At 39.2% G+C, this 57,671-nt stretch carries 54 protein-coding genes (2 of these 54 cut by a window edge); 49 read left to right on the top strand and 5 right to left on the bottom strand.

Annotated elements, in window-relative coordinates; genetic code table 11:
• The 33 genes from FGD67_RS07825 to FGD67_RS07665 all read left to right on the top strand — a co-directional run.
• On the top strand, positions 1 to 754 hold the 3' portion of the coding sequence (locus tag FGD67_RS07825) for a sigma-54-dependent Fis family transcriptional regulator (protein WP_257174478.1). 722 nt of this gene lie to the left of the window's left edge; 754 of the gene's 1,476 nt are visible here — the last part of the coding sequence; its start codon lies off the left edge, out of view; the stop codon is at positions 752 to 754.
• A gap of 257 nt (positions 755 to 1,011) precedes the next feature.
• Entirely contained in the window at positions 1,012 to 2,220 is a 1,209-nt protein-coding gene (locus FGD67_RS07820) for a PAS domain-containing sensor histidine kinase (RefSeq protein ID WP_257174477.1), read from the top strand.
• Entirely contained in the window at positions 2,207 to 3,547 is a 1,341-nt protein-coding gene (locus FGD67_RS07815; protein WP_257174476.1) for a sigma-54 dependent transcriptional regulator, read from the top strand. The genes FGD67_RS07820 and FGD67_RS07815 overlap by 14 nt, the downstream gene beginning before the upstream one ends.
• A gap of 240 nt (positions 3,548 to 3,787) precedes the next feature.
• Positions 3,788 to 4,132, top strand: coding sequence for a flagellar hook-basal body complex protein FliE (gene fliE, locus FGD67_RS07810; RefSeq protein WP_257174475.1), 345 nt, complete (start codon positions 3,788 to 3,790; stop codon positions 4,130 to 4,132).
• A gap of 74 nt (positions 4,133 to 4,206) precedes the next feature.
• Positions 4,207 to 5,931 (top strand): flagellar basal-body MS-ring/collar protein FliF, encoded by a 1,725-nt coding sequence (gene fliF, locus FGD67_RS07805; protein WP_373567861.1) that lies wholly within the window; start codon positions 4,207 to 4,209, stop codon positions 5,929 to 5,931.
• The gene (gene fliG / locus FGD67_RS07800; protein ID WP_257174474.1) at positions 5,924 to 6,979 is read left to right on the top strand and encodes a flagellar motor switch protein FliG; all 1,056 of its coding nucleotides are present in this window, start codon (positions 5,924 to 5,926) and stop codon (positions 6,977 to 6,979) included. The genes fliF and fliG overlap by 8 nt, the downstream gene beginning before the upstream one ends.
• A 24-nt stretch (positions 6,980 to 7,003) precedes the next feature.
• On the top strand, positions 7,004 to 7,798 hold the full coding sequence (fliH, locus tag FGD67_RS07795; protein WP_257174473.1) for a flagellar assembly protein FliH: 795 nt from the start codon (positions 7,004 to 7,006) through the stop codon (positions 7,796 to 7,798).
• A gap of 27 nt (positions 7,799 to 7,825) precedes the next feature.
• Positions 7,826 to 9,181 (top strand): flagellar protein export ATPase FliI, encoded by a 1,356-nt coding sequence (fliI, locus tag FGD67_RS07790; protein WP_257174472.1) that lies wholly within the window; start codon positions 7,826 to 7,828, stop codon positions 9,179 to 9,181.
• 27 nt (positions 9,182 to 9,208) lie between these two features.
• Positions 9,209 to 9,643, top strand: a complete 435-nt coding sequence (gene fliJ, locus FGD67_RS07785; protein WP_257174471.1) for a flagellar export protein FliJ — start codon at positions 9,209 to 9,211, stop codon at positions 9,641 to 9,643.
• Between the two features lie 143 nt (positions 9,644 to 9,786).
• Complete coding sequence (locus tag FGD67_RS07780; RefSeq protein ID WP_257174470.1) at positions 9,787 to 11,535, top strand: flagellar hook-length control protein FliK; 1,749 nt, start codon at positions 9,787 to 9,789, stop codon at positions 11,533 to 11,535.
• A 133-nt stretch (positions 11,536 to 11,668) separates the two neighbouring features.
• Positions 11,669 to 12,211 carry a flagellar basal body-associated protein FliL gene (fliL, locus tag FGD67_RS07775; protein WP_257174469.1) on the top strand — a complete coding sequence of 181 codons (543 nt, stop codon included), beginning with the start codon at positions 11,669 to 11,671 and terminating at the stop codon, positions 12,209 to 12,211.
• A gap of 44 nt (positions 12,212 to 12,255) precedes the next feature.
• The gene (fliM, locus tag FGD67_RS07770; RefSeq protein ID WP_257174468.1) at positions 12,256 to 13,317 is read left to right on the top strand and encodes a flagellar motor switch protein FliM; all 1,062 of its coding nucleotides are present in this window, start codon (positions 12,256 to 12,258) and stop codon (positions 13,315 to 13,317) included.
• Positions 13,318 to 13,427: 110 nt separating this feature from the next.
• Entirely contained in the window at positions 13,428 to 13,820 is a 393-nt protein-coding gene (gene fliN, locus FGD67_RS07765) for a flagellar motor switch protein FliN (RefSeq protein ID WP_257174467.1), read from the top strand.
• A gap of 6 nt (positions 13,821 to 13,826) precedes the next feature.
• Positions 13,827 to 14,291, top strand: a complete 465-nt coding sequence (fliO, locus tag FGD67_RS07760) for a flagellar biosynthetic protein FliO (protein WP_257174466.1) — start codon at positions 13,827 to 13,829, stop codon at positions 14,289 to 14,291.
• Positions 14,275 to 15,072, top strand: coding sequence for a flagellar type III secretion system pore protein FliP (fliP, locus tag FGD67_RS07755; RefSeq protein WP_257174465.1), 798 nt, complete (start codon positions 14,275 to 14,277; stop codon positions 15,070 to 15,072). Before fliO ends, fliP begins: the two co-directional genes overlap by 17 nt.
• A complete protein-coding gene (gene fliQ / locus FGD67_RS07750) occupies positions 15,072 to 15,341 on the top strand; it encodes a flagellar biosynthesis protein FliQ (protein WP_077286347.1) in 270 nt (89 codons plus the stop codon). The genes fliP and fliQ overlap by 1 nt, the downstream gene beginning before the upstream one ends.
• Before the next feature lie 2 nt (positions 15,342 to 15,343).
• Positions 15,344 to 16,129, top strand: coding sequence for a flagellar biosynthetic protein FliR (gene fliR / locus FGD67_RS07745; protein WP_257174464.1), 786 nt, complete (start codon positions 15,344 to 15,346; stop codon positions 16,127 to 16,129).
• Positions 16,129 to 17,259, top strand: a complete 1,131-nt coding sequence (flhB, locus tag FGD67_RS07740; RefSeq protein WP_257174463.1) for a flagellar biosynthesis protein FlhB — start codon at positions 16,129 to 16,131, stop codon at positions 17,257 to 17,259. The genes fliR and flhB overlap by 1 nt, the downstream gene beginning before the upstream one ends.
• 163 nt (positions 17,260 to 17,422) lie before the next feature.
• Entirely contained in the window at positions 17,423 to 19,525 is a 2,103-nt protein-coding gene (gene flhA, locus FGD67_RS07735; RefSeq protein WP_257174462.1) for a flagellar biosynthesis protein FlhA, read from the top strand.
• Between the two features lie 45 nt (positions 19,526 to 19,570).
• The gene (flhF, locus tag FGD67_RS07730) at positions 19,571 to 21,115 is read left to right on the top strand and encodes a flagellar biosynthesis protein FlhF (RefSeq protein ID WP_257174461.1); all 1,545 of its coding nucleotides are present in this window, start codon (positions 19,571 to 19,573) and stop codon (positions 21,113 to 21,115) included.
• Between the two features lie 44 nt (positions 21,116 to 21,159).
• Positions 21,160 to 22,002, top strand: coding sequence for a MinD/ParA family protein (locus FGD67_RS07725; protein WP_306556795.1), 843 nt, complete (start codon positions 21,160 to 21,162; stop codon positions 22,000 to 22,002).
• A gap of 21 nt (positions 22,003 to 22,023) precedes the next feature.
• Entirely contained in the window at positions 22,024 to 22,737 is a 714-nt protein-coding gene (locus FGD67_RS07720) for an RNA polymerase sigma factor FliA (protein WP_257174460.1), read from the top strand.
• A 50-nt stretch (positions 22,738 to 22,787) separates the two neighbouring features.
• Positions 22,788 to 23,171, top strand: a complete 384-nt coding sequence (gene cheY / locus FGD67_RS07715; protein WP_257174459.1) for a chemotaxis response regulator CheY — start codon at positions 22,788 to 22,790, stop codon at positions 23,169 to 23,171.
• Between the two features lie 30 nt (positions 23,172 to 23,201).
• Positions 23,202 to 23,945 (top strand): protein phosphatase CheZ, encoded by a 744-nt coding sequence (locus FGD67_RS07710; protein ID WP_257174458.1) that lies wholly within the window; start codon positions 23,202 to 23,204, stop codon positions 23,943 to 23,945.
• 13 nt (positions 23,946 to 23,958) lie between these two features.
• Positions 23,959 to 26,052: a chemotaxis protein CheA gene (locus FGD67_RS07705; RefSeq protein WP_257174457.1), complete on the top strand. Its 2,094-nt coding sequence runs from the start codon at positions 23,959 to 23,961 to the stop codon at positions 26,050 to 26,052.
• Positions 26,053 to 26,083: 31 nt separating this feature from the next.
• Positions 26,084 to 27,205 carry a chemotaxis response regulator protein-glutamate methylesterase gene (locus FGD67_RS07700; protein WP_257174456.1) on the top strand — a complete coding sequence of 374 codons (1,122 nt, stop codon included), beginning with the start codon at positions 26,084 to 26,086 and terminating at the stop codon, positions 27,203 to 27,205.
• Positions 27,198 to 27,944: a flagellar motor protein gene (locus FGD67_RS07695; protein ID WP_257174455.1), complete on the top strand. Its 747-nt coding sequence runs from the start codon at positions 27,198 to 27,200 to the stop codon at positions 27,942 to 27,944. Before FGD67_RS07700 ends, FGD67_RS07695 begins: the two co-directional genes overlap by 8 nt.
• Positions 27,941 to 28,942, top strand: coding sequence for a flagellar motor protein MotB (locus tag FGD67_RS07690; RefSeq protein ID WP_257174454.1), 1,002 nt, complete (start codon positions 27,941 to 27,943; stop codon positions 28,940 to 28,942). The genes FGD67_RS07695 and FGD67_RS07690 overlap by 4 nt, the downstream gene beginning before the upstream one ends.
• A gap of 12 nt (positions 28,943 to 28,954) precedes the next feature.
• Positions 28,955 to 29,731, top strand: a complete 777-nt coding sequence (locus FGD67_RS07685; protein ID WP_257174453.1) for a ParA family protein — start codon at positions 28,955 to 28,957, stop codon at positions 29,729 to 29,731.
• Between the two features lie 4 nt (positions 29,732 to 29,735).
• Positions 29,736 to 30,587 (top strand): chemotaxis protein CheW, encoded by an 852-nt coding sequence (locus FGD67_RS07680; RefSeq protein ID WP_257174452.1) that lies wholly within the window; start codon positions 29,736 to 29,738, stop codon positions 30,585 to 30,587.
• Positions 30,588 to 30,674: 87 nt separating this feature from the next.
• Positions 30,675 to 31,169, top strand: coding sequence for a chemotaxis protein CheW (locus FGD67_RS07675; RefSeq protein ID WP_257174451.1), 495 nt, complete (start codon positions 30,675 to 30,677; stop codon positions 31,167 to 31,169).
• Positions 31,170 to 31,288: 119 nt separating this feature from the next.
• Positions 31,289 to 31,759: a DUF2802 domain-containing protein gene (locus tag FGD67_RS07670; protein WP_257174450.1), complete on the top strand. Its 471-nt coding sequence runs from the start codon at positions 31,289 to 31,291 to the stop codon at positions 31,757 to 31,759.
• Positions 31,760 to 32,024: 265 nt separating this feature from the next.
• Positions 32,025 to 32,708, top strand: a complete 684-nt coding sequence (locus tag FGD67_RS07665) for a VacJ family lipoprotein (RefSeq protein ID WP_257174449.1) — start codon at positions 32,025 to 32,027, stop codon at positions 32,706 to 32,708.
• A 116-nt stretch (positions 32,709 to 32,824) separates the two neighbouring features.
• On the opposite strand, the gene FGD67_RS07660 is transcribed toward FGD67_RS07665, so the two are convergent.
• A complete protein-coding gene (locus FGD67_RS07660; protein WP_257174448.1) occupies positions 32,825 to 33,133 on the bottom strand; it encodes a DUF6170 family protein in 309 nt (102 codons plus the stop codon).
• A 674-nt stretch (positions 33,134 to 33,807) separates the two neighbouring features.
• Here FGD67_RS07660 and ribE point away from each other — a divergent pair.
• The 4 genes from ribE to FGD67_RS07640 are packed head-to-tail and all read left to right on the top strand — an operon-like array spanning position 33,808 to position 36,164.
• Entirely contained in the window at positions 33,808 to 34,272 is a 465-nt protein-coding gene (gene ribE, locus FGD67_RS07655; protein ID WP_257174447.1) for a 6,7-dimethyl-8-ribityllumazine synthase, read from the top strand.
• Positions 34,273 to 34,284: 12 nt separating this feature from the next.
• Positions 34,285 to 34,701 (top strand): transcription antitermination factor NusB, encoded by a 417-nt coding sequence (gene nusB / locus FGD67_RS07650; RefSeq protein WP_257174446.1) that lies wholly within the window; start codon positions 34,285 to 34,287, stop codon positions 34,699 to 34,701.
• Positions 34,702 to 34,719: 18 nt separating this feature from the next.
• Positions 34,720 to 35,691, top strand: coding sequence for a thiamine-phosphate kinase (gene thiL / locus FGD67_RS07645; RefSeq protein WP_257174445.1), 972 nt, complete (start codon positions 34,720 to 34,722; stop codon positions 35,689 to 35,691).
• Positions 35,692 to 35,693: 2 nt separating this feature from the next.
• Positions 35,694 to 36,164, top strand: coding sequence for a phosphatidylglycerophosphatase A (locus tag FGD67_RS07640; RefSeq protein ID WP_257174444.1), 471 nt, complete (start codon positions 35,694 to 35,696; stop codon positions 36,162 to 36,164).
• A 439-nt stretch (positions 36,165 to 36,603) separates the two neighbouring features.
• Here the strand turns inward: FGD67_RS07640 and serA are convergent, their stop codons facing one another.
• The 4 genes from serA to FGD67_RS07620 form a co-directional block, all read right to left on the bottom strand.
• On the bottom strand, positions 36,604 to 37,833 hold the full coding sequence (serA, locus tag FGD67_RS07635) for a phosphoglycerate dehydrogenase (RefSeq protein WP_257174443.1): 1,230 nt from the start codon (positions 37,831 to 37,833) through the stop codon (positions 36,604 to 36,606).
• 96 nt (positions 37,834 to 37,929) lie between these two features.
• Complete coding sequence (rpiA, locus tag FGD67_RS07630) at positions 37,930 to 38,586, bottom strand: ribose-5-phosphate isomerase RpiA (protein ID WP_257174442.1); 657 nt, start codon at positions 38,584 to 38,586, stop codon at positions 37,930 to 37,932.
• Positions 38,587 to 39,112: 526 nt separating this feature from the next.
• A complete protein-coding gene (locus tag FGD67_RS07625; RefSeq protein ID WP_306556793.1) occupies positions 39,113 to 39,760 on the bottom strand; it encodes a 5-formyltetrahydrofolate cyclo-ligase in 648 nt (215 codons plus the stop codon).
• A 226-nt stretch (positions 39,761 to 39,986) separates the two neighbouring features.
• Positions 39,987 to 41,423, bottom strand: a complete 1,437-nt coding sequence (locus tag FGD67_RS07620) for a peptide MFS transporter (RefSeq protein ID WP_257174441.1) — start codon at positions 41,421 to 41,423, stop codon at positions 39,987 to 39,989.
• A 937-nt stretch (positions 41,424 to 42,360) separates the two neighbouring features.
• Here FGD67_RS07620 and FGD67_RS07615 point away from each other — a divergent pair.
• The 12 genes from FGD67_RS07615 to FGD67_RS07560 form a co-directional block, all read left to right on the top strand.
• Positions 42,361 to 45,075 (top strand): SLBB domain-containing protein, encoded by a 2,715-nt coding sequence (locus FGD67_RS07615; protein WP_257174440.1) that lies wholly within the window; start codon positions 42,361 to 42,363, stop codon positions 45,073 to 45,075.
• Between the two features lie 46 nt (positions 45,076 to 45,121).
• Complete coding sequence (tviB, locus tag FGD67_RS07610; protein WP_306556792.1) at positions 45,122 to 46,402, top strand: Vi polysaccharide biosynthesis UDP-N-acetylglucosamine C-6 dehydrogenase TviB; 1,281 nt, start codon at positions 45,122 to 45,124, stop codon at positions 46,400 to 46,402.
• Positions 46,403 to 46,478: 76 nt separating this feature from the next.
• Positions 46,479 to 47,525 carry an NAD-dependent epimerase/dehydratase family protein gene (locus FGD67_RS07605; protein ID WP_257174439.1) on the top strand — a complete coding sequence of 349 codons (1,047 nt, stop codon included), beginning with the start codon at positions 46,479 to 46,481 and terminating at the stop codon, positions 47,523 to 47,525.
• Between the two features lie 130 nt (positions 47,526 to 47,655).
• Positions 47,656 to 50,445, top strand: a complete 2,790-nt coding sequence (locus FGD67_RS07600; protein ID WP_257174438.1) for an SLBB domain-containing protein — start codon at positions 47,656 to 47,658, stop codon at positions 50,443 to 50,445.
• A 338-nt stretch (positions 50,446 to 50,783) separates the two neighbouring features.
• Positions 50,784 to 51,860: a Wzz/FepE/Etk N-terminal domain-containing protein gene (locus FGD67_RS07595; RefSeq protein ID WP_257174437.1), complete on the top strand. Its 1,077-nt coding sequence runs from the start codon at positions 50,784 to 50,786 to the stop codon at positions 51,858 to 51,860.
• 11 nt (positions 51,861 to 51,871) lie between these two features.
• Positions 51,872 to 52,900, top strand: coding sequence for a UDP-N-acetylglucosamine--undecaprenyl-phosphate N-acetylglucosaminephosphotransferase (gene wecA / locus FGD67_RS07590; RefSeq protein WP_257174436.1), 1,029 nt, complete (start codon positions 51,872 to 51,874; stop codon positions 52,898 to 52,900).
• A 53-nt stretch (positions 52,901 to 52,953) separates the two neighbouring features.
• A complete protein-coding gene (locus FGD67_RS07585) occupies positions 52,954 to 53,913 on the top strand; it encodes a Gfo/Idh/MocA family protein (RefSeq protein ID WP_257174435.1) in 960 nt (319 codons plus the stop codon).
• 2 nt (positions 53,914 to 53,915) lie between these two features.
• On the top strand, positions 53,916 to 54,497 hold the full coding sequence (locus FGD67_RS07580; protein ID WP_257174434.1) for an acyltransferase: 582 nt from the start codon (positions 53,916 to 53,918) through the stop codon (positions 54,495 to 54,497).
• A gap of 21 nt (positions 54,498 to 54,518) precedes the next feature.
• Entirely contained in the window at positions 54,519 to 55,673 is a 1,155-nt protein-coding gene (locus tag FGD67_RS07575) for a DegT/DnrJ/EryC1/StrS aminotransferase family protein (protein WP_257174433.1), read from the top strand.
• Positions 55,673 to 56,167 carry an acyltransferase gene (locus FGD67_RS07570; RefSeq protein ID WP_257174432.1) on the top strand — a complete coding sequence of 165 codons (495 nt, stop codon included), beginning with the start codon at positions 55,673 to 55,675 and terminating at the stop codon, positions 56,165 to 56,167. The genes FGD67_RS07575 and FGD67_RS07570 overlap by 1 nt, the downstream gene beginning before the upstream one ends.
• 19 nt (positions 56,168 to 56,186) lie before the next feature.
• The gene (locus FGD67_RS07565; protein WP_257174431.1) at positions 56,187 to 57,134 is read left to right on the top strand and encodes a Gfo/Idh/MocA family protein; all 948 of its coding nucleotides are present in this window, start codon (positions 56,187 to 56,189) and stop codon (positions 57,132 to 57,134) included.
• Positions 57,127 to 57,671 carry the 5' portion of an NAD-dependent epimerase/dehydratase family protein gene (locus FGD67_RS07560; RefSeq protein ID WP_257174430.1) on the top strand. 421 nt of this gene lie beyond the right edge of the window, so the window shows 545 of its 966 coding nt (coding positions 1-545); its start codon is at positions 57,127 to 57,129; its stop codon lies beyond the right edge, outside the window. The genes FGD67_RS07565 and FGD67_RS07560 overlap by 8 nt, the downstream gene beginning before the upstream one ends.

Raw genomic sequence — 57,671 nt, 5'->3', positions numbered from 1 at the left:
TATGCAAGTAAAACTGCTTCGTGTCTTGCAAGAGCGAACTTTTGAACGGGTGGGCGGGGCTAAAAGTATCAAAGCCAATGTGCGTATTATTGCTGCAACACATCAGCATTTAGAAGAGATGATTAAAAGCAATCAATTTCGTGAAGATCTTTATTATCGCTTAAATGTTTTCCCGATCGAAACACCAGCGCTAAGAGAGCGAAAAGAAGATATTCCGTTATTGTTACAAGAACTTATTTCAAGATTTAGCGCTGAGCAAGGTCAATCTGTACGTTTTACTGATAAAGCGATTGAATCATTACAGGAACACTTTTGGGCCGGTAATGTTCGTGAGTTGTCTAACTTAATTGAACGCATGATTATTATGTATGGTGAACAAGTGGTTAATGTCGGGCAACTACCGCTAAAATATCAACATTTAGATGTAGATGATTTTCAACCGGAATACCCAGAAGAATTGCAAGAACGTGAAGCGATTAATGCATTATTTTCAGGTTTTGATTACGATGATGAAGACGATACAACAGCGCACAATAGCGAACAAGATACAGCAGCGAATACTGAAGGTAAAACTGTCGATGTTTTGCCTAGTGATGGTCTTAATTTAAAAGAATACCTAGCTGAGCTAGAAGTATCATTGATTAAGCAAGCGCTTGATAAAAATGATTGGGTTGTTGCTCGCTCTGCTGAACTTTTAGGCATGCGTCGCACCACTTTAGTGGAAAAAATGCGTAAATATAACTTACAAAAGTAAGCGCTAAATTAGAGCATTATTAAGAGAATATCGCTATTGCAGATTGTATTTTTGTCAATGGCGTTATACCAAGTCTATTAAGTTTAACTATCCGTCATCCTCTTGCGATATCCTAACGCTTAACGAGCGTCAGCCATTTTATTGACAGCAAAGTTACAGGTTGGAAGTTGCCTTTAACCATTGAATAATATAGCTTTAATTGATTGGCATAGTTCATGCTTTATCCGAGTGTACTTCTTTACTCGGGTGAAATTATTATGGCACTTGCCTATTCGACATCGACCAACTCTTCATCAGCTAGTCCAGTGCTGAATCGTGTATTAACTTCATTTGATGAGGTTAGTTTAAAACATGAGCAAACTAATCGATTAGAACGTGAAAATTACGCGGGTGAATTGGCCTTCTTACGTCAACAAAATAAACAACTACAACACGTTATTGATGTTATGCCGACAGGAATGATCATGCTTAACGGTGATGGCATTGTGGTGAAAATTAATGATACTGCACGATTACTGCTTGATGAGCCTATTTTAGGACAACCTTGGTTTGATGTCATTAAGCGGTCTTTCAAACCTAGAGCTGATGATTGGCATGAGGTTTCTCTTAATGATGGTCGTCGCGTTAAATTAGAAATTACCGCCTTAGGTGATCAACCCGGACAGTTGATCATGATCACTGATTTAACCGAAACCCGTTTATTACAAGACAAATTGGGACAATTACAACGTCTTTCATCTTTAGGGCGTATGGTCTCTAAATTGGCACATCAAATTCGTACTCCCTTATCTGCAGCAATGTTGTATGGTGCAAATTTACGTAATAAAAAATTAACTGATGATGCGCGAGTGAGCTTTCAAGACAAGTTAATGTTGCGTTTGCATGACTTAGAACAACAAGTAAATGATATGTTACTGTTTGCTAAAAGTGGCAAGCAAGCGGTGGTTGAACCCTTGAATATCAATCAACTTATTGAAGGGGCAAAACAAGCAATTGAGCCGCAAGTTAATCAACTGGGGGCAAAAGTTAATTTAAATCTTTGTCCGCAAGGTTGTGAAGTGCTAGGTAATGCGACAGCATTATCAGGGGCGATTCAAAATCTTATTCACAATAGCTTATCGGTGATTAAAACGGCTGCGGTTATTGATATCAGTGCCTATTGTCACGGTGAATATGCTTATATCAGCGTACGTGATAACGGCCCCGGTATTAGCGCTGAACTTGCCGATAAAATATTTGAACCTTTTTATACCTCAAGAAGCCAGGGCACAGGTCTAGGACTTGCTGTAGTAAAGTCAGTTACTAATGCCCATCAAGGCGAAGTAAGCTTGTTGAGTAAACCCGGTGAAGGTGCACATTTTTGTATGAAAATACCTAAACTTATCAGTAAGAAAAATGATGCTGTGCCAAGTCAGAAAGACAGCGAACAAGTTTTGTCAAAGGAGTTAACTAATGACCACCAGTAAAATCATGGTAGTAGAAGATGATGCCGGACTAAGAGAGGCACTTGTTGATACTTTGTTATTGGCAGGCTATGAATGTTTAGCTGTTGATTCAGGTGAAGAGGCATTAATTTCGCTAAAATCACATAGTGTTGATTTGGTGGTAAGTGATGTTCAAATGGGTGGTATGTCAGGACTTTCTTTATTAAAAAGTATTCGTAACAACTATCCCAAATTACCGGTATTGATCATGACAGCTTACGGTACTATTGATGATGCAGTACAAGCTATGCAAGACGGTGCCTGTAATTATATGGCGAAGCCGTTTGCACCAGAAGTTTTGCTCAACATGGTGAATCAATATGTGCCATTACAAGTTAATGACGGTACTGATCCTGTGGTTGCTGATGTGCAAAGTATTGAATTGCTGAATTTAGCAAAAAAAGTTGCTAATACTGAGGCTTCCGTCATGGTATTAGGACCAAGCGGTTCAGGTAAGGAAGTACTTGCACAATATATTCATAATTACTCGCCGCGAAGCCAAGCGCCATTTGTTGCCATTAACTGTGCTGCTATTCCTGAAAATATGTTGGAAGCAACGTTATTTGGTTATGAAAAAGGTGCCTTTACAGGTGCTATACAAGCCTGTCCAGGCAAGTTTGAACAAGCGCAGGGCGGTACTATTTTATTAGATGAAATTACTGAAATGGACTTGGGCTTACAAGCAAAAATATTGCGAGTATTACAAGAGCGAGAAGTCGAACGTTTAGGTGGTCGTAAAACCATTAGCTTAGATGTTCGGGTCATCGCCACGAGTAACCGAGACCTAAAAGATGCTGTGCAGGAGGGTATTTTTAGAGAAGATTTATACTATCGATTAAATGTCTTTCCATTGACTTGGTTACCGCTAAATGAACGTCGAGGTGATATCTTACCTTTGGCTAAGCATCTAATTTCACGAATTTGTCAAAAAGATGGTAATATTATTCCTGAATTTACTGCCGCAGCGCGCAGTAAATTACTGGCTTATGATTGGCCTGGCAATGTTCGAGAATTAGATAATGTAATACAGCGAGCACTGATCTTACAAAGCGATCGTTGTATTGATGCTAATGATTTGTTGATTGATGACTTTCAGCCAGCTAAAGTGCACAGTGAAGCACTAGAGCCAAGTAAAGATGATAAGCTAGGCAGTGAGCTGAAATTACAAGAGCATCAAATTATATTAGATACCTTACATGCGTGTCGAGGCAGTCGAAAAGATGTTGCTGAGCGTTTAGGTATCAGCCCACGCACATTGCGCTATAAAATTGCTCGTATGAGAGATAGCGGCATACAAATCCCATTGTAATTTGATGGTTTAAATAGCTTTAAGTCATGATTGAAACAATAAAAAGCAACCTAGATTAGGTTGCTTTTTTTATTGTTATTACCTTATAATTTCAACCTTTGTGATTGATTATTAATATTATATTTTATTTTTAGTGATTTGGCCTTGTTAGTCAATTACTCATCCTCTTCGCCTTGGCACTATGCTTGCTTAATCCTTAGTAATATTAAGTAACAAGAAATTGACGCAAGCGAGTTAGCCATGGATATTAAAACCAATTCTCTGTACGCCCAAATGCAAAGCATGTCGATGGAAGCGATGGGAAATCGATTACCCATCGGTGATGAAAGTGGCATGGGCACACCGGCTGTTAGTAAAACCGGTAGCGATTTTGGCAGCTTATTAAAAGATGCAGTAAATAATGTTAATGAAATACAACAAGAAGCCGGACAGAAGAAAAAGGCATTTGAAATGGGCGATCGCAGCGTTACATTAGCTGATACCATGATAGCTTCGTCCAAAGCAGGTATTGTTTTTGATGCCACAGTGCAAGTACGAAACAAGTTTGTTGAAGCGTATAAAGACATTATGAGTATGCCAGTATAGCTGTTCAGCTATTAATACCTTTGGTATAAGTTGATATTTAAAAGAATAAAGCACCAGTGATGCGGAGAGAGTAAGTGGCAGATTCAACAGACAACACAAATTTAATGCTAACGGATGGTAATAACGATCTGGTTGCTAATGATGGCGCCGACGGTGTTGTTGGTGAACAAAAATCAGGTCTAGCCGGTGCTATGGGCAATGTCGATTTTTTACGCCAGATTACCATAGTCATGGCGCTAGCTATCTGTTTAGCTATTGCCATTTTTGTCATCATGTGGGCTAACCAACCGGAATATCGTTTTTTAACTAAACTGCCAACTGAACAATTGATCAAAACCATGGACTTTCTTGACAGCAACAAAGTTGAATATCGTCAAGAAAATAACACCATATCTGTACAAAGTGACGAGTATCAAAGTGTCAAGATCATGCTCGCGCGTGAAGGCTTAAGTGAAGGGCCATCAGAAGGTAGCGAAATTCTGATGCAAGATATGGGCTTTGGTGTTAGTCAACGCCTTGAAAGCGAACGCTTAAAGCACTCCAGAGAACAGCAATTAGCCCGTACCATTGAACAATTACAAACTATCGCAAGAGCCCGTGTTTTATTGGCGATTCCGCGTGATAATGTTTTTGCTAAGCGTGAAAAAAATCCATCAGCAACAGTGGTACTAACTCTACGCCGTGGTCGTTTGCTTTCGGAAGAAGAAGTGGACTCTGTGGTTGATATTGTTGCATCAGCAGTGCAGAGCCTTGATCCTAACCGTGTGACGGTTACCGATCAAAATGGCCGTTTACTTAATTCTGGCTCGCAAAATTCGGTTTCTTCACGTTCACGTAAAGAATTTGAAATCGAGCAGAAACGTGAAAAAGAATATATGGATAAAATTGATTCAATTTTAATTCCTGTGATTGGTTTAGGCAATTATACCGCACAAGTCGATGTCGCGATGGACTTTACCAATAGCGAAGAAACTCAACGTCGTTATAATTCAGATTTACCTGCTTTACGCAGTGAAATGAAAGTAGAAGATAACACCATTGGTGGTTTGCTGGGTGGTATTCCTGGTGCATTAAGTAACCAGCCACCACTTGATAGTAATATTCCTGAAGATGCAACCGGTAATGCCCAGCAACAAGCTATGCCCGGTCGTAAACACATTGAGTCAACACGTAATTATGAACTTGATGAAGCGATCAGTTATACCAAACAGCAAACAGGGGTTATTCATCGCATTAGTGTCTCTGTTGCTTTAGATTATTTACCTGGTACTAATGCCGAAGGTGAGCCCGTACCAGCGCCACGCTCAGTGCAAGAAATGGCTAATATTCGTCGCTTACTGCAAGGCAGTATTGGTTTCGATTTACAACGTGGTGATTCACTGGAAGTTGTTACTTTACCGTTTTCACGCCCTGATATTATCGATGTTGAAAAACTACCAATATGGCAAGAACCTTGGTTCCTAAAACTGTTAAAGCTTATTATGGGTGCGGTGGTTATTATTGTACTGATTTTAGCTGTAGTACGTCCGATGTTGAAACGTCTAATTTACCCTGATCAAACGCCGAATGATTATGGCGATAAGTCGCTTGATAGTCATATTGACTTGGGCGATGAGACTATGGATATGCTAACATCTGATTTCGATGCCGGCGCGGTTGGCTTCGCTCCAGATGGTAGTTTACAATTACCTGATTTACACCGTGATGAAGATGTCTTAAAAGCTGTCCGAGCGTTAGTTGCTAATGAGCCAGAATTATCGTCGCAAGTAGTTAAAAGTTGGTTGAACGAAGATGAGTGATGAAAACCAAGACCTAGCAGAAGTACAGTCATCCGCTGGCTTTGATGTTAATAAACTTGATGGTGGTGAAAAAGCCGCAATTTTATTATTGAGCCTATCAGAAGAAGATGCTGCGCAAATATTAAAACACTTAGAGCCGAAGCAAGTGCAAAAAGTGGGTATGATCATGGCCGGTATGGAAGATTTTACTCAGCAAAAAATTACTGCAGTGCATAAGTTGTTTATTAACGAAATTCAAAACTTTTCTACTATTGGTTTCCAAAGTGAAGAATTTGTTCGTAAAGCCTTAACTGCGGCGTTGGGTGAAGATAAAGCTGGTAACCTTATTGACCAAATTGTTATGGGGGGCGGTGCTAAAGGTCTTGATTCTTTAAAATGGATGGACTCTAAGCAAGTAGCCAATATTATCCGTAACGAGCATCCGCAAATTCAAACTATTGTTTTATCTTATCTAGAGCCTGAACAATCGGCAGAAATAATGACCCAATTTGCTGATAAAGTGCGTTTAGACTTAATGATGCGTATTGCTAACTTAGAAGAAGTTCAGCCGGCAGCATTACAAGAATTAAATGAGATCATGGAGAAACAGTTTGCTGGTCAAGCTGGTGCACAAGCTGCGAAAATGGGCGGCTTAAAAGCAGCAGCAGATATTATGAACTACCTAGACACTAATGTTGAAGGTATGTTGATGGATTCAATTCGTGAGCATGATGAAGAAATGAGTCAACAAATTCAAGACTTAATGTTTGTCTTTGAAAACCTTGCTGATGTTGATGATAGAGGTATTCAAGCTATTTTGAGAGAAGTTCAACAAGATGCTCTCATGAAAGCGATTAAAGGTACTGATGAGGCCTTGAAAGAAAAAATTATGAGCAACATGTCTAAACGTGCGGCAGAAATGTTAGCCGATGATCTTGAAGCTATGGGCCCTGTTCGCATTAGTGAAGTCGAAGCGGCACAAAAAGAAATTCTTTCGGTCGCTCGGCGATTATCTGATGCCGGTGAAATTATGCTTGGTGGTGCAGGTGGTGGCGATGAATTCTTATAATAAAATAGCAATGGGCTTTGCATTATGAAAGCGCTTTCTCCTTTGAGTAATGCGGCGATAACGCCAGAAGAAAGTGAACATGTTGATAGCTGGACTGTCCCGAATGTGGAGTCTAGGGATGTGCAAGATGAGGGTAAAACCAATGCCCTTGGTAAATCACGCAGTTGGCGTTATGAGCCGCCAGAGGAAACCGAAGTTGCTGAGCCGGCGCCGTTAACCGCAGAAGAAATCGAAGAGATTCGTCAAGCTGCATTCGATGAAGGTTTTGAGCAAGGTAAAGCTGATGGTTTTGCCAAAGGATTTGAGGAAGGTAGAGCCAGTGGCCATCAAGAGGGCTTAACCTCAGGCCACGTCGAAGGGATTGAACAAGGTTTAGCACAAGGTAAAGAAACCAGTGAACAACAAATTGCTGCTATGCAATCATTGCTAGAGCAATTACATAAGCCGATGGCGAATGTTGAAAAAAATGTTGAAGCACAGTTATTGCAACTCGTGGTGCAATTAACGCAAGCGGTAACCAAGCATGAAGCTAAAACCAATCCTGATATTTTATTATCGGCGATTGCTGAAGGTGTTAAAGCCTTGCCTGGACATGAATCGCAAATACAAATCCTATTGAATCCACAAGATATTAAATTAGTCGAAGAGCAATTTGGTGCCGGATATATTCAGGCGCAAGGTTGGCAATTACTTGCGGCGCCACAGTTAAGTCGGGGGGGGTGCCAAATTGAAAATAGCACTTCAAATATAGATCTCAGTGTTAAATCGCGTTTGAACGAAGTCTTAGAGTCGTTTTTGCAAGCAGCACTACATCAATAAACTCTCTTTAAGCAGCGTAAAACTTCTATGGTTGATATAAACCGCATTACGGAACGTTTAAAAAACTGTGAAAAACTCATACAGCCACATAATGTCTCGGTTGCAGGGCGCTTAGTGCGTGTGGTCGGCTTAACATTAGAGGCTGTTGGCGTTAAAGCGCCTGTCGGTAGTCAATGTTTAGTGGAAACTTCGCAAGGCGATCTGATTGCCGAAATTGTCGGCTTTTCACAAGATATAACTTTTCTGATGCCTGAGCAAAGCTTGCAAGGTGTATTACCTGGTGCGCGGGTCGTGCCATTATCGACCAAGGCACGTTTACCACTTTCTATGGACTTGTTAGGCAGGGTAATTGATGGTGTTGGTAAACCTCTTGATGGTAAAGGGCCGATCAAAGCGCAAGAAAACTATCAATATGATAGTAAGCCTATTAATCCATTATCGAGACGAGCGATCACTGAGCCACTCGATGTTGGTGTCCGTTCTATTAACAGTTTCTTGACTGTTGGAGTCGGCCAACGTATGGGCTTGTTTGCGGGTTCAGGTGTCGGTAAGAGTGTACTCTTAGGTATGATGACACGAGGCACCAATGCGGATGTGATTGTGGTTGGATTAATCGGTGAACGTGGTCGAGAAGTCAAAGAGTTTATTGAAGAAATTCTTGGTGAAGAAGGTAGAGCACGCTCTGTTGTCGTGGCTGCTCCTGCGGATAATTCAGCACTCATGCGACTTAAAGGTTGTGAAACCGCGGTGCAAATTAGTGAGTATTTTCGTGACCAAGGTTTAAAGGTTTTACTCTTAATTGACTCAATTACTCGCTATGCCCAGGCGCAGCGAGAAATTGCACTGGCAGTAGGTGAACCGCCGGCAACTAAAGGTTATCCACCATCGGTGTTTTCTAAATTACCTCAGCTTGTTGAACGGGCGGGTAATGGTGGTGACGGGCAAGGTTCAATCAGTGCTTTTTTTACGGTGTTAACTGAAGGCGATGATCTACAAGACCCTATTGCCGATGCAGCACGTGCTATTTTAGATGGTCATATTGTGTTATCGCGTAAATTAGCCGATGCGGGGCATTACCCTGCGGTTGATATTGAAGGTTCAATTAGCCGTGTTATGCCAATGGTGACCAGTGAAGAACATCAACAACTTGCTCGACAATTACGTCAAGTTTATGCCTTATATCAAGAGAATAAAGATCTAATATCTATTGGCGCCTATAGCAGGGGGACAGATCCCAGAATTGACCAAGCGATTGACTTACAGCCTGTTATACAGTTTTTCTTGCAGCAAAGAATGCTAGAAGTTATCCCTTATGACCAAAGTTTAACGCAGCTGCAAGAAGTTTTAGCGGCGGCGCAAGCTCATGCCCAGAAAAACCAGTAAGCCACTTAACGCATAAACGGTAAGCTAATGAAGCAGTTAAATACTTTATATAAATTTGAACTTGATAAAGAGCAAAAGGCCTCACAAGCCTTACAAGCGGCCGAGCTCGATTACCAACAAAATAAAGAACGCTTGAAAAGCGTTAGTGATTATCGCTTGGAATATATGAAACGACTTAATCAGCGCTCAATAGAAGGTATAGATAGTGCGACCTATAGCCACTTTCATGCTTTTATTGCCAAACTTGATAACGCAGCCCAACAAGTTAAGGTTGCTGTTCACCAAGCCAAAGCCTTGGTTGCAACTCGTAAAAAACAATGGCTAGAACAAAGAAGAAAAATACAAGCAGTAGAGCTATTGCGCGATAGAAAGCTAGCAGAGTTCAAGCTAGCGGCGAACAAGCAAGAACAAAAAATGTTTGATGAAATAGCAACTCAACAATTTGTTCGGCGTCAACGGTAGGTATTATTAATACGGCTATTAATAGTAACAATGATAAAGCGCATAACTTATTCTGTTGTTTTTGGAATAATACTTGCTTAATGTAAGGTATTATCTAAAACATTAGTCCGCGGCTTTTCAGTCACAGTTAAAAAAGGTTTGTTATGTCTCAAGTAAATTTATTGTCTGTTGATGTTTTACAAAACTCTGATATTAAAGGCAGTAATGGTAATTCATCAATAAAAAATCAAGCTAAAGGCGGTACTTTTTTTGATGAAATGGCACAATATTATCCGAAAAAAAATACAACTGAACAGGATGGTGAAATTAAGCGTGACGGCAAACCTGTGTCAAAAACGGCAATTGAGCAGACTAAAGCAGATAATGAATCTGGTGATGACCAACATACTTTACCTGTGCCAGTAGCGTCAAATGATGAAACGTTAAACACTAAAGTAATTGTCAACGATGAGCAATATACTTTGCCTGTTCCTGTAATGGCGTTAAGCGGCGAAAATAAAGCAATTGTAGAAGACGATACAGGCTCTATTGATAAAGTCAGGGCAAAAGCTAATCAGCAAGAGCAAACGATTGAAAGCCAAGCGCGAAGTGAAGTCGCAGTAAGTACTGAGAATGATGATGCAGTCGATTTATTAAACATGTTAAATGGCGCGCAAAAGTTATTGGCAAAATCGAGTGAAGCGCAAGCTGAGCAAGTTAAAACATTGCCAGTGCAGCAAAATCAAAGCTCGTTAGAAAAAACGGTGAATAATGACTCTTTGCCAAAGTCTGCAGAGATTAAACTGAATACGACGATAGAAACCGGCTTAAATGAACTCGTGATTGAGCAAGATCTGATCACTGAAGAACAACTGGCAAAACAGTCGCGTGCTCAAGAGGCTGAATTAGTCTCTGATAGTCAGCAAAATGTTATCTCAGGAAAGCAGTTGAGTGACCTTGAAAATCAGCCATTAAACAAAGAGTATGAATTAGCAGCAGCGCAAAGAGTGCTCTCAGCAGAATTAAGTAAAGAAGAAAAAGCCCGTGTTGTTGAAGCTGATAATGCTCGCGTGCTAGATGAAAAACAAGCAAATGTGGCTGAGTTCAATCAAGTTAGTGACAATGAACAAACACCAAAGCGTAATATAAATCAAAAAACAGCATCGGTTGTTGCTATGTCAACTACAACTACAGAAGCCAAACTGGATGCTGAACAGAAAATAGTAATAAATGACGCTAAAGATAAATCATTAAATAGTGTCTCTGATGTAGAGCTATTAGCAAAAGCTGAAAGTGAAAAACAAACATTACCAGCTGAAAAAATTGCATCAAGTTTCAATCAAACTTTAGATGCTCAGGCGCCAAAGCCTCTGATGAGTTCAAGTGAGTTAGCTATACAGCAAGAGCAAAATTATGAAAGTACAGTTAATACATTGGCGACAAATGCGCAACAGACACAAAAATCAATTACCGCGATAAATACGGAAACTATTGCGATTTACCGTAAAGACTTTGCAAATGCGGTTAAAGATAAAGTCATGGTGATGATCAACCAGAAAATTCAACAAGTAGATATTCAACTTGACCCGCCAGAGATGGGTAATATTCATGTCAGAGTAAACTTACAAAATGAGCAAGCTGCAGTGCAATTTATTGTGCAAAACCAACAGGCAAAAGAAGCATTAGAGCAAAATATTGGTAAGTTACGCGAGATGTTAGCGGAAAATGGTGTTGATGTTGGTGATGCTAATATTGAGCAACGTCAAGCGCAAGAGCAAAATGATAATGGCTTTAATGGACAAAATGGTAATGATTCAAGTTGTGGGGTTGCTGATGGTGGGAGTAATGAAAATGAACATGCTGTTGCTAATGTGCTTAAAGTTTCATCAACTGGTGTTGATTATTATGCTTAATATCAGGTCAAATAAGCTCAGAGTTGGGGACAAAGGCCATAGAATTGGTATAATTGGCAAAACTCGTTGGATTAGCCGCTATTCAAGGATATAGTTCAACTATGGGTATAAATCTTCTTTAAAGGCAAGAATCATGGCTGACGAAAAAGCACTTGAGATGGATAGTTCAGGTAAGAAAAAAAAGCTCATTATTATTATCGCTATCGTTGTGGTTTTGATTGCTGGTGGTGCTGTAGCATTTTTTATGCTCGGTGGTGAAGATGAGGTTTCGCAAGCTGAGCTTGATGCAGCTTTAGACTCTGGCTCAGCAAGCCAAGTGAACAATAGCGCTACTGCTGAATCTAATGCGAAGCTTGGCTCAGCCTTATATGTGCCAATGCCGAGACCTTTCCGCTTTAATGTTCCCGGTGCCTTACGCGATCGTTTTGTTGAAATTCGTGTGCAATTACTGGTACGTGGCGCAGATAATGAGGAAGCCGCTAAAAAGCATGTGCCGTTAATAGAAAGCACCTTATTGGCAGTCTTTTCTCAGTCGAATGCTGATGATCTGGCAACCAGTGCTGGAAAAACCTCATTAAAACAAAAATCCTTAACGGAAGTTCATGCAATCATGACTGAAGTTGAAGGCAGCAAAATTGTTGAAAAAGTACTATTTACCGGCTTTGTTATGCAGTAAGTTGTGAAGGTATAATTAAATTAATAAGATAAAGAGACTACCGAGTGAGTGATTTACTATCTCAAGACGAAATTGATGCACTTTTACATGGTGTTGATGATGTTGAAGAAGAGGATGTAGAAGAGGAACTTTCTCAAGCAGAAGGAACTTCTGACTATGACTTTTCCTCGCAAGATCGTATTGTTCGTGGTCGAATGCCAACCTTGGAAATGGTTAATGAACGCTTTGCTCGCCATATGCGTATTAGCCTGTTTAATATGATGCGTCGAACCGCTGAAGTATCTATCAACGGTATCCAAATGATTAAATTTGGGGAATATGTCCACACCTTATTTGTGCCAACAAGTTTGAATATGGTGCGTTTTCGACCGTTAAAAGGCACGGCATTAATTACCATGGAAGCCCGCTTGGTGTTCATTTTAGTAGACAACTTTTTTGGTGGCGATGGTCGATATCACGCGAAAATTGAAGGCCGAGAGTTTACTCCTACTGAACGCCGCATTGTACAAATGTTGCTAAAAATTATTTTTGAAGACTATAAAGAAGCTTGGTCGCCGGTAATGGATGTTTCGTTTGAATACCTTGATTCAGAAGTTAACCCGTCTATGGCTAATATTGTTAGTCCGACAGAAGTGGTGGTGATCAGTTCGTTTCATATCGAGCTTGATGGTGGTGGTGGTGATTTTCATGTTGCCTTACCTTATTCCATGCTTGAGCCAATTCGTGAGTTGCTAGATGCCGGTGTACAAAGTGATAAAGAAGATACAGATATGCGTTGGTCAAAGGCACTACGCGATGAAATTATGGATGTCCCGGTTGAATTGTCGACTAAATTTTTAGAAGTAGAACTATCCTTACAAGAAATCATGGACTTTAAAGCGGGTGATATTATTCCTATTGAAATGCCAGATCACATTACTGTATTAATTGAAAACTTACCGTCATTTAGGGCTAAGCTTGGTCGTAGTCGTGACAATTTGGCATTGAAAATAGAATCAAAAATTAAGCGGCCAGAGTCAGTGAAATCAGAGTTAACTATCTTAACAAAAGGCGGTAAACGTTTAGACAGTGATGCTGAACTACATATGTTAGAAGATGATTTATAAGTAGAAATATGGCATGTGGTGTGAAAATCACATAAGTGCATAATAGGCAAATATCAAACGAATAGCGTAGTGATTTTTACGCTATTGAGTAAAAATTAAGGCGAAAAAACATGAGTACAGAAAACGAAGGCGATTTAGGCATGTGGGACGAAGCGATGGACGAGCAAGCTGCCGCAGAAGCTGCTGAAACCGTCGAATTGGAAGATCTACAAGAAGATAACAAGCCTATTACGGGTGAAGAAAAGCGTAAACTTGATGCTATTTTAGATATTCCCGTCACTATTTCTATGGAAGTAGGTCGTAGCCATATCAGTATTCGAAATTTATTGCAGCTCAACCAAGGTTCGGTTGTTGAATTGGATCGTGTGGCGGGTGAAGCACTTGATGTTCTGGTTAATGGTACGTTGATTGCTCATGGCGAAGTAGTGGTGGTTAATGATAAATTTGGTATTCGTTTGACCGATGTTATTAGCCAAGTTGAACGCATTAAGAAATTAAAATAATTGCTAATGAAAAATATCCTTTCTGCAATTATCATTTGGTGTGCTTGTTTTACCTTAGCTAGTGCAGAAGAGCTCGACAAAGATGTTACTTTGGTAGATGTTGCCCCAGTGGAAGTTGGTAAACATGTTACTGCTAATATGGATGCCATGAGCATGATCATGTCATTACTGATGGTTTTAGCTGTGATTGTCGTTAGCGCTATGGTGCTAAAACGCTTTCAAGGTGTACGACACTCTATTAATGGTTTGAAAATAGTGACCAGTTTGCATTTAGGGTCAAAAGAAAAGCTCGTTGTAGTGCAAGCCGGAAAGCAGCAGTTATTGCTAGGTGTAACTGCTCAACAGATAACCTTGTTAGAAACGCTTGACGAACCTTTAGTAACTAGCAAAGAGAATCGCGTTGATTTTGCGCAATCGTTCGCCAAGTTACTTAAACAAAAAGCTATAAAAACTTATGATAAAGAAAAATAAAGTATCATTATTATCGTTGAGTAAAATCGTCACTTTCTTCGTGACGATTTTATCATTTTTGCTGATAAGTAATACTAGTTTTGCTGCTGATGATCTTTCCTTATCGGCATTAACGCTAACCACTAATCCTGATGGCTCACAAGAATACTCCATTACCTTACAAATACTAATTTTTATGACCGCGCTGAGTTTTATACCTGCTGCGGTGATTATGATGACATCGTTTACGCGTATTGTGGTGGTGATGGCTATTTTACGACAAGCGTTTGGTTTGCAACAAACGCCGTCAAACCAAGTTATTATCGGTATTACGCTATTTATGACCTTGTTTATTATGACGCCAGTCTATAATCAGATTAATGAACGAGCGATCCAGCCTTATTTACAAGACCAATTAACTTCTGTCGAGGCCATCAATAAAGCGAAAGTACCATTGCGAGCATTCATGTTAGAGCAAACTCGTATTAAAGATCTGGATACGTTGGCGCAGATGGCTGGGATAACGAAAGTTGATAAACCAACTGATTTACCGATGACGGTGATTATCCCCGCTTTTGTGATTAGTGAATTAAAAACCGCCTTTCAAATTGGTTTTATGCTTTTTATTCCTTTTTTGATCATAGATTTAGTGGTGGCAAGTATTTTGATGGCTATGGGGATGATGATGCTCTCGCCGATGATTGTTTCGTTGCCTTTTAAACTTATGCTGTTTGTGCTTATTGATGGCTGGAATCTCGTGATAGGCACGCTGGCAACGAGCTATGGTATGGGAGCCACGTAATGGGTCCTGAGGTCTTTGTCGATATTTTACGCGATGCCTTGTTTTTAGTGATCGTCTTGGTGAGTGCCGTTATTGTCCCGAGCTTGTTGGTAGGCCTAGTAGTGGCAGTATTTCAGGCAGCAACTTCGATAAACGAGCAAACCTTAAGTTTTTTACCGCGCTTAATCGTTACATTACTTGCTTTGATTATGGGCGGGCATTGGTTAGTACAAAAATTGATGGATTACACCATCCGACTCATTGGTAGTATTCCTAGTGTGGTGAGTTAGCCATGGAGTTTACTGAGTCAATTATCAACCAAACGATGGCTGACTTTTTATTACCGTTTGCGCGTATTTCAGCAATGGTGATGTCGATGATTGGCTTAGGAGCAAAAGCTATTCCCGGCCGCATAAAGCTGTTCTTTTGTTTAGCGATTACTGTCGCTGTTATGCCGGCGCTACCACCAACACGAGTCGGTGATTTATTTTCATTAGCGACTGCGCTGTTGCTTGGTGAGCAAATGATTGTTGGCATTATGTTGGGCTTTGTCACTGTTATGGTGGTTAATACCTTTACCCTCGCCGGACAAATTATCGCTATGCAAACCGGTTTAGGTTTTGCCTCATTAGTTGATCCTGCAAGTGGTCAAAATGTTCCTGCCGTTGGGCAATTCTTTTTAATATTATCGTCGCTATTATTTTGGGCTATGGATGGTCATTTGGCCTATTTGCAGTTTGTTGTGACTAGCTTTGATACCATTCCAATTCCAGCGACAGAAATTTCTAGTGTTAAATTTAAAGAAATTGCTGAGTGGGGTAGCTGGATGTTTGCCACCGCACTATCGCTGGCAATCGCGCCTTTAACTGCGATGTTACTGATTAACTTCTCTTTTGGTATTATGACCCGAGCAGCGCCGCAATTGAATATTTTTGCTATCGGCTTTCCTATTACTATGTGTGCGGGCTTATTGATCATGTGGTTAACCATGGGTAATTTTTATAGCCATTTTGTTATGCAATGGCAGCGAGCACTTGATTTTAGCTGCTACCTAATTGATTGTGGGGTTGCACCTTAATGGCTGAGTCTGATAGTGGTGAAAAAACTGAAGAACCCACGGCGAAAAAGCTCTCCGATGCACGTAAAAAAGGACAAATAGCACGTTCAAAAGATTTAGGTACTATGTTCGTTTTAGTGGGCAGTGCTGTAGCACTGATGCTATTGGGCAGTTCTCTTGTTGAGGGGCTGTCGGTGATGATGAAACGCTTATTCAGCTTAAATCGTCGAGAAACTATGGATGTGCATGCGCTTTATCAAGTAGCAAATGATGCTGTTAGTGCCATATTAGTGCCCTTTCTTTGGATACATATTATCATTGTAATCGCAGCATTTATCGGTAATACCTTGCTTGGTGGCATGAGTTTTTCGTGGGAAGCTATGGCTCCTAAACCTAGCAAACTTTCACCTATTGCAGGCTTTAAACGCATGTTTGGCGTGCAAGCCTATGTTGAGCTTATTAAGTCGATTCTAAAATTTTTTGTGATTTTTATTTCAGCATATTTACTACTGAGCAGTTTATTTGGTCAGATAGTTAATTTAAGTACTGAAAATATTCCGCACAACTTCTCTCATGCCGTGACTTTATTACTGTGGATGTTTCTGGCTCTAGGGTTGTCTATTGGCATTATTGTGGTTATTGATGCGCCATATCAAGTATGGAATCACAATCGAGAGTTAAAAATGTCTAAACAAGAAATCAAAGACGAGTCGAAAAGCTCTGAAGGTAGCCCAGAAACAAAAGGTCGAATAAGGCGAGCGCAATATGAAATGTCACAACGACGTATGATGCAAGAAGTGCCTAATTCTGATGTGGTGATCACCAATCCTACGCACTATTCCGTGGCGCTTAAATATGATGCTGAAGCGGGTGGTGCACCGATATTGGTGGCAAAAGGTATAGATGAAATGGCTTTGCATATTCGTACCATTGCCAAAGAACACAATGTTGAAGTTGTTGCATCACCTGCGTTAGCAAGGTCATTATATTATACCGCTGAGCCTAATGAAGAAATTCCTGAGCAATTATTTGCTGCCGTCGCACAAATACTGGCCTTTATTTTTCAGCTTAATGCCCATAAAAAAGGTAAAGCAAGAAGACCAAAAGCGGTCACTAAAAACTTGCCAATTCCAGATGATTTTCGTTACTGATAATATCAAAGCGCTATAACTTTTTAGCGCTTAGGTTAACTACGTTTAGTCTTGCTTGCGTTCGTGTTATAAGCAGCATAAAAATTTAATTTTAAGGTTTAGCCTTATTTGGTCTAATAATTGCTTTTCGTAAGCTATGTCAAAAGATTATCACTAAGAGCTCATGCAGTTAACGGCAACTTTTAATCATTTAAAGAAACAAAAATTCAACGCACTTTCTGGTTTAGGTACGCCATTTCTCGTGATGGCTGCGCTGGGCATGGTGATCTTACCTATGCCGGCATTTTTGCTAGATATTCTTTTCTCTTTCAATATAGCTTTGTCTCTGGTTGTATTATTGATCACGGTATATACCTTAAAACCACTCGAATTTGGTTCATTTCCTGCTGTTTTGCTGATTGCGACGATTTTACGTTTAGCACTGAATGTTGCCAGTACTCGAGTGGTGTTGCTTGAAGGTCATGAAGGACCAGAGGCTGCAGGTAAGGTTATCGAAGCATTTGGCTCGGTAGTTATTGGCGGTAATTATGCGGTCGGTTTAGTGGTTTTTGCGATTTTAATTATTATCAATTTTGTCGTGATCACGAAAGGTGCAGGGCGTATTTCGGAAGTAACTGCTCGTTTTACCCTTGATGCTATGCCGGGTAAACAAATGGCCATTGACGCCGATTTGAACGCAGGATTTATTACCGCAGATCAAGCAAGAGAACGCCGAGTTGAAGTAACCAGTGAAGCTGATTTTTATGGCTCGATGGATGGTGCCAGCAAATTTGTTAAAGGTGATGCGGTAGCCGGTATCTTAATTCTCTTTATCAATATTGTCGGTGGTTTAGTTATCGGGATGGTTCAACATGATTTGAGTTTTGATACCGCAGTAGAAATCTACACCTTATTAACGATAGGTGACGGTTTAGTGGCGCAAATTCCAGGGCTGTTATTATCAGTGGGGACTGCGATAGTTGTTACCCGTCAAAATACTTCGCAAGATATGGGTGAGCAGGTCAGTAGCCAGCTTGGTCAAACAAAGTCACTTTATATTGCAGCCGGTGTCATGTTTATTATGGGCATCGTACCGGGTATGCCGCATGTCGCATTCTTGATTTTTGCGGTATTGATTGCTGGAGTAGCATTTTTTAGCAGTAAATATAAAGTTGCAAAAGCAGCACAATTAATAGAACAAAACGAAGCAGCGGAAGTTCAAAGCCAACAACAAGAAACAGAAGTGAAAGACTTAGGTTGGGATGACGTTAATCATGTTGATATTATCGGCCTTGAAATTGGTTATCGTTTAATTCCATTAGTCGATAAAGCTCAAGGTGGTGAGCTACTTAACCGCATTAAAGGTGTCAGGAAGAAGCTTTCACAGGAGTTTGGCTTTTTGGTACCCGCGGTACATATCCGTGATAATTTAGATCTGGATCCTAATAGTTATCAAATTTCATTAATGGGGGTAACCATAGGAGAAGCTGAGATTCGCCATGATCATGAGTTGGCGATTAACCCTGGTCAGGTATTTGGTAAGCTTGATGGTACTGCCACAAAAGATCCTGCTTTTGGTCTAGATGCTGTGTGGATCAAACAAGAGCAACGCGAACATGCCCAATCGCTCGGTTATACCGTAGTCGATGCAGCTACGGTGTTAGCAACACATTTAAGTCAAATCTTAACCAATAATGCCGCACAGCTATTAGGTCATGAAGAAGTACAAAACTTACTTGATATGTTGGGCAAGAGCTATCCGAAACTGATTGAAGGCTTGATCCCTGATGTCTTATCATTAGGTAGTATTGTTAAAGTACTGCAGAATCTAATGAATGAAGGGGTTGCTGTACGGGATATGCGTAGCATTATACAAACACTGGTTGAGTATGGCCCTAAGAGCCAAGATCCAGAGGTGTTAACTGCCGCTGTTCGTATCACATTAAGAAAATTTATTGTCCAAGAGCTTGTTGGACCAACGGTTGAAGTGCCTGTCATAACTTTGTCGCCAGAATTGGAACAGATGTTGCATCAGTCAATGCAAATGGCTGGAGACGATGGCGCAGGTATCGAACCAGGTTTAGCAGAGCGGTTACAAAAATCTTTGACGGACGGTGCACAACAGCAAGAAATGGCTGGCGATACACCAATTTTATTAACGTCAGGCATTTTACGTTCAGTACTGGCTAAATTTGTTAAATATACCATCCCAGGATTACGAGTAATTTCTTATCAAGAAATTCCTGATGACAAACAAATAAAAATTGTCAGCGCTATCGGCCAGTAAAAGAATGCTTCAATGTAAGTTGTACTGAATTATAAGGGGTTGGCCGTGAAAATTAGACGTTACGTAGCAAAAGATATGAGAACTGCACTGGCACAGATTAAAGAAGAGCTAGGTGCTGATGCCGTTATTATGTCTAATAAAAAGATTGCTGAAGGTGTCGAATTAATGGCAGCGGTTGATTATAACCAAAACGTTAAGCCGGCCCAGTCGTTAGCAGCGGATAACCAGGGTAAGAATGTACAGCTAAATGCGGCAGCTGCAGAGCGAGTTGATTTTGCGGAAGATACTGTGGCAATTGGTCATAGATCTGAAGTAACTGAACAGTCAGCAACGGCACCAGCTGATAGCCTAGCTGCGTTGTTAAGTCGACAAGTACAACAAAATGGTTACGATAAATCACCAGCAACGCGAGCATTTAATAGTCAAATAGAAAACTCAACAGCTAAAGCTAATCCTAGCGAAAACAGTGCAGTAGCAACCCCTGATATTGAACAACAGTTTAAAAACTTCACTAGCCGTCTAGAGCAGTCTAATACGATGGAGTCGCCAGTAGCAATGCAGCAAACAGCGACTAACTCTGTAGAAAGTCATTATAATGACACGACCGTTCAGCCAATGGCATCTACCGGACAAAAAAATGCTCGTCATGATCATCAAGTAAGCAGTGCAGAGTTTGCGGATATGCAAAAAGAAATGTCATCTATTCGTCAGTTATTAGAACATCAAATGTCTGGCTTGATGTGGCAAGATATGGCGCAGAAAGATCCGATGCGCGCTGTGCTTGTTAATAAGTTAATGGCGATGGGGCTTAATGAGCAAGTGGCTGACCAAATAGCGGGCTATATTCCAGCAAATACTCAAGAGCAAGATGCTTGGCAGCAAGCAAAGCATATTATTGCTCAACAACTAAATACCACCAATAACGATATTATACAGCGTGGCGGTGTAGTGTCTCTTGTTGGTCCAACAGGTGTAGGTAAAACCACCACTATAGCAAAATTAGCGGCACGATTTGCACAAATTCACGGTGCCGATCAAGTGGTCTTGATTTCAACTGATAGCTATCGTATTGCGGGTTTTGAACAACTGTCAACTTATGGGCGTATTATTGGTTGCCAAGTTAAACTTGCTAATGACGGCAATGAGTTAGACAACCTATTACAACAATTTTCACAAAAAAAGTTAATCTTAATTGATACCGCGGGTATGGGACAAAGAGATATGCGCTTAACTGAGCATTTGACTACCTTAATTGCTAATGCTCGTGTTAGAATTCGTAACTACTTAGTGCTATCTGCAAATACTCAACAGCGTGTCATGCAAGAGAATGTTGAGCGCTTTAAACGTATTCCATTAGCGGGCTGTATTTATACCAAGCTAGATGAAAGCTTGAGTGTTGGTGAAATTATCACTACATCACTGCAAAATGGCTTAGCAATTGGCTATCTTACTGATGGTCAAAGAGTTCCGGAAGATATTAAGGTTGCAAATGCTGAGAAATTAGTTACGCTTGCAGATAGAATGGCAATAAAATCTCAAAGTTCAGTAGCTGTTTCTTGGCGGACACCCGCCGCAGCCGTTGCAGTATAGTCGCCTTACGATAGCGGCGCAGTTATATAGAGAAGTTATATAAGATGATAGATCAAGCGAGTGGCTTAAGAAAGATGCAAGATCCCCAACATATAAAAGTCATAGCAGTTTCAGGTGGTAAAGGTGGCGTTGGTAAGACTAATATTTCCCTTAATACCGCGATTTCTTTAGCAAAATTAGGCAAGCGGGTTTTAGTACTAGATGCTGATTTAGGTTTAGCTAATGTTGATGTGATGCTAGGTCTGCGTGTACAACGTAACTTGTCTCATGTTTTGTCCGGCGAGTGCGAGTTAGATGATATTATCATTCAAGGTCCCGCTGGTATTAACATTATCCCCGCTACATCTGGCACGCAATCTATGGTCGATTTAACACCTGCTGAACATGCTGGTCTTATTCGTGCCTTTAGCGATATGCAAACAAAATTTGATATTTTAATTGTTGATACTGCCGCCGGCATCTCGGATATGGTATTGAGTTTTTGTCGAGCATCACAAGATGTTTTATTAGTGGTATGCGACGAGCCAACGTCAATCACGGATTGCTATGCGCTGATGAAGTTATTAAGCCGAGATCACGGTTTATTTAAATTTAAAGTAGTGGCTAACATGGTGCGCAGTGCAAAAGAAGGTCAACAGCTATATGCTAAGCTTTCGAAAGTCACAGACAGATTTTTGGATGTTACTTTAGAGTTAGTTGCTGTTATACCTTTTGACGAAAATATCCGTAAATCAGTGAGAAAACAACAAGCGATTGTTGAAGCATTTCCCGACTCCCCTGCCGCAGTTAGCCTAAAATCACTTGCTCAGAATATTATAAGTTGGCCAGTGCCACAACAAGCTTCTGGGCACTTAGAGTTTTTTATTGAGCAGTTACTAGAACACTAACCAACAGAGAAGTGAACTATAGTGGTTAAATTACATACTTATAGTGTTGATAAAACAGCTTTGTTGGAGCAACACACGGTATTAGTAAAACGAATTGCTTATCATTTACTTGCTCGGTTACCTGCCAGTGTTATCGTAGATGACCTTATTCAATCGGGCATGATAGGATTACTCGAAGCGGCTAATAATTTTGATAATACCAAAGGGGCTAGCTTTGAAACCTTTGCTGGTATTCGAATTCGTGGTGCAATGCTTGATGAGATCCGCCGTGGTGACTGGGTTCCTCGTTCCGTACATAAAAATAGCCGGATGATCAGCGAAGCAATCAAAAATTTAGAAGCAGCATACGGTCGTGATGTTTCTGATATTGAAGTTGCTGAAAAACTTGATATTTCGATAAATGAATATCATCATATGCTCAATGAAGTAAGTTCAGGTAAAATATTGGGGATTGACGACTTAGGTGTTAGCGAAGATGTTATTGAACTAGCACATAACCATCAACAAGATGAACCTTATGCTAACATTGAGCATAGTATCTTCAAAAAATCATTGGCTGAATGCATTTCCTCTTTACCCGAGCGTGAAGCTTTAGTACTGTCATTATATTATGATGAAGAGCTCAACCTGAGGGAAATTGGCCAAGTACTTGATGTGAGTGAATCACGGGTAAGCCAAATACACAGTCAGGCTATGCATAGACTAAAAGCTCGTATGCAATCGTGGCAAAGTTAAGTAGAATACTCGTATCGTTATAATTTTAAATGTTCTCACCGGAGGGTGCCTTGGATAAAAATATGAAAGTGCTTGTTGTTGATGATTTCTCAACAATGAGACGAATAATCAAAAATTTGTTACGTGACTTGGGTTTCACCAACATCTCAGAAGCTGATGATGGCAGTACGGCATTGCCGATGCTAAAAGACGGTGCCTTTGATTTTGTGGTTACTGATTGGAATATGCCCGGCATGCAAGGGATTGACTTACTTAAAGCGATTAGAGCTGACAGTAAATTGTCACATATTCCGGTATTAATGGTAACTGCTGAAGCGAAAAAAGAGCAAATCGTTATGGCTGCTCAAGCGGGTGTTAATGGCTATATTGTTAAACCATTTACCGCTGCCACGCTAAATAGCAAACTTGATAAAATCTTTGAACGTCTTGGTTAATTATTTGATTTTGTTACGCAAGGACGTGATATGAGTACAAATACTAGTGTCCATGTTTCTCTGGAACAGGCTAAATTGTTGGTTGAATATATAGAAACCGATCAACAAGATAAAGCTGATGAGTTAATTGCAGAAATTCAAAGTCCGATTAACACCGCATTGTTTGCAGAAATTGGCAAATTGACACGGCAATTACATGACTCGTTGAATAATTTTCATCTTGATTCACGTTTAAATGATTTAGCTACAGCGGATATTCCTGATGCTAAAGAAAGATTAAACTTCGTCATCAGTCGCACCGAAGAAGCCGCGAATAAAACCATGGATGCCGTGGAAACAATTTTTCCTGTCATTGATAGCATCCAACAACAAATTAGTACAGTTAAGCCATTGTGGCATAAGCTAATGCACAATGATCTTGATGTCGGTGAATTTAAGGTATTATGTCGAGATATCGATATTTTGTTGAAAACAACAGAAAAAGAAACAAATAAAATTCATGGCTTGATGACTGATGTTTTAATGGCGCAAGACTTTCAAGATCTTACCGGTCAAGTTATACGAAAAGTTATTGATTTAGTTCGTGAAGTAGAAGATAGTCTGATAAATATGCTGACAGCATTTGGCATGAATTCTGAGCCAGAAAAAGCGGATTACCTACCCAAAGTGGGCAAGAATTTAGTCGAAGGCCCAATAATGAATAGCGAAAGTCGCCAAGATGTTGTTTCAGATCAAGACGATGTTGACGATTTATTATCAAGCTTAGGTTTTTAATAGGAGTTACTGAATGTCATTTGAACAAGATGAAGAAATTCTTCAGGATTTTTTAATCGAAGCTGGCGAAATACTTGAGACATTGTCAGAGCAATTAGTTGAGCTTGAAAATGACCCTCATAATGCCGAATTACTCAATGCTATCTTTAGAGGTTTTCACACCGTAAAAGGCGGCGCTGGTTTTCTGTCACTGACTGAATTGGTTGATGCCTGTCATGGTGCGGAAAATGTTTTTGATACTTTAAGAACTCATCAACGTTCAGTTACCTCTGAGTTAATGGATGTTATCTTACAAGCACTTGATACTATTAATGAAATGTTTGCTCAAGTGCAAAATCAAGAAGCTTTATCAAGCGCAGCGCCTAGTTTATTAGCCGAATTACATCGCTTATCAGCACCTGAAGGACAAGAAGTTGTCGCTGCACCCGTGGAAGAAATTGCCCCAGCAGCTAGCCCAATACCGACAGGTAATGGCTCAAATGATGAGATGTCAGAAGATGAATTTGAACGTCTCTTGGATGAATTACATGGCGGCGGGGCACCATCAACAAGTGCTCCGGTCACTCCTGCACCTACAATATCAAATAGTAATGATATTTCAGATGATGAATTTGAATCATTATTAGACGAGCTTCATGGCCAAGGTGCGTTTTCACCTGCCATTGCCGCAACAAATACTAAAGCAACGGCTTCTGCTACGTCAGATGAAATTGGTGACGATGAGTTTGAATCGCTGTTAGATGAACTTCATGGCAAAGGTCAAAGCCCTAAAGCTCAACCCGTAATTGAAGAACCTAAAGCTGCGCCGGTAAAAGCCGTTACTCCTGTTCCGGCGAAGAAAGCAGAAGCCAAGCCTGTTGCCGCAGCAGTTCCTGTTAAAAGTGAAGCTAAAGCTGCACCGACAAAGCCAGCGCAAGCTGAAACAACGGTTAGGGTCGATACTAAACGCTTAGATCAAATCATGAATATGGTTGGTGAGTTAGTTTTAGTGCGTAACCGCCTGACTAGCTTGGGTATGACCAAAGAAGATGAAGAGCTAACCAAAGCGGTATCAAATCTAGATGCTGTTACAACTGACTTGCAAGGCGCGGTAATGAAAACGCGTATGCAGCCAATTAAAAAAGTTTTTGGGCGCTTTCCTCGAGTCGTACGTGACTTAGCCCGTAGTTTAAATAAAGAAATCAGACTTATTCTTGAAGGTGAAGAAACCGATTTAGATAAAAATTTAGTTGAGGCGTTAGCGGATCCTTTAGTGCATCTTGTGCGTAATTCGGTTGATCATGGTATCGAAACACCTGATAAACGTGAAGCAGCGGGTAAACCGCGTGAAGGTGTTGTGGTTTTATCGGCCTCGCAAGAAGGTGACCATATTCTACTGACTATTCGTGATGATGGTGCCGGTATGAATGCTGAAAAACTAAAAGATATTGCTATAGCGCGAGGCGTTTTAGATGCAGATGCTGCAGCGAGAATGCCTAATAAAGAAGCTTTTAGTTTGATTTTTGCCCCAGGATTTTCCACAAAAACTGAAATTTCAGAAGTGTCAGGCCGTGGTGTCGGCATGGACGTGGTTAAAACTAAAATCACCCAGCTAAACGGTACGGTCAACATTGACTCAGAGATGGGCGTTGGTACGATACTGGAAATTAAAGTGCCATTAACACTTGCGATATTACCGACCTTAATGGTGGTTATTGGCAAGCAGACTTTTGCCTTACCATTGGCTGGTGTTAATGAAATATTCCACCTTGATTTAACTAAAACTAACTTAGTCGATGGACAATTGACCATTATTGTTCGGGAAAAAGCTATTCCACTGTTTTATCTTGACCAGTGGTTGGTACGAGATTATGTTGATAAGCCAAGAGACCGTGGACACGTGGTTATTGTGCAGTTAGGTAACCAACAAGTTGGTTTTGTTGTTGATAGTTTAATTGGTCAAGAAGAAGTGGTTATTAAGCCGCTAGATAGATTATTACATGGTACTCCAGGTATGGCGGGAGCCACAATCACCAGTGATGGTGGCATAGCATTAATTATTGATGTGCCTAACATGTTGAAATATTATGCTAAAAAATCGGTAGTGAATAAAAAATTACGCTCATAATGAGGTAATCAAGATAGGAAAGAGCTAGTAAATGTCCTTTAAAGTATTGGTGGTTGATGACTCCAGTTTTTTTCGACGCCGAGTAACGGATATTCTCAACAAAGATCCTGATCTTGACGTTATCGATGTCGCTATTAATGGTATAGATGCGGTAGAGAAGGCGATTGCCTTAAAGCCTGACGTGATCACCATGGATATAGAAATGCCATTACTCAATGGCATTGACGCTGTTAAACAAATAATGGCAAAAGCACCGACTGCCATTATTATGTTTTCTTCCTTAACGCATGCCGGTGCTAAAGCAACACTTGATGCTTTAGATGCCGGGGCATTAGATTTTTTGCCGAAAAAATTTAATGAAATTGCTAAGAATACTGAAGATGCCGGCAGTTTATTACGTCAACGTGTAATGCAATTAGCAAAAAAGAAAGGTGCAAGGTTACCACGCATCTCGACTTTTCGCTCCCGTGCTCTCGATGATACTAAAGCTAAAACCGCGCCATTAGCGAGAGCAGCAACTGCTGAAAATACCAGCCTACGCTCAAGTTCGGTATTAAAAAAGAGTTCAGGGAAGTCATATAAATTATTGGCAATAGGCACCTCAACAGGGGGGCCTGTAGCATTACAAAAATTATTAACGCAATTACCTGAAGACTTCCCTCTACCTATTATCTTGATCCAGCATATGCCTGCTGCATTTACCTTAGCCTTTGCTAATCGCTTGAATACGCTTTGCAAAATAAATGTAAAGCAAGCGTCTTCGGGTGATATTTTAAAGCCAGGTTGTGCCTATTTAGCGCCTGGCGGTAAGCAAATGATTATTGACGGCACAGAAAATGCTGCGAAATTAAGAATATTGGAAGATGATTCTGAACGGATCGCATTTAAACCCAGTGTAGATATTAGTTTTGGCTCTGCTGCTAAAGTTTTTGGTGGCAATGTTTTAGGCGTCATATTAACTGGGATGGGCGCTGACGGACGTGAAGGTTCACGATTGTTAAAAGCCAAAGGCGCAACTATTTGGGCACAAGATGAAGAGTCCTGTGTTGTTTATGGTATGCCGCAAGCGGTAGCCGTTGCCGGTATATCAACATTATCACTGGCACTTGAAAGCTTTCCATCTGCAATTCTTAAGGAAATACAGTATGGATAAACTGAGCATCTCAGGATTAGTTATTGCCATCTTAGCGATTTACTTTGGCTTTATTATTGATGGCGGTGCAATCTCTTCGTTATTAGAGCTACCAGCCTTTATTATTGTTTTTGGCGGTACGCTTGGCGCTGTGATGTTGCAGTCTTCACAAAGCCAGTTTTTACATGCAATGACCTTACTGAAATGGTTATTTTATCCGCCTAAATATGATATTGAACAGGGCATTGAATCAGTTGTACATTGGGCTGAAAAAGCACGGGAGCTTGGCTTTTTATCACTTGAACATATTGCAGAAGAAGAAAATGACTTTTATGTTAATAAAGGTTTAAACCTGTTGGTTGATGGTGTTGAAGTTGACAACCTGAGGGTTTCGCTTGAACTAGATTTAGACTTATATCGTGAACATAATTTGCGTTCCGCGCATATTTTTGAATCCATGGGCGGTTATAGCCCGACGATTGGTATTTTGGGGGCGGTGCTTGGTTTAATTCATGCCATGTCCAATTTAGCCGACCCGCAATTATTAGGACAAGGCATCGCTACGGCATTTGTTGCTACTATTTACGGTGTTGGTTTTGCGAATTTAATTTACTTACCGGTTGCCAATAAAATTAAAGCCATTGTGCATCAGCAAACTATGTATCGTGAAATGATGACTGAAGGGTTGATTGCGATTGCACTTGCCGAAAATCCGCATGCCATTGAAAATAAATTATCGGCCTTTCGGTTGGAACAATGAACCGGTTACGTGCAAGGCGCCATTCGGTAGAGCATGACAATGTAGAGCGTTGGTTGGTTTCTTATGCTGATTATATGACACTACTTTTTGCACTATTTGTCGTGTTGTATGCTATGGCGATGGTTAATGAAGAGCCATTTGAAACTGCGACTGAATCTATTGGTCGGGTATTTCAAGCCAATGAAAAGCAAGTTAAAAACCGTGGTCATGGTGATGATATTCTACCGGTCAATAGTGCAAAAACCAATAAACGCCTGTTTGGCAATGGCATATTAGAAGATGCTGGTCCTGAGTTAGTCTCAGGTGAATTGATGTTATCTAATGTATCAGAAGCACAAGTAGGTACAACATTAACTTCATTAGAAAAAGATCTTCATGAAGCGTTATATGAACTCGTTGAGTCAGGCTATGCACAACTGCAAATTGATGGCGACTGGTTGGAAATTGAATTGAACAGTGGCTTATTATTTCCCAGTGGTTCATCATCACCGACCAATGCTGCCAAGGATATATTAACGGTTATCTATCAAGTGATTGCCGATGCCAGCAACTATATTCGTGTTAGAGGCTATACTGATAATCAAGTTATAGCGACAGAAATATATTCTTCAAACTGGGAGTTGTCGGTATTTCGAGCAACGGCAATTTTACGGGTTTTGGAAGAGTTAACCTTAACCCCTGCTCGAATGGCTATTGAAGGTTACGGGCAATATTATCCTAATGCTGATAATAGCACGGAAACAGGCCGAGCCAAGAATCGACGAGTGGTAATAGCAATTTCTAAATACGGCTTAGCGCAAGCTAATTTATTAGCCACACCGACTATTGCTGTTAGTGATGTCGAAGCGATAAAAAGCAGTGATGCTGAAAGTCATGATGATGAGAATGAAATTCGTATTATTCGACTTGATAATGGTGGTATTCGAATTACCACACGTGCTGAAGCGAACGTTAACGATGAAGCGTCTAGCCCCCCAGAAAAAAAAGATAATGAATAATAGGATATTAACTTGGTAGTTTGGACAGTTGCAAATCAAAAAGGCGGCGTGGGTAAAACCACCACAACGATCGCCTTAGCAGGTTTATTAGCAGAAGAAGGCTATCGAGTGCTATTAGTCGATACCGATCCGCATGCATCATTAAGCTACTATTTTGGTATCGAGTCAGAAGACTTAGAACTCAGTGTTTATGATTTGTTTCTACAGGTTTCTACCAAAGAGCAAATCATGCAAAGCCTATGTCCTACGCATTATGATAATATCGATATATTGCCAGCAACTATGGGCTTAGCGACACTCGACCGCTCATTGGGGAATAAAGGCGGTATGGGCCTAGTATTAAAAAAAGCGATGCGAGCGATAGCGGATCAATATGATTATGTTTTGATTGATTGTCCGCCGATTTTAGGTGTGCTTATGGTTAATGCATTAGCAGCTTGTGATCGGATTATTGTGCCAGTTCAAACCGAGTTTTTAGCGCTAAAAGGTTTAGATCGTATGATGAAAACCTTAGAAATAATGCAAGGGGAGCAAGTAGCACCATTTAAATACACCATTGTACCGACCATGTTTGATAAACGTACTAAGGCGTCTTTAATGACCTATCGAAAGTTACAAGAACTTTATGGTGACTTTGTTTGGCCAGGTGTTATACCAACAGATACCAACTTTCGTAATGCCAGTGTTGCACAAAAAGTGCCCTCTGATTATGTTGCAAGCTCGCGTGGTGTTACAGCCTATCGAAATTTATTAAAATATTTAGTTAATTTAACTATTGTGAGTAAGTGACCTTATGTCAAAGTCTTTAGCTGCAAGTAAACAATTAATGCAGACCTATTTGTCAGAACTGCTTACGGAAGAAGAAGAGCAAAAAGCGCTACTGGTAAAAGTGAAGCAAACTGAACCATTGGAAAGATTACTGGCGAGTGCTACTTTTCCGAAAACGGTTGAGCAAGAAACTGCTGAGCCGATAAGGTCAGCGAAAGCTGAAAATAAAACGCTCGTTGCTACTCAGCTTGAAATTGATACACCGGTTAAAACCACAGTTAAACCCGTAGTTAAAGCAAAACCGGCGAAAATAAATACAAAAGTCATAGATAAAAAAGTATTAAGTAGTAGTAGTGAAGTACAGCTCAATGAGCTTAAAACTCGTAAAAGCGTTGGCGGTTTTGAAGCCATTAATCAGCGAAGTTATCGTCAAGGTGACTTTCAAGCGATGTTTTTTGATGTTGCAGGTTTAATGATTGCTGTTCCATTGATCGAATTAGGTGGTATTCTTAATAATGATAAAACTAGCTCATTAATGGGAAAACCCGATTGGTTTAAAGGTGTTATGCTACACCGTGATGAAAAAGTTAACGTGGTTGATACTGCGCGTTGGGTGATGCCTGAAAAATGTGATGAAACATTGCTAGCGGCGCTGAATTACCAGTATATTATTATGTTAAGTAATACATCGTGGGGTTTGACGGCTGAAAAACTGATCGATACGGTGACGCTCAAACAAGAAGATGTTAAGTGGTTAGATGCACCAAGCAAACGTCCTTGGCTTGCTGGATTAGTAAAAAATCGTATGTGTGCTCTGTTAGATGTTGACTCCTTAATTAAGTTATTGGAAAAAGGCGTAAATATTACGCAAGAATAATTGATGAATTGAAACTTGAAAGTATACTTAGTGTACAAGTATGCTCGTCATTAACATAGCAAACAAAAATTGAAAGAGGCTAGCGGTATGTCAGATGAAAGACGCAATGCAAGTGAAAGTGTAGATACTAAAGATCAAGTAGTACAAAGAGTGACCTTTAAGCTTGATAATGAAACCTACGGCATTAACGTTATGCAAGTACAAGAGATACTTCGCTACACAGAAATAGCCCCTGTCCCAGGAGCACCCGCGTATGTCATGGGAATAATTAACCTACGTGGTAATGTTGTTACCGTTATCGATACACGGGCTCGTTTTGGTATGGAGTCAGCAGAGCTAACCGATAATACGCGCATTGTTATTATTGAAGCCGAAACTCAAGTTATCGGTATTTTAGTTGATAGCGTTGCTGAGGTTGTTTACTTAAAAACCTCTGAAATAGATGTCGCCCCCAATGTTGGTAATGACGAAAGTGCCAAATATATTCAAGGTGTTTCAAATAGAGATGGTGAGCTACTTATTTTAGTCGATTTAAATAAGTTACTGTCAGATGTTGAATGGGATGAATTAAAGCAATTCTAAGTATTATACCAATGCTAGTAGGTTTATTCTCGCAGTATGAGACAGAACTTACTAGACTTGTTACTACCAATAATCCTGCTTGAGCGGGCATTTAAATTTCTGCGGTACCTTGTTATCCTATGGAAAATATTCCTGCTAACCTGATCAGTTTAATTGCATTTACCATAGTGATGCTCGTTGCTATGTTATTACTGGCATTAAAAAATCGTTTCAGCCGACAAATTGATAAATTGCAACAGGAATTACAAAACCAAGAGCTGCAATTAATTGCTTTGCAAACCGCTCTCAGTCAAAACCAATTACAAGTAGAAGCCAATCAACAGTCTTATCAAGCATCGCAACTAGAAAATGAGCAAGTCAGTAAACAGCTTGAACATCGCATTAAAGTGGCTCAAGAGCAATTTAACAGTAAGTTACAAGTTATTGAGCAGCAGTTACATCAACAGCCAGAAGATAAACTTTATTCTAGAGCGCAAAAACTTGTTGAGCTAGGCGCTGATATTATCGAAATAATGCGCGAGTGTGATATTCCTAGAGCAGAAGCCGAAATGTTACTGGCTATTCATCGTCAAAAAAAATCAAAATTCTAACTTACAGTTTTTAAACAAAACACTTAATGCTAGTAGCTAGTTGACCATGATAAACTGTCAGAGAGATATGCTTCAATTGATTTTTAATTTAAAATCCCTCAATAAATATTGACGCAATTGTTATAACACAAGGACCCCTTAAGTGAAGAGAGTAAGTAAATTGGCATCTAAAGCGCAAACTGTTTTTAGCTCGAAGCTTTTGTTAATGATAGTATTTTCGTTTTTTTTAACTGCTTGTTCTACAACCCCTACCTCGGAGCAAGGCTTGTCAGATCCAAAAGATCCGTTGGAATCAATTAACCGACCTTTTTGGACTTTTACTTGGGATTATGCTGACAAATATGTCTTCAAGCCAGCTTCAGAGGGTTATGTCGAGTATATGCCAACCAATTTACGTTCAGGTGTACACAACATGGCGCTGAATTTAAATGAACCATCAACAATTATTAATCATTTATTACAAGCAAAGTTCACGGATGCAGCGAAATCTACAGGACGCTTTGTTTTAAATTCGACCATAGGGATGCTAGGTTTTTTTGATCCGGCAAGTGATTTTGGCTGGAACCGTCAACAAGAAGAGTTTGGTGAAGTGTTGGGAAGTTATGGCGTTGGTGATGGTCCTTATTTAGTTGTGCCTGCATTAGGCCCGTCTTCTGTACGTGAAGAAGTAGGCGATTATGTCGATCGTTATTACTGGCCGTTGGCCATTATTGATTTTTGGCCAAATATAGTTCGAGCCGGTATTCTCGGCTTGGAGGCTCGAGCATCACTAGCTGACCAAGAAGCTATTCTAAAAGACTCTATTGATCCTTATGAATTTGTTAAAAATGCTTATTTTCAAAATATGCAATATAAGGTTTATGACGGTAACCCTCCAGTTGAAGTGAATATTGAAGAAGAAGAAAATATTGATGCATACCTAGAAGAGCTTGAAGGTATGGAGCCTTAATTTTTGAGCCAATGTTCTTTTCAGCGTCAAGGTACTAGATGTTACATGATAGATTTATCACTAAAATGTTAGTGGTTTAACACTTTAGTGAAAAGAGCTATAAAGAAAAAGTGAACTTAATGTTCACTTTTTTTGTATTCAGCGATAGCTTTATTAAGATGCTTTTGTGAGAAAAATAGCATAATAGGCCTAAGCACGAGGAAATAAACTATCAGCACAATTAACACTGAGATGAGTAAAGCTAAACCTTGTAAATTTGCGATAAAGAGAAAAGGCGGTATTAATAGCGACAGTTTAATAATATTGAGAATGAATTTTTCCGGGGCTGAAAACTTGGTTTGCGCAATTGCTAGGATAGCTTGGCGTTGATGTAAGCTAAATGCTCGCAGTGCAGGGATTTTATCGGAAGAAAAATAAATAGCCATAAGGTTTTAGTATATACATCATTAAAGTTTAGGTCTCACTATGATACAAAAATGACGCTGAATGTACCATGAGCAAATGACAGAATAGAGAATTTTGGGCTGTTTATACCAAGTCTATTAAGTTTGTTCCTACTCAGCGCATACCAGCATTTTGAGAACAACGATCATTTTTTGAATATAGTTATTCTATATAAAGGAAATTTACGACGGTTATCAAATCGCTGGTAAGCTCACCAAGGGTGGCTTTAAAAGGCTTTCAGGCTGCGTTATTGATGTCGATAAGGCTCTCACAGGGATGTGAGTCATTAGAACAACGCAGGAGCAGTTGTCGAGAGTAACCATTATCTTCAATCAATGCCTTGCCTACATGGATGTACTTAGGTTCAGTCTGGAACTGTCAACCTGTGCAGCTAAGTCTTTTAAATTTCATTGAGTGGAGAGAAACTTAGTAGCGTTGGTATTATATCTTATCCTGAGTTCAGGCTATTGAGTATATTGCTGAAGATTAAGGCTTTATAGCCTTATTCGTACAGCCATGATCCTATGCTCGGACAAGATATTGACTTAATACTCAATGAATTAGTCTCTATTACTATTAATTTGTTAAAACGAGTTCCTCAGTCGCGCGCAATTTGTTAGAATTGCGGCAATTTTTATCAGTAGGTGATTTTTAAATGAACGTCATAGAAGCTAATTTTGATGCAACAGGTAAGAAGTTTGCCATCGTAGTCTCTCGTTTTAACAGTTTTGTGGTTGAAAGTTTACTTGAAGGTGCAGTAGATGCGCTTAAACGCCATGGCAATGTTGCAGATAGTGATATTACCGTAATTCGCGTTCCTGGTGCTTATGAGTTACCAGTAGCCGCTAAAAAAATTGCAGCTAAAGGCGGGTATGACGGCATTATCGCTATCGGTGCTGTGATCCGTGGTGGAACACCTCATTTTGATTTTGTTGCTGGTGAATGTAATAAAGGCTTAGCGCAAGTCGCTATGGAATATACTATGCCAGTGGCATTTGGTGTTATTACCACAGACACTATTGAACAAGCTATTGATCGTGCAGGCCTTAAAGTTGGTAATAAAGGCGCTGAAGCAGCATTAAGTGCTTTAGAAATGGTTAATGTGCTAGATAAGTTATAACAGGATACTTTTGTGAAACCATCACCTAGAAGAAAAGCCAGAGAATTGGCAGTACAAGCGGTTTATTCTTGGCAGTTAAGTCAAAATAACATTGCTGAAATTGAAACAAATTTTTTAACTGAAAATAGTGCTAGACGCTTTGATATTGTTTATTTTCAACAATTATTTCGTGGTGTTTCAACACAAGTGAGCAGCATAGATGAGAAAATATCTCCTCATGTTGATCGCCCATTAGTTGACGTTGATCCTGTAGAAAAGGCTATTTTACGCGTAGCAGTCTATGAGCTTTCTGACTGTCGTGACGTGCCTTACCGCGTTATTATTAATGAAGCTATCGAGTTAGCAAAATCATTTGCAGCTGATGACAGCCATAAGTTTGTTAACGGTGTTTTAGATAAGGTCGTTAAGCTTGTTCGTCCAAACGAATAATCAATACTTGGTTGTAATATGAAAGAGTTTGAAATGATCAGGCGCTTCTTTACTGAGCAGGTGATTAAACGTAAAGATGTGCTGCTTGGTATTGGTGATGATTGCGCTATTGTTAGCCCATCTGAACGTCAAAATATCGCCGTTACTACAGACACTTTAGTTGCCGGCGTGCACTTTCCTCATCAAACGAGTGCACGGGCAATTGGCCATAAATCGATTGCCGTTAATTTATCTGATTTAGCCGCAATGGGTGCAGAGCCTACTTGGATTTCATTAGCTATCACGCTGCCAGAAGCTGATCTGCAATGGGTTGAAGAGTTTTGTGTTGGTGTCTTTGAGCTATGTGAGTTTTATAATGTACAGCTTATTGGTGGCGATACCACACAAGGCCCATTAAGCATCACCGTAACAGCCCAAGGTTTAATTCCTAAAGCTAAACACCTTTCACGTTCAGGCGCTAAGGCCGGTGATTGGGTTTATGTTACTGGTGAAATTGGTGACGCTGCCTTAGCGCTTAAGCACATTTTTAATGAAGTTGTTGTTGAAGCTGAATACCTTGATAGTGTTCGTAAGCGTTTAGACTATCCAAGGCCTAGAGTACTTGCCGGACAAGCATTAAGAGAGTATGCCAGCTCGGCGATAGATTTATCCGACGGTTTACTTGCTGACCTTGGGCATATTTGTGAAGCGTCAAATGTTGGTGCCAATATCGTGCTTGATGACTTACCTATTTCTAATGCTTTACGTGATACTGTTGGTTTAGAAAAAGCTTGTGAGATTGCCTTAGCAGGCGGTGACGATTACGAATTGTTATTCACGGTATGTGAAGATAATAAAGTTGGTATGGAAACAGCACTGGCAAATACGGGCAATACGATCACTTGTATTGGCCAGATAAATCGGAGTGCAAAGATCACCTCAACATTGAACAGTAAATCAGTGCCGATCCGAGCTAAAAGCTTTGAACATTTTGCCAGTAGCACAGATTAATAATGACTAAGTCGACAGCTAACTTTCGCTTACTCAATCCAGTCCACTTTTTAGCCTTAGGCTTTGGCAGTGGTTTAGCGCCTAAAGCACCAGGTACATTTGGTACCTTAGCGGCGGTTCCACTGTTTTTATTGCTTGCTCCGCTGAGCAGTCCGCTTTATTTATTGTTGCTAATAGTGATGAGTGTCGCTGGTATTTATATTTGTGGTAAAGCCGCAGAAGATGCCGGTGTACCTGATCACGGCGCGATTGTTTGGGATGAGTTTGTTGGTTTTTTAATCACTATGTTCTTAATACCCATTAGCTGGCAGAGTATTTTAGTCGGGTTTTTACTTTTTAGACTATTTGATATTTTTAAGCCTTGGCCTATCTCTTATTTAGATAAGAATTGTCATGGTGGCTTAGGTATTATGCTCGATGATATTGTTGCGGGTATCGCTGCTTGGGCTTGTATGATGTTTATCTTTAAGTAAGACAAAGCTTTAAGCTATCAGTAAGACAAAGCTTTAAGCTATCAGCTATCAGACAACACAAGTGCCACACGGCTGTTATTTCTCTAACTGAAAGCTCGAAACTTAGAGCTATTTTTTAACTGAAAGCTGACAGCTCAGAACTTAAAACTACTTTTTAACTGAAAGCTGACAGCTCAAAACTTAAAACTACTTTCTTAACTGACAGCTCGAAACTTAAAACTACTTTTTAACTGAAAGCTGACAGCTCAAAACTTAGAGCTATTTTTTAACTGACAGCTCAGAACTTAAAACTACTTTTTTAACTGAAAGCTGACAGCTCAGAACTTAAAACTACTTTTTTAACTGAAAGCTGAAAGCTCGAAACTTAGAGCTATTTTTTAACTGAAAGCTGACAGCTCAGAACTTAAAACTACTTTCTTAACTGACAGCTATTGTCGCTTTAGTGGAGTAACCTTACTCTAATCGTTGCATCAATCTGCTTTAATTCTTTCAACGCAAGTTCTCGGCTTTGTGCTTCAATATCGATAACCACATAACCAATTTGATCGGCTGTTTGTAAATACTGTGCCGCAATGTTGATATTATGTTCAGCGAACATTTGGTTAATTTTTGTTAATACCCCAGGTTGATTGCGGTGAATGTGCAACAATCGACTCGTACCTGTGTGCTCAGGTAGTGAAACTTCAGGAAAGTTAACAGCTGATAGGGTTGAACCATTATCTGAATATTTAGCAAGTTTACTGGCGACTTCAAGACCAATATTTTCTTGTGCCTCTTTAGTACTACCACCAATATGTGGTGTTAAAATCACGTTGTCAAAGGCACGTAATGGGCTAATAAACTCTTCAGCATTGCCTTTAGGCTCGGCGGGGAAAACATCGATTGCTGCCCCAGCAACTTTCTTATTAGCTAGTGCTTCAGATAACGCTTCAATATCAACCACAGTGCCACGTGAAGCGTTGATAAAGATAACGCCATCTTTCATCACTTCAAATTCTGCCACACCCATCATATTCTTTGTTTGTGGTGTTTCAGGCACATGTAAACTAATAACATCAGCTTCTTTTAATAGTGCCGTCATGGTGGGGGCTTGGCTTGCATTACCTAGAGGTAACTTAGTTTCAATATCGAAAAAGCGCACTTTCATGCCCAAGGTTTCTGCTAATATGCCCAGTTGCATGCCAATATGGCCGTAACCTATGATGCCTAAGGTTTTTCCTCGTGCTTCAACTGAGCCTATTGCTGACTTATTCCAAACGCCACGGTGTGCTTGAGCGCTTTTTTCAGGAATTCCACGTAAGAGTAAGAGTGTTTCACCGAGTACCAACTCGGCGACAGAGCGGGTGTTTGAGAAAGGCGCATTGAATACGGGAATCCCCAATGCTTGAGCAGCATTTTTATCAACTTGGTTAGTGCCAATACAAAAACAACCAATGGCTACCAGTTTCTTCGCGTGGCTTAAGACCGTTTTATTTAAGTCAGTACGAGATCGTATGCCGATAAAGTGTACATCAGCAATTTTTTTAATCAGCTCAGCTTCTGAAAGTGAAGTTTTAATGTATTCAATATTTGAATAGCCCTTTATTTTCAGTTCTTCAAGGGCGCTTTGATGCACGCCCTCTAGAAGTAGGATCTTAATTTTGTCTTTCGCTAGTGAATTGTGACTCATGATAGTTTAACTTCTCTCGATCAAACATTACTTAATGAATGCTATTTTAGATGGCTAGATACCTAAACTATCATATAGGGTATAAACTCTAAAGTGTTATTTTATTATTTTTGCACCGTCGGCACTGCCGATAATTAAGACATTTGCTGGACGATTTGCAAACAAGCCATTAGTAACAACACCTGCAATAGCGTTAATGCTATTTTCTAGCGCTTTAGGATCCATTATTGTTAGGTTGTGTACATCAATAATGACATTGCCATTGTCAGTAATAACGCCTTGACGGTAGGCTGGATCGCCACCTAATTTCACCAATTCTCGCGCCACATAACTGCGTGCCATCGGGATCACTTCAACTGGCAGAGGAAACTTTCCTAACATCGGCACTTGTTTGCTGTCATCGGCAATACAAACAAAGGTTTTTGCAACAGCGGCTACAATTTTCTCTCGCGTTAAGGCTGCACCACCACCTTTTATCATATGTAGGTGTGGATTAATTTCATCAGCACCATCGACATAAACATCAATGCCATCAACATTATTAAGGTCAAAGACTTCTATACCATGAGATTTTAAACGCTCAGTTGAGCTTTCAGAGCTTGAAACTGCACCAATAATTTTGTCTTTAATAGTCGCAAGTGCATCAATAAAGTGATTGACCGTTGAGCCAGTACCAACACCAACGATAGTATCTGCTTTGATATAGTCTAGCGCCTTGATTGCCGCTGCTTTTTTCATTTCATCTTGAGTCATTAGAAAACCTTAGGTTTAGCTGTGAGTGAAAAGACAGTTAAAAGTTTGAAGCTGTCAGTTAAAATAAAGTTAAAAGTTCAAAGCTATCAGTTAAAATAAAGTTAAAAGTTCGAAGCTATCAGTTAAAATAAAGTTCAAAGTTGTTAGCTGTCAGTTAAAACAAGTAAAACCAAGCACCACACTGATGGTTAGTTTTTTGATTTTTCTGAAAGCTTAAAACTGACAGCTGTTTTCTGAGCTTTAAGTTCAAAGCTGTCAGTTAAAAGAAGTAAAACCAAGCACCACACTCATGGTTAGGTTTTTGATTTTTCTGAAAGCTTAAAACTGACAGCTGTTTTCTGAGCTTTAAGTTCAAAGCTGTCAGTTAAAAGAAGTAAAACCAAGCACCACACTCATGGTTAGGTTTTTGATTTTACTGAAAGCTGACAGCTTAAGACTTAAAGCTAGTTTTCTTACTGACAGCTCATAACTGATAGCTAGTTCTTATCGCGCATTATAGCAAACAAAAAAGTTTAAAAACCAAGCTTTAATTAAATTTATAATGCATGCTTGGGGTGATTATTTCAGGTAATGGAATATCCCAAGACTCAGACGGTAATGAGTCAACAAGCTGGCAGTTATGTGCTAAACCAATAGGGTAGGGTTTGACGATATTTTGCTGTTTATAGTGTTGATGCCAATGGCTTAATGTCCGATCATAAAAGCCTCCGCCCATGCCTAAGCGTGCACCCGCGTTGTCAAAAGCCACTAAAGGTGTACAAATAATATCGAGCTGTTGAGATGGAATAATTTTTCTTACGTCCAGTTTAGGCTCCGCAATAGCAAAGTGGTTTTTAACTAGAGAAGTCTGGCTATCATAATGTAGAAACAGTAAATGTCCTTTGGTAAAAGGGTGTAAAACAGGTAAGTAGACCTGCTTACCTTGTTGCCAGCACCATTCAAACAGTAATTGCGTGTCAAGTTCGCCATCATTAGTTAGATAAAGGGCAATGCTTTTGGCTGATAATATTTTTTCATCAATACTAAAGCGCGCTAATAACTGTATTGCAGCGTCGGTTTGCTGTGTGGGAGTCAAATGCTGACGTAATTGTCTTACTTGCTGGCGAATCGCATCTCTTTGATTTTTTGATGCAATACGATCTTTTGTAGAATTTTTAGAAAATTTAATATTCAAAGCTTTACTCCTCAGGCCAAGTGCTGTCTAGGGTTAAAAGTCAGGTTTAAAAATTAGCGATAAAAAAACGAGTAATAACTGAATATTACTCGTTTTAACAAAAGTTAAAAAGTTTGAAGTTATCAGCTATCAGAGAAAACAAGTGCCACACGGAAATGTTTTGTTCTAGTCTCTTACTGACAGCTAATAACTTAAAGCTAATTCCTTCTAACTGGAGCTTCGCTTTTTATTGCTTCTCAGAAATACCTTCATGAGTGCCTGTAACGGCAATTTCTTCTTCAATTTTATCTTCAAGATTATGTGAATCAACACCTTCTGCACCGTGCATCCACTGCACTAGTTTACCCGCAGACATAAAGATAATAACACCCGTAATTAAGGCCGCAGAACCAACACCCATAAAAATATTAGCGGCATTGTCGACCATCTCTTGGCCTTCGCCAACAAATGAACCAATGAAGCCAGCAAGCTTGTTTGATAACGCTGTAAATAAGAACCAAATACCCATTAATACTGAGGTAAACTTAAGTGGTGCTAACTTAGTTACCATAGACAAGCCGATAGGTGATAAACATAATTCACCTAAAGTATGGAAAAGGTAAGCAAAAACCAAGAACAACATGCTAACTTTAACGGTAACATCACCACCTTGTACCATGGTAGCCCAAAGCATAACAAAGAAGCCTAAGGCTAAAAATACCATTGCAAGAGCAAACTTTTTCGGTGAAGTTGGCTCATTTGAACCCATTTTAACCCAGATAGATGCAACAATTGGCGCTAACATAATAATGAACATGGCATTTAAAGATTGAAATGAAGAGGCTGCCACTTCAAAACCGAAAATAGTACGATCAGTAAAGTCAGATGCATAAATTGTAAATAAACCACCGGCTTGTTCAAATCCAGCCCAGAAAATCACTGAGAACATACTCATGATTAAAATAACTTTCATACGATCAATGTCTTGAGAAGTAATAGGTGCTTGAGTTTTTTGTCCATCGGTAATGCGCTTAGCCGAAGGTACTACCCCTATATCGCCCAAATACTTTCTAGCGAATAACAGTTGTAATGTTAAGCCGATTAACATACCACAACCAGCTAAAATGAAGCCATAGTGCCAGTTAACTTGTTCACCTAAAACACCAACAGTGATAGGTGCTAAGAAAGCACCCAAGTTAATACCCATATAGAAAATAGTAAATGCACCATCACGTCGATGATCGCCTTCTTCGTATAAGTCACCCACTAGGCTTGATACATTGGCTTTAAATAAACCGTTACCAATAACAATTAATGTTAAGCCAATATAGAAAACGGTTTCTTCCATGCCAACCAGCATGGATTTAGGAATACCTAAGGTAAAGTAACCTAATGAAAATATGATACCACCAATAATGATCGCCTTACGCTGACCAATAAAGTTATCGGCAAGCCAACCACCGAGTACTGGTGTTAAATAAACCGCCATTGTAAATGTACCGTATAAACTTAGCGCTTCACCTGGTGTCCAACCGAAGCCACCATCTTGAACGCTGGCAACCAAATAAAGCACCAAAAGTGCACGCATACCGTAGTAACCGAAACGTTCCCACATTTCAGTACCAAATAAAAGAAACAGTCCTTTCGGGTGGCCGAAAAAAGTGCCTGCTGTAGGTGTTGTCATTTAAAAATTCCTTTAAAGAGTATGCTCGACATCATAATTATTATTATTCAGCTGAATTTGCATGCTGGTCAATGCGGCAATTTGTCGAGCAAAGTTGTGTTAAATAGCTTTAGCCAGCCCGTTTTATACCTTTGCTAGCCTTGAAAGGCAAGTCCGTCGGGGTAATCTCTTATTAATGAGCGGAAAGTTATGTGTTCTTTGCTCGTCTTTTTTATTATTTAGCCAGAGTTCAGCTTATTTCAGCCAGCCATGTTTATATTGACTTTTTACTTATCTATCTGCTTATTTACTTGCTCGAGGGGGGGGATAATGCCAATTCTACTAAGTTTCCCCCCACTCAGTGAACAAACGTAATAGAGTTGGTATAAATTCATTTTATAACGATAAGGCAGCAAAGCGATCTCATAAAAAATATCATTAATTGAAATAACTTCTTAAGTAATTGTTTTTCATTGTTTCTTTTGATTTTGGCTATATTTATATAGTCTGTACTAAATAAAATAAAACCAGCAATGAAAAGTTACTTTTATCGCAGTGCGCTTACTGATAAACTCCGCGCTGTTTTATCTTTATTTTTGATTAATATTAAGTTGATTAAGTAAGTGGCTACTCATTTGTATTGATTTACTTGATTAAAGGCTAGATTTATAGTTTCAAGCGATAGATTAATGCTCTTTATTTCTCTAAATAAAAATAGTGCTTTTAGGTTGTAAATATTCTTATTTAAGAAACCTAGCAGCCAGCTGCTGAAGTATTTACAGTCACTTTTTATCGGCTCATTAGTCATCGAGACTGGCTAAAAGTGAAAGGTATAATAACTCTCTTTGATAAAAATTTTATGTTTATAGCTTTATCTCTAAAGTGATAAACTCGCTAAATTAATGGCTCAAATTGATATTAGCTCTGTTCTCGTATCTATAGGAAGAAATACGTTAAAATGATTAACTTTACTCGTCTACTGACATATTTTCTGATTACTTTATCTTTTAGTTCATTTTCGGCTCAAATATCTCCGCAACAAATTGAGCAATTCAAAAGCCTGCCTAAATCTCAGCAACAGGCACTAGCTCAAAGTATGGGGATTGATTTAAATGCCGTTATGGGACAAATATCATCTCAAAGCGAAGAGAAGAAACTGTCAACCACAGAGCTTTCTCCAAGGCCTGAGGCTGAGCTTGATACGGAGAATCAAGCAGAATCTAGCGATTTTGAAACAGATGAAGAACTGTTTAAACCGCTAGAAAGATTCGGTATGGATGTCTTTGCCAATGCACCTAACACCTTTACCCCTACCATGGATATTGCTATTCCTGAACAATATATACTTGGTGTTGGCGACCAATTGTCAGTACAGATCTATGGTAAAGAGAATATTGAATACGTATTGCCAATAACTCGAGAAGGTACGGTATTGGTGCCTAATATTGGGCCAGTGAAAATTGTTGGTCTAGCCTTTGCCGAGATGAAAGAGTTTCTTGCTGAAAAAATTAAACAAAGCATTATTGGTGTCAATGTGGTTGTTAGTTTAGCTGAGTTACGCTCGATGCGTATTTTCGTTTTAGGCGAAGCTTACAAACCCGGTCCTTACACGCTCAGTTCCTTATCTTCAGTTACCCATGCTATTTTTGCGGCCGGAGGCGTTAGTGATATCGGTTCATTACGCAATATTGCAGTTAAACGCGCAGGAAAAGTAGTAAAAATTGTTGATTTATATGACTTGCTGATCCATGGTGATTCATCAAGTGACATTTTACTACACTCTGGTGATGTGGTTTTTATTCCTACGCAAAGCAAGAGTGTTTCAATTCGTGGTGAAGTTAGACGCCCTGCAATATATGAATTAAAAGCAGGTGAAGATTTTAATCATGTTTTAGCTATGGCTGGTGGTTTGTTGCCTTCAGCTTACCCACAGTCAACCATTGTTGAACGCTACAATAAACAGAGTTTACGCAGTATTGTTAATATTGATTTAACTGATGAGCAAGCGCGTAAACAGCTATTACAAAGTGGTGACTATATTCGAGTTCTTGAAAGTTCCGGCATGTACGAGCAATCTATAACAGTAATTGGTGCCGTTACTCGACCTGGTAAATATCAGTGGCAGCAAGGGCTGAAAGTAGCTGATTTATTACCTAACTTAAATTCTCATGTTTTACCTTATGCTGATTTAAGTTATGGCTTAGTGGTTCGTCAAAAGGACAAGGCGAGAAATATTGAGATATTACAATTTAATTTAGCTAAAGCACTTGAGCAATCACTTTCTGATACTGCTGATAATTTATTTTTACAGCCTCATGATAAATTATTAATATTTTCTAATGTCACAAAACACATTGACGAAAAAATGTCACTAGATGAGTTGGCTTTCACTCAAGAACAGTTGTTTGCAAAGGAGCGAGAACAAGCGAAAAACTCGTATAAAGAACAGTCTTTTTGGGAAAAATATGGTGGAAACTCTTCAAATCCATCGTTAGATACTAGCGCTGATGCAGAGGCTGAGAATATGACCAAGCAATCGTTAGTACAAATTACCAACGCTGCGTTAGATGAAGAAGTTAATATTCGTGAGATGGCGCTGTTTTCTCGACACCGTTTGCTGGTACCCGTGTTGAGGAAGTTACGTCAACAAGGTGCTTCTGGTCAACCAATTCGATTAGTTGAAGTCGATGGCCAAGTTAAATTCCCTGGTGTTTATCCACTGGCAAAAAATGCCAACATTAGTGACTTAGTTGCTGCAGCTGGTGGGGTAAAAGAGTCAGCATATTTAGCACGAGCGGAAGTGACTCGAAATTATTTTACTCAGGAGGGGGCAACCAAGTTATCATTGAATGTTGACTTAGGCTTAGCGTTAACTGGTGATAATCAGTCTAATATCGCTTTACAAAGCAAAGATCGATTAAACGTGCATAAAATTCCAGCTTGGAGTGAAAATCATGTAGTTGAATTGCGTGGTGAATTTGTTTTTCCAGGTAAATACACTATTCGTCGTGGTGAAACCTTAGCCGATTTAATTGCTAAGGCAGGTGGCTTAACCGAATATGCCCACCCTGATGCTTCAATATTTACTCGTAAACAACTAAAAGAATTAGAGCAGAAAAATTTAGTTAAGCTTGCTGGCGATCTACGTATTGAAATGGCGTCAAAATCGTTAACCGAAAAAGGCACGTCTGCATCATATGATGACGCCCAAAAGTTGCTAGCTGATATTACAGAGTTAGAGCCAGTTGGTCGTTTAGTGATTAATTTACCTGATATTATGGCTGCTAACAGTGCAGAGATATTGCTAGAAGGTGGTGATGTACTTTATGTACCGACAATGAAAAATTCAATCAATGTTATTGGTCAAGTTCAAGTGAGTTCGTCACATTTATATAATGCAGCAATGTCAGCTGAAGACTACATAGGGCAAAGTGGTGGTGTGAAAAAACGTGCCGATGAAGAGCGCATTTATGTCATTTCAGCTAATGGTAGTATTAAAATGGTTGAAGAAAGTAATTGGTTTGCTGGGGCGTCAAATACAGCCTTAAAACCAGGTGATACTATTGTCGTGCCGCTAGATTCTGAATATATGAATGATCTAACATTGTGGTCAACGGCAACACAAATTATATACAATGCTGCGGTTGCAGTGGCTGCAATCAATGGTATTTAGCTAATTTTGCCTAGGTAAAGCTTTAAAATTAAATGGAATAATTAGAATGATAAGTAATTTAAATGATGTAAAAGTAGCCATCATAGGTTTGGGTTATGTTGGTTTGCCGTTGGCAGTAGAGTTTGGAAAGAAATATCAAACTTTGGGGTTTGATATTAATAAGTCGCGTATTACTGAGTTACAACAAGGTACCGACAGCACGCTCGAAGTTAGCGATGAAGAGTTAGCGGCAACTACTAATTTAAGCTATTCATGTGAAGTAGCCGACTTAGAAAGTGCTAATGTTTACATTGTTACCGTACCAACGCCAATCGATGAACATAAACAGCCTGATTTAACGCCATTGATAAAAGCCAGTGAAATGTTAGGTAAAGTTGTAAGTAAAGGCGATATTATCATTTATGAGTCAACGGTTTACCCCGGCGCAACAGAAGAAGCTTGTATCCCTGTGGTTGAACGAGTTTCCGGCTTAGTATATAACCAAGACTTTTTTGCTGGTTATTCACCTGAACGTATTAATCCTGGTGATAAAGAGCATCGAGTGACAAATATTTTAAAAGTCACCTCAGGCTCAACGCCTGAAATTGCTACGGTAGTTGATAACTTATATCGCTCAATCATTATTGCTGGCACGCATAAAGCGAGTTCAATCAAGGTCGCTGAAGCAGCTAAGGTGATTGAAAATACACAACGTGATGTCAATATAGCCTTGATTAACGAATTATCGATTATTTTTAACAAGTTAAATATAGATACACTAGAAGTATTAGAGGCCGCAGGCACTAAATGGAATTTTTTACCTTTTCGCCCAGGCCTAGTGGGCGGGCATTGTATTGGGGTTGATCCTTATTATTTGACTCATAAAGCTCAGTCGGTAGGCTACCATCCAGAAATGATCTTAGCTGGCCGTCGCTTAAACGATGGTATGGGCGCTTATGTTGTTTCACAGCTTGTAAAGCATATGCTACATAAACGCATTCAAGTGGAAGGTTCTAATGTACTAATTATGGGACTTACTTTTAAAGAAAACTGCCCTGATTTACGTAATACTAAGATTGTCGATATTGTTAGCGAGCTAAAAGAATATAATATCAATGTTGATATCACCGATCCTTGGTGCTCTAGTGAGCAAGCCGAACATGAATATAATTTAAGCTTAACTGACCAGCCTAAAGTTAATCATTATGACGCGGTTATTCTTGCGGTCTCACATAACGAATTTAAAGCCATGGGCGTCGATAATATTCGCGCATTAGGTAAAGCTAACCATGTGCTTTATGATTTAAAATATGTCTTACCAAAAGAGTCGGTTGATATGCGTTTATAAAAACAAATAGAAGCTGACAGTTTTAAGCTGTCAGCTGTCAGTAAAAGAAATAAAACACTATAAAACGGAAGTAATCATGTCTAAGTACGATGATATAAAAAAACAACTAAAAAACACACCAAAGGTTTGGCTAATCACTGGTGTGGCCGGGTTTATTGGCTCTAATTTACTTGAAACGTTGTTGTTGTTAGATCAAAAAGTCATTGGTTTAGATAATTTTGCTACTGGCCATCAACATAATTTAGACGAAGTACAAGGCCAAGTTAGCAACGAGCAATGGCATAACTTCGCTTTTGTGAAAGGTGATATTCGTAATGTTGATGATTGTCAAAAAGCGCTGAGGTTTAATAACCAAAATGTTGACTATGTGTTACATCAAGCTGCTTTAGGTTCAGTACCACGCTCAATTGCCGACCCTATTCTAACCAATTCAGCTAATATCACCGGTTTTGTTAATATGCTCACTGCGGCAAAAGACGCTAAAGTCAGCACTTTTGTTTATGCCGCATCAAGTTCAACTTATGGTGACCATCCTGCATTGCCAAAAGTAGAAGAAAATATTGGTAAACCGTTATCACCATACGCGGTAACTAAGTATGTTAATGAGCTATACGCCGATGTGTTTCATAAAACCTATGGGTTAAATGCTACCGGTCTACGTTATTTTAATGTCTTTGGTAAACGTCAAGATCCTAATGGCGCTTATGCTGCGGTGATTCCAAAGTGGACCGCAGCGATGATCGAAAATCAAGACTTATTTATTAATGGCGATGGTGAAACGAGTCGTGATTTTTGTTTTATTGAAAATGCGGTACAAGCCAATATTTTAGCGGCCATGGCAAGCGATGAAGGTAAAAATCAAGTTTATAATGTCGCACTGGGTGACAAAACAAGCTTAAATGAGTTATTTAGCAGTTTAGTCATAGCATTAAGGGCTAACGATATTGATTACAAAAAATCTGCAATCTACCGCGAATTTAGAGTTGGCGACGTGCTGCACTCGCAAGCTGATATTTCAAAAGCTAAAGAGCTATTAGGTTATCAGCCTGAATTTCGTATTCAACAAGGTATAGCTAAAGTTATGCCTTGGTATGTTAAATTTTTGACATCGCTAGAGAGTTAACTTACATTTTAATATGATGAATCAAAATATATATCTTCCAATAATAAAGCTTCAGCACGCCAAATTAAGTAAGCTTATATAAAAGTGCTTGCTCTATGAAAACTATAATAATAAGTGAAGTCATTTATAAATGAAATTAATATTTGAAAAAACCATCTTAAGTTTTATCCTGGTATTTGGTAGTTATAACGCCATTGCTGCTGAAATTAGCCAAGCACAAATTGAACAATTCAAGCAATTGTCACCTAGCCAGCAACAAGCCATGGCAAGTAGCATGGGCATTGACTTATCAACGATTAATCGTTTAAGTGATAAAAATGTTAATAACAAACAACAAAACTCACCTACTTTAAATGAGCTCGTACCTATTCGTGATAGTGTGAAAAATAATTCTGTAATAAAAGACGTAGTAACAGAAAAACAAACATTTGAAACCAATAACTTACAATTTAGTGTCAGTGCAGAGACCGTTGAACTAAAACCTTTTGGCTATGACTTATTTGCTGGCGAGCCATCAACCTTTGCGCCAGTTTCAGATGTACCTATCCCTTCAGAATATAAAGTTGGTCCAGGCGATAGCTTAGCTATTCAACTTTATGGTAAAGAAACCGTTTCATATAACTTAACAATAAACCGTCAAGGTAATATTGATATACCAAAGTTAGGGCCAGTTAACGTAGCTGGACAAAGTTTTAGTGAAGTAAAAGACTTAATCAGCAGTATTATACAAGAGCGAAAAATAGGTGTTAAAAGCAATATTTCCATGGGCGAATTACGCTCAATTAGAGTATTTGTTTTAGGCGAAGCTTACCGCGCTGCCTCATACACTTTAAGCTCTTTAGCAACGGTTACTCAGGCGATATATGCGGCAGGTGGGATCAACGAAATTGGTTCACTACGCAATATTCAAGTTAAACGTCGTGGCAAAGTTGTGGCAACGCTTGATTTATATCAACTGTTATTAGCGGGTGATACTTCTGGTGATGTTAGCTTAATGGCTGGTGATGTAGTTTTTATTCCTACAGTAGGTAAAACCGTTGGCGTTAAAGGCGAAGTTAGTCGTCCAGCAATTTACGAGCTTAAAAGTGAGCAAAACATTGGTGAGGTTATTAAGTTAGCCGGTGGTGTAACAGCAAAAGCTTTTACCAAAGTAGGTAAAATTGGCCGTATTAACAATAGCGGTTTACGTTCGGTGGTCAGTGTTAATCTCAATATAGCTCAAAACAGTCAAGTTAAAAATGGTGATGTAATTGAAGTAAGCTCGGTATTATCAGCGCTTGAAGAAAGTATTACCGTAAAAGGTCATGTGCAGCGCCCAGGTGTATACGGTTGGCATAAAAATAGCAAATTAAGCGACATACTTACCAGTATTAATGACTTTAAAGTTCAGCCAGATCTTGAATATATATTAATCACCCGTAAAAACCCTATTACAGGAAAGTTAAGTAGTTATAGTGTAAATTTTTCGCATTATATAAAAAAACAACAACAATCGGCTGATTTTTCGCTACAAGCCGAAGACACAATTTACGTCTTTAACAAACAACGCAATCGAAGTGAAAGCTTAACACCATTACTCAATGTGTTAAAATCACAAACCGAATTAGCCGAAGCGGCTAAGGTTATCAGTATCAAGGGCGCAGTACGCAACCCTGGTCAATATCCGTTAACGGTAAATGCTAGTGTTAAAGACTTATTAAATGCAGGAATGGGCTACACACAAACCTCAGAATTACAATTTGCTTTATTAGCAAGAAAAAATAAGCAATTAAACACTGAAGTTTTCTATCTCGATTTAACTAAGCAAGCAGCATTAGATGAACCTTTAGTCGCACTAGATCGGCTATATTTGTTTGAGCGAGATCAGCCTCGCCATACGTTATTAGATGACTTAATTGCTGAATTACGCCAACAAGCAGATAAAACTTTAGCGCAAAACGTGGTAACTATTACTGGCGATGTACATTTTCCAGGCCAATACCCGTATGTTGTTAATATGACCAGTCGTGAGTTAGTCAGCTTAGCGGGGGGCTTAAATGAATCAAGCTATTTAGTTGACGCAGATTTAGTGCGTTTTAGTCATGATGGCATAAAAAATGCGAAAATCAGCCATCAGAATATTAAACTCACTGATGGTTTTTTACTGCAATCACTAGATACCCTACATGTTAAACGTATACCTGAATGGCAAGATAACCGTGAAATCAACTTAGTAGGCGAGGTAGTTTTCCCAGGCCGATATACCCTAAAAAAAGGTGAAACATTAAGTAATGTTATAACACGTGCGGGTGGCTTAACTTCTGAAGCAGATGCAAGCTCGGCTATTTTTACTCGCGAAGCGTTAAAAAGGCAAGAAGCCGAGAAAATAGCACAACTACAAGCGCAACTTGAAAATGAAACAGCACAAATAAGCTTAACTAGTGATAAAGCAAGCAATGCTGAACTTGCAGAGTCGACTAGTTTGCTAAGTAAGTTAAACGTAGCTGAGGCGGTGGGGCGTTTAGTTATTGATTTACCCGGCATATTAGCAGATGACAATACTGAAGATGTTCGCTTAGACGGCGGTGACGCTTTGTATATTCCAAAAACAAAAGAGTCAATAAGTGTGATAGGTGAAGTGCAATATGCCACATCACATCTGTATAAAGCTGGCTTTGATCTAAATGATTATATCGACCGTTCAGGTGGTTTAAAAACTCGTGCTGATCAAGAACGAATTTATGTTATTAAAGCCGATGGTTCAGTAAGGCTAGCAAGCAACAATAATTGGTTTACAAATCAAGATAAGCTTTTAGCTCCAGGCGATACTATCGTTATACCGCTAGATCTAGAGTACAAAGATGGTTTAACGCTTTGGTCAGCAGTTACACAAATAATCTATAATTCAGCGGTTGCAGTTGCGGCAATTGGTAGCTTATAAGTCGTTAGCTGTCAGTAAACAGCTGTCAGTTTAAGTGGTAGTTTAAGTGGTAGTTTTTTAGGCAAGATGTCGATGGTTAGCATTGAATATTAACTAATATAGATACTTGAAAATATTGCTTAAAGATATTCAATGGCTGAGCATCTCTTAAGCTACACTTGTCGGTAATTAAAGAATCAAGCGAGTGGCGGGCGGTTAGCCAATAATAAATTGAATAATCACTATTAAAAAATAGTGCTATCTTGTTATAATGCGCCCTCACTTGGGCATGTAGGTTAAGGTTTAAAGCCAAATGCCTAGAGGAATGGTTATTAAAATGAACATAAATGTGGGCTATTGTGAAAAATCATAAATTGCACGGAAGTACTTCACAAGAAGTCGACGCAATCAATTCAAGCGAATTTTATCAGCAACACCAGCTTTCTGAAGATGACGAAATTGATCTAGCAGAGCTGTGGCACGCTATTTGGTCTGGCAAGCTACTGATCATTGCTATTACTGCCTTATTTGCAATCAGCTCAATAATTTATGCGATTAATCAACCTAATATATATAAAGCGACAATATTGCTGGCCCCAGCCAGTGAGCAAGGTGGGGCGGGCGGTTTAGCTAAAATGGCCGGCCAGTTTGGCGGTTTAGCAAGTTTGGCTGGAATTAACCTTGGCAGTAGCGGTACTGATAAAACAGGTCTTGCGCTTGAAATATTAAAATCGCGCTTTTTTATTGAGCAGTTTATTAATAAGCACCAGTTATTAGTGCCTTTAATGGCTGCCAAAAATTGGGATGTTAATACTAAAAAATTAATACTAAATGATGAAGTTTATAATGAAAAAACTCAGACATGGCTCGGTGAAGGCAATACATCAAAAAGTTCTGAACCATCGGCATGGCAGTCTTACAAAGCTTTCAAAGCTGCTTTATCCGTAGATAAGAGTGCTGAAACAGGCATGATCACATTAACCATTGAACATTACTCTCCTGAAGTTGCGACGCAATGGCTAGTATGGTTGGTGAACGATATCAATGTAACCATGCGCGAAAAAGATAAAGCCGAAGCACAACGTAGTATTGATTACTTGTCTAAAAAACTTCAAGAAACTCAATTGGCCGATATGCAAACAGTATTTTATCAACTAATTGAGCAACAAACTAAAACCATCATGTTGGCGGAAGTCTCGGAAGAATACGTCTTAAAAACCATTGACCCTGCCAATGCTCCAGAGGAAAAAGCCAAACCTAAACGTGCCTTAATTGTAGTGTTGGGTACCATGTTAGGCGGTATTTTATCTGTGTTAATTGTGCTAATTCGTTACTTTACTAATAAGGGTAACAATGATGACACTAACAAATTAGCTGAAACCATGTCTGGTGCTGCTAATGCTGTTCAAATTACAGCACAAACTACAAATAAATAGGAGTGAATATAATGCTAGTCGCTGCCTTAACCGCCTTTTGCTTTGCTTTTTTAGCGATAAAGTTATTTAAGCCAATTGCCATAGATGTAGGTTTAGTTGACAAACCTAATGCGCGTAAACGCCACGACGGTCAAGTACCCCTTATTGGTGGCATATCAATATTTGCTGCTGTGCTTGCGGCAAGTCTGCTTTGGTTACCGAATACATTAGAATTACGTATGTACTTGATCGCTTCAGCGATGATGGTATTTATAGGTGCGCTTGATGATAAATACGACTTAAAAGTGCGTATTCGAATCGTTGGGCAAATTATTATCGCTAGTTTAATGATCTACGGCGTTGGTGATTATATCGCTAACTTAGGCAACTTATTTGGTATGGGTGATATAGAGTTAGGCCCTGCGGGGATTATATTTACCTACTTTGCTATTATTGTCGTGATTAATGCTTATAACATGGTTGATGGCATTGACGGGTTAATTGGAAGCTTGAGCTTAAATACTTTTACCGCAATAGCAATATTATTTTTAATGAGCGGCAATTACGGTTATTTAAGTTACCCGTTAATTTTAGCAACGGCAACATTGCCTTATTTAATGTTCAATCTGGGCTTTTTTAAAATATATAACAAAAAGATATTTATGGGCGATGCCGGAAGTATGTTTATCGGCCTAAGTGTTATTTGGCTATTAAGCATAGGTACCCAAGGCGATAGTGCATCGTTTAGACCTGTAACCGCACTATGGATATGTGCCATACCCTTAATGGATATGCTGGCGATAGTTATGCGCCGCTATCGTAAAGGTAAATCGCCCTTTAAGCCAGACCGAGATCACTTACATCATATATTACAACGTGCAGGACTCTCTTCACGGCAAACCTTAGTGGTTATTTCAATATTTGCAGCACTGATGTCATTAATTGGTGTGCTCGGCGAATATTTTCAAGTGCCCGAAAGTATAGCGTTAATATTGTTTGTGCTGATATTTATTCTTTATAATAAATACGCTCGACACTTTAGTTGGAAGTATGACGAGTAATACATAAACATAGCTTACAGATTAGTTTTAAAAATATTTAATAGGAATAATTAATGAAGAATTTTGCTCTTATTGGTGCGGCTGGTTATATCGCACCTCGTCATATGAAGGCGATCAAAGAAACAGGGAATAACCTAGTTGCCGCATTGGATAAAAATGATTCTGTTGGAATTATTGATAGCCATTTTCCAAATGCTGATTTTTTTACCGAGTATGAACGTTTTGACCGCCATGTTGATCTTTTAAAGCGCAGTGGCACTCAGATTGATTATGTCAGCATAGCCACACCGAACTACCTTCATGACTCTCATATTCGATTTGCCCTGCGAAATGATGCGCATGCAATTTGTGAAAAACCTCTGGTATTAAATCCGCATAATATTGATGCGTTACAAATAGTGCAAGAAGAAACAGGTAAGCATGTTTATAATATATTACAGCTTCGTCTGCACCAAAGCATTATCGATTTAAAAGCCTATGTAGCAGAAGAAATAGCTAAAAATCCCAATAAGGTTTTCGATATCGACTTAACTTATTTAACCAGTCGTGGCCACTGGTATTTTACGTCATGGAAAGGTGATGATAATAAGTCAGGTGGTATTGCGACCAACATTGGCGTGCATTTTTACGATATGCTAGGTTGGGTTTTTGGTGATATTAAGAAAAATGAAGCGCATGTAAAACAAGAAGATGTTAACGCCGGCTATTTAGAGTTTAAACATGCAAAAGTACGTTGGTTTTTGTCAGTCAATTATGATTATATCCCAGCAGAAATTAAAGCGTCAGGGCAACGAACTTATCGCTCAATTACTGTTGATGGTAAAGAAATAGAATTCTCAGGTGGTTTTACTGATTTGCATACCAAAAGTTATGAGCATATTTTGACCGGTGGTGGCTTTGGCTTAGAAGAAGCTCGTAAAAGTATTGAGATAGTAAGCGATATTCGCAATCAAGATGTTGTGGTTAACTCATCTGATATACACCCGTTTGTAAGCAAAGTCACTGGCAAATAATAATGAAAGCATATTATCAGCATGAAAGTGCAATAGTTGACGATGGTGCAATAATAGGTAAAGACTCTAGGGTATGGCACTTTGCACATGTTTGTGCTGGCGCGGTAATTGGTCATGGCGTTTCGTTGGGCCAAAATGTATTCGTTGGCAATAAAGTGACTATTGGAAATAAATGCAAAATACAGAATAATGTTTCTGTGTACGATAATGTGCATTTAGAAGACGAAGTGTTTTGCGGCCCAAGCATGGTTTTTACTAATGTATATAATCCGCGTTCTGGTGTTGAACGTAAAGATGAATATCGGGATACACTGGTTAAAAAAGGCGTTACTTTAGGTGCTAATTGTACCATCGTATGCGGAGTCACAATTGGTGAGTATGCATTCATTGGTGCTGGTGCTGTTATTAATAAAGACGTTAAACCTTTTGCGCTAATGGTTGGTGTCCCTGCAAAGCAGATTGGTTGGATGAGCACATATGGCGAACAGCTTGATATTCCTCTTCATGGGGATGCGCAAGTTACATGTTCACATACGGGTGTTTTATATAAGCTTTCAGGTGAAGATTTATCCCTAGTTTTATAAATTAATTTTTGAGTAATTACAATGCAATTCATAGATTTGAAAACACAGTACGCTTTATTGAAAGAAAAAATAGATACTAATATTCATAAAGTATTAGATCATGGCCAATATGTTATGGGGCCAGAAGTTATAACTTTAGAAACAGAACTTGCTAAATATACTGGAACGAAACATTGTATTTCTTGTTCATCAGGTACAGATGCTTTAGTTATGGCATTAATGGCACATGATATTGGCGAAGGGGACGTTGTCATAACAACACCCTTTACTTTTATTGCCACTGCAGAAGCGATAAAGTTTGTAGGAGCTACACCATTATTTATAGATATAGATATTGAAACCTTTAATATCTCGCCAAAATTAATTGAAGAAGCATTAAACGACATATCTAAAAATAAAAATACAATTCATTCTAAAATTTGTACTGATGCAGCCAAAATCAAAGCAATTATTAGTGTTGATTTATTCGGATTACCTGCAGATGCTGTAAAAATAAATAAAATAGCTAAAGATTTTGGTTTAGTCGTCATTGAAGATGCTGCACAAGGTTTTGGTGGCTCTATAGATGACAATAAGGCTGGCAGCCTGGCCGATATAGGTTGCACATCTTTCTTCCCAGCTAAGCCGCTAGGTTGTTACGGCGACGGTGGTGCTATCTTTACAGACAATGATGACATAGCAAATAAATTAAAGTCTATTCGAGTACATGGACAAGGTGAAGATAAATATCAAAATGTTCGCCTAGGTTTAACCGGTAGATTAGATACCATACAAGCGGCAGTGTTATTACCTAAATTAGAAGTCTTTGATAGTGAAATTGAACAACGCCAAAATGTTGCAAAGTTATACACAGCTAATTTGGCGAATGTTGATGGAGTTACAACGCCGACAACTCCTGATGGTTATGTTAGTGCCTGGGCGCAATACACGTTAATGGCGAAAGATGACAACCATAGAACTGCAATTATGGATCACTTAAAAAATAACAATATTCCTGTCGCTGTTTATTATCCTATTCCATTACACGAACAAAAGGTATTTGAAAGTTTAGGCTATAATCCGGGCGACTTTTCCGTTTCTTCAAATGCCGCCAAAAGAGTCTTTAGCTTGCCAATGCATCCTTATTTGGAAACTAAAGATATAGAAACAATTTGTGACTTAATTGGAACGTTATAATGTCAGCAGATATCTATATAGATCCGACAGCGAATGTTAGCCCTGATGCAAAAATTGGCGCAGGTACTAAGGTTTGGATCAATACTCAAATTAGAGAAAATACGTCTATCGGTACCAATTGTATACTGTCGAAAGACGTATATATTGATGCAGGCGTAACTATAGGTAATGGCTGTAAAATACAGAACTCAGTGTCTGTATATCAAGGCGTGACTATAGAAAACGATGTATTTGTTGGGCCTAATGTATGCTTTACCAATGATAAGGTGCCAAGAGCCTTTAATTCAGACTGGAGAATCACTAAAACTTTGGTCAAGACTGGCGCCAGTTTAGGCGCTAATGCAACTATTGTTTGCGGTATCACTTTAGGTGAGTACTCGATGGTGGCAGCAGGCTCAGTAGTTACTAAAGATGTGCCTCCATATAGTCTGGTAGTTGGTAATCCAGCAAGAGTAGTTGCAAAAATAGATAAAGCTGGTAATAAATTAACTTAATAAACTGTAGAGATTTGAGATGACATTAAAAGTAGCCATATTGGGCATTGGAAATATGGGGAAGAACCACCTTCGTGTTTTGAGTATGTTACGAGGTGTTGAAGTTACTAATATTTTTGATTTTAATAAAGAGCAATTAGTACAACTTTCCGAGCAATATCAAGTGCCATATACCACCGACGCTAATGCCGCGATAGAAGGTGTTGACGCGGTTGTTATTGTGACACCGACTAGCACCCATTTTGACTACTTCACTTTATGTGCAGGTAAAGTAAAAAATGTTTTTATTGAAAAGCCTTTAGCTGAAACACTTGAACAGGGTATTAAAATTAAAGAGTTAGCTGAAAAGCATAACATGTTCATTCAATGTGGCTTTATTGAGAGGTTTAATCCTGTAGTATCTGAGCTAAAGCGAGTTCTAGAAAATGAAGAAGTTATAAATATTGACTTTTCGAGAACCAATAGGCTAAGTAGCCGAATTACTGATGTTGATGTAGTGCTAGATCTGATGATACATGATATTGATTTGGCGCTTTACCTAAATGGCCCAGTGAAAAGTGTGGTAGCACATGGTAAAGAGGAGCATGGGTTAGTTGCTTTCGCTTCCGCATTGCTACACCATGAAAATGGCTCACTTTCACGAGTTTTAGCAAGTAGAATGACAGAAAAAAAGCAACGTTCAATTCAAGTTACAACTGTAGGTGCATACATTGATGCTGAATTAGTAAGAAAAGAGTTAGTCGTTCATAAGCAGTCTACAATGACCCAAGAAGAAGGAAGTCCGTATATAGTATCCTCTCTTGAACAACAAATAGAGGTTAAACCTCAAGAAGCATTACTTGTTGAACATCAGGCTTTTATTGCAGCATGTAATGGTGACATATCGAAGGAATTACCAACTATTGATAGTGGTGTAGATTCATTAAAAATAAGTGAATTAGTTTTGGAGCAAATAAATAATGTTTAGAGATAGTTATGTTGGAAAGGTTGTTTTAGTTACCGGTGGCGCAGGCTTTATCGGCAGTCATTTAGTTGATCGCTTAATCGCAGATGGCGCAAAACAAGTTATTATCGTAGATAATTTATTTATAGGCTCTGAAGATAATATTGTTGATGCGGTTGCTAAGGGTGCTGTTTTTTACAACGAAGATATAGAGTATAAAGAAAGCTTAGAATATATATTTGACGTGCATAATGTCGATGTAGTTTTTAACCTTGCGACTAAAGCGTTAAATTATTCATTTGTAAACCCAGCCAATGCTTTCACAACCAATGTTACTGGTACGGTAAATTTGCTTGAACTTCAAAGAAAAGGGAAGTTTAAATCATTATGTCACTTTTCTACCTCGGAAGTGTACGGCAGTGCTATTTATGAGCCTATGGATGAAGCTCACCCTAAAGTACCAACTACAACTTATGCGGCTGGTAAAGCAGCTGCGGATCTCGCTGTAGAAAGCTATGTCAATATGTTTAATGTAGATGCTTTTATAGTAAGGCCGTTTAA

Origin of the sequence: Colwellia sp. M166 (assembly GCF_024585285.1) — a bacterium.
Lineage (GTDB): Bacteria > Pseudomonadota > Gammaproteobacteria > Enterobacterales > Alteromonadaceae > Cognaticolwellia.
Note: the sequence above shows the minus strand (reverse complement) of the source record. Positions and strands in the feature narration are given on the sequence as shown.

Coding starts and splice junctions, on each gene's coding strand:
- FGD67_RS07820 (WP_257174477.1), top strand. CDS start 1,012: ATGGCACTTGCCTATTCGACATCGACCAACTCTTCATCAGCTAGTCCA.
- FGD67_RS07815 (WP_257174476.1), top strand. CDS start 2,207: ATGACCACCAGTAAAATCATGGTAGTAGAAGATGATGCCGGACTAAGA.
- fliE (WP_257174475.1), top strand. CDS start 3,788: ATGGATATTAAAACCAATTCTCTGTACGCCCAAATGCAAAGCATGTCG.
- fliG (WP_257174474.1), top strand. CDS start 5,924: ATGAGTGATGAAAACCAAGACCTAGCAGAAGTACAGTCATCCGCTGGC.
- fliH (WP_257174473.1), top strand. CDS start 7,004: ATGAAAGCGCTTTCTCCTTTGAGTAATGCGGCGATAACGCCAGAAGAA.
- fliI (WP_257174472.1), top strand. CDS start 7,826: ATGGTTGATATAAACCGCATTACGGAACGTTTAAAAAACTGTGAAAAA.
- fliJ (WP_257174471.1), top strand. CDS start 9,209: ATGAAGCAGTTAAATACTTTATATAAATTTGAACTTGATAAAGAGCAA.
- FGD67_RS07780 (WP_257174470.1), top strand. CDS start 9,787: ATGTCTCAAGTAAATTTATTGTCTGTTGATGTTTTACAAAACTCTGAT.
- fliL (WP_257174469.1), top strand. CDS start 11,669: ATGGCTGACGAAAAAGCACTTGAGATGGATAGTTCAGGTAAGAAAAAA.
- fliN (WP_257174467.1), top strand. CDS start 13,428: ATGAGTACAGAAAACGAAGGCGATTTAGGCATGTGGGACGAAGCGATG.
- fliO (WP_257174466.1), top strand. CDS start 13,827: ATGAAAAATATCCTTTCTGCAATTATCATTTGGTGTGCTTGTTTTACC.
- fliP (WP_257174465.1), top strand. CDS start 14,275: ATGATAAAGAAAAATAAAGTATCATTATTATCGTTGAGTAAAATCGTC.
- fliQ (WP_077286347.1), top strand. CDS start 15,072: ATGGGTCCTGAGGTCTTTGTCGATATTTTACGCGATGCCTTGTTTTTA.
- fliR (WP_257174464.1), top strand. CDS start 15,344: ATGGAGTTTACTGAGTCAATTATCAACCAAACGATGGCTGACTTTTTA.
- flhB (WP_257174463.1), top strand. CDS start 16,129: ATGGCTGAGTCTGATAGTGGTGAAAAAACTGAAGAACCCACGGCGAAA.
- flhA (WP_257174462.1), top strand. CDS start 17,423: ATGCAGTTAACGGCAACTTTTAATCATTTAAAGAAACAAAAATTCAAC.
- FGD67_RS07725 (WP_306556795.1), top strand. CDS start 21,160: ATGATAGATCAAGCGAGTGGCTTAAGAAAGATGCAAGATCCCCAACAT.
- FGD67_RS07710 (WP_257174458.1), top strand. CDS start 23,202: ATGAGTACAAATACTAGTGTCCATGTTTCTCTGGAACAGGCTAAATTG.
- FGD67_RS07705 (WP_257174457.1), top strand. CDS start 23,959: ATGTCATTTGAACAAGATGAAGAAATTCTTCAGGATTTTTTAATCGAA.
- FGD67_RS07700 (WP_257174456.1), top strand. CDS start 26,084: ATGTCCTTTAAAGTATTGGTGGTTGATGACTCCAGTTTTTTTCGACGC.
- FGD67_RS07695 (WP_257174455.1), top strand. CDS start 27,198: ATGGATAAACTGAGCATCTCAGGATTAGTTATTGCCATCTTAGCGATT.
- FGD67_RS07690 (WP_257174454.1), top strand. CDS start 27,941: ATGAACCGGTTACGTGCAAGGCGCCATTCGGTAGAGCATGACAATGTA.
- FGD67_RS07680 (WP_257174452.1), top strand. CDS start 29,736: ATGTCAAAGTCTTTAGCTGCAAGTAAACAATTAATGCAGACCTATTTG.
- FGD67_RS07675 (WP_257174451.1), top strand. CDS start 30,675: ATGTCAGATGAAAGACGCAATGCAAGTGAAAGTGTAGATACTAAAGAT.
- FGD67_RS07670 (WP_257174450.1), top strand. CDS start 31,289: ATGGAAAATATTCCTGCTAACCTGATCAGTTTAATTGCATTTACCATA.
- FGD67_RS07660 (WP_257174448.1), bottom strand. CDS start 33,133: ATGGCTATTTATTTTTCTTCCGATAAAATCCCTGCACTGCGAGCATTT.
- ribE (WP_257174447.1), top strand. CDS start 33,808: ATGAACGTCATAGAAGCTAATTTTGATGCAACAGGTAAGAAGTTTGCC.
- thiL (WP_257174445.1), top strand. CDS start 34,720: ATGAAAGAGTTTGAAATGATCAGGCGCTTCTTTACTGAGCAGGTGATT.
- FGD67_RS07640 (WP_257174444.1), top strand. CDS start 35,694: ATGACTAAGTCGACAGCTAACTTTCGCTTACTCAATCCAGTCCACTTT.
- serA (WP_257174443.1), bottom strand. CDS start 37,833: ATGAGTCACAATTCACTAGCGAAAGACAAAATTAAGATCCTACTTCTA.
- rpiA (WP_257174442.1), bottom strand. CDS start 38,586: ATGACTCAAGATGAAATGAAAAAAGCAGCGGCAATCAAGGCGCTAGAC.
- FGD67_RS07620 (WP_257174441.1), bottom strand. CDS start 41,423: ATGACAACACCTACAGCAGGCACTTTTTTCGGCCACCCGAAAGGACTG.
- FGD67_RS07615 (WP_257174440.1), top strand. CDS start 42,361: ATGATTAACTTTACTCGTCTACTGACATATTTTCTGATTACTTTATCT.
- tviB (WP_306556792.1), top strand. CDS start 45,122: ATGATAAGTAATTTAAATGATGTAAAAGTAGCCATCATAGGTTTGGGT.
- FGD67_RS07605 (WP_257174439.1), top strand. CDS start 46,479: ATGTCTAAGTACGATGATATAAAAAAACAACTAAAAAACACACCAAAG.
- FGD67_RS07600 (WP_257174438.1), top strand. CDS start 47,656: ATGAAATTAATATTTGAAAAAACCATCTTAAGTTTTATCCTGGTATTT.
- wecA (WP_257174436.1), top strand. CDS start 51,872: ATGCTAGTCGCTGCCTTAACCGCCTTTTGCTTTGCTTTTTTAGCGATA.
- FGD67_RS07585 (WP_257174435.1), top strand. CDS start 52,954: ATGAAGAATTTTGCTCTTATTGGTGCGGCTGGTTATATCGCACCTCGT.
- FGD67_RS07580 (WP_257174434.1), top strand. CDS start 53,916: ATGAAAGCATATTATCAGCATGAAAGTGCAATAGTTGACGATGGTGCA.
- FGD67_RS07575 (WP_257174433.1), top strand. CDS start 54,519: ATGCAATTCATAGATTTGAAAACACAGTACGCTTTATTGAAAGAAAAA.
- FGD67_RS07570 (WP_257174432.1), top strand. CDS start 55,673: ATGTCAGCAGATATCTATATAGATCCGACAGCGAATGTTAGCCCTGAT.
- FGD67_RS07565 (WP_257174431.1), top strand. CDS start 56,187: ATGACATTAAAAGTAGCCATATTGGGCATTGGAAATATGGGGAAGAAC.